This window comes from Corynebacterium sp. (assembly GCF_052107835.1).
Lineage (GTDB): Bacteria > Actinomycetota > Actinomycetes > Mycobacteriales > Mycobacteriaceae > Corynebacterium.
In genome coordinates this window covers 1-41,314 of the sequence record NZ_JBQEDF010000025.1, presented here as the reverse complement: position 1 = coordinate 41,314, position 41,314 = coordinate 1, and the positions used below count along the sequence as shown (strand labels likewise).

Here is a 41,314-nt window from a genome sequence, read left to right as displayed (position 1 = left end):
CGCGCTTGATGCCCATGGGGTTGGAGCCGGCCGCGACGTTGCGCAGGCCCTCCTTCACCAGGGAGTGCGCCAGCACGGTGGCGGTGGTGGTGCCGTCACCGGCGACGTCGTCGGTCTTCTTGGCGACCTCCTTGACCAGCTCGGCGCCGATCTTCTCGTAGGGGTCCTCCAGGTCGATCTCCCGGGCGATGGTGACGCCGTCGTTGGTGATCATCGGGGCGCCCCACTTGCGCTCCAGAACAACGTTGCGGCCCTTGGGGCCGAGGGTGACCTTCACCGCGTCCGCGAGGGTGTTCAGACCCTTCTCCAGACCACGGCGAGCTTCCTCGTCGAATGCAATCATCTTTGCCATGTGGCTCTTGATCCTTACGTGTAGAGATACAAGCGACACGTTCGGTTCAGATCCAGCGCCCGCGACGGCACGGGCGGACGCATGCCGCAACGTCCACCCTCACTGCATCTGAGTGAGACTTCGTTCAAACTTCTGGCACTCCGCATGAGCAAGTGCTAACCCCCGTTTCTAGCAGTCTCCCGTGTCGAGTGCAAGCGGGACAACGTCTAGGCTGGACCGCATGACAGAGCAGACAGCAACCAGCCCCCTCACGCCCGAGGACGCCCGCGCCGCGATCGCCGACCAGATGCCGTGGGTCGAACAGGCCCTCACCGAACTCGTCGCCTTCCAGTCCATCCACTCCACACCCGGCCTGGAGGAGCACAACGCCGGTGCCGCCCGCTGGGTCAGCGAGGCTTTCCGCGGGGCCGGCGTCCCCGTCGAGGAGCACACCACGTCGGACGGCTCGGTCTCCGTCATCGGCGTGCGCGAGGCGGCACCGGGTTGGCCGACCGTCCTGCTCTACTCCCACTACGACGTGCAGCCCGCCTCGGACGTGGACAACTGGACGTCCTCGCCCTGGGAGCTGACCGAGCGCGGCGGCCGCTGGTACGGGCGCGGTGCCGCCGACTGCAAGGGGCACGTGATCATGCACCTCGCCGTGCTGCGCGCGATCAACGCGCTGCCCGACAGCGAGCCCCTGACCAAGGTCGGCATCCGCGTGGTCGTCGAGGGCTCCGAGGAGCGCGGGGGCTACGGGCTGGAGGATCTGCTGGAGTCCTCCCCGGAGCTCTTCGCCGCCGACACCTTCCTCATCGCCGACTCCGGCAATGACGCCCCCGGCGTCCCGGCGGTCTGTACCGCACTGCGGGGCAGTGCCCCGGTGACCGTGCGGCTGCGGACCCTGGACCAGCCCATGCACTCCGGCCAGTTCGGCGGTGCCGCGCCGGACGCCCTGCTCGCCCTGGTCCGGCTCATCGACACCCTGCACGACGGGGACGGACTGGTCGCCGTCGACGGGCTGGCGTCCGATGCCGTGTGGGAGGGACGCGGCCCCGACGAGGCCACCTTCCGTACGGACGCGGGTGTCCTGGACGGGGTGGACGTCCTGGGTGCGTCCCAGGGTCTGAAGCCCAATGACCTAACGATCACACGTCCCTCCATCACGGTGACCGGACTGGACTCCCTGTCCGTCGCCGACTCCGTCAACGCCGTGGTCGCCGAGGCCGGTGCGGTGGTCAGCCTGCGCGTCCCGCCGGGAATGGACCCCAGGGAGGCACAGGACGCCCTGGTCGCGCACCTGGAGTCCCACGTCCCGTACAACGCGGAGCTGGAGATCGAGCGCGGTTCGCTGGCGTCGCCGTTCTCGGCGGACACCTCCGGCCCCGCACTCGGCATCCTGACCGGTGCCCTGGCGGACGCCTACGGCGCGTCCGAGACCGCACAGATCGGCTCCGGCGGCTCGATCCCGCTCTGCAACGCCCTGCTGTCGCACTACCCGGACGCGGAGCTGGCGCTGTACGGCATCGAGGAGCCGTCCTGCCGCATCCACTCCGCGGACGAGTCTGTGTCACCTGATGAGATCCATCACATCGGTGCCGCTGAACTGCTCTTTCTCGCGCGGACCCACGAAAACTAGCATTTAAGTTGCCGTTCATCAGTGATGCAGATAACATCTCCCACATGATCAACACCCTTAAGCGAGTAGCCCACCCGGGTGGAGGAGCGGACTGACCCCTCCACCTCGGGGAGTCTCGCTATTCGCGACGGTTGCGTCGGTCCACATCCCACCGACCGCACACCGTAAAAAGGGAAGTACCACTCATGTTCGAGTCACAGGACAACAGGATGCCCACCACCACGATGATCCGCTTCGCGCGGCCCGAAGAAGCCGCCGGCGATCGTAGCGCTGCGACCTACACGGACCAGCCCGGCCTGCGGCGGTCCACCGCCGTCACCTTCCGGGAGGGCACCCCGACCCGCATCGAGAAGCGTCGCCAGCGCACCCGGGTCTTCGCCGAGGACCCTTTCCGCGCCCGCTTCGGCAAGCGCCTCCCCACCGGGATGCGCCAGGAGGCCCGCGGGATGGAGTGGCGGAGGTTCATCGCCACCTACGCCCCCACCGACCTGCGCGTCGAGTCCATGACCGCAACCCGGAGGCCCGCGGGCCGCAAGTCCTACGAACTGGCGATCACCGGCCTGTCCACGGGCACGGGTACGCGGGTCTCGATCACCGCGATGGGTGCGGCCTCGGCCATGACCCAGATCCTGGCCGACCACGGCCGCCGGGTCGAGATCGTCGAGTTCCACCAGTACGACATCTTCGAGGCGACCGTCACCTTCGTCTACGCCCAGCACGAGACGAAGAAGGTCTGGGCCGTCGGCTTCGGCGCCGACCGCGACCTGTCCATCGCCAATGCCCTGGCCTCCGCCGCCGGTCGGCTGCACGGCTGAAGACTTCCCGTCCGTCCTGCATTGCGCCGCGCGTGCGCAAGGCGCGCAACACGGTGCCGTCGTAGCATGGCACGAATGGACCGGCTCGCTCTTCCCGGCGTACAGCTACTGACGGCTGTGGCCTCCGCGGCAACGGCCGTCGCCGTGAGCCTGACCCTCGCCGCATCCGGCTGGGGAACCTGGGTACTGTCCGCGGTGCTCATCGCCGGGGTCCTTCCCAGCGTCGTGGTCGCGCCCGCCCTCGCACCGCTCCTGGATACACGGCATCTCCCCCGCCTTGCTTCCGTCCTGCTCGCCACCGAGGCCCTCTTTCTCCTCGTCGGCGCCACGTGCCCCACTCCCCCGGTGCTGGTGGGCATGGTTTTTTTGACAGGACTCTGTTCCTGCCTGAGCTCACCGGCTCTGCTTGCCCTGTCCCCGGCGCGGGACGAAGTACTCGGCGCACGGCCCTTCGCCCGGATGGATACCGCCCGCACCACCGGGATGTTCGTCGGACCTATTCTCGGCGGACTTCTCCACGACATGACGACCGTCGGGGTGGTCATCCTCCTCGAAGCCCTCGCCGTGATACTCAGCGCTGGCATTGTCCTCCTCGTCACGTTCCGCGTTGCCGGCCCGGGTCGCGTCAACTCCGGCCCAAACGATGCCTCCAACAACACATCCTCCCCGGCGAAGACATGGTGGGCCCGCATCGCCGAGGTTCCCTCTCTGATCCTCCGCGACCTGGCACTGCGCACCAGTCTCCTGGTCCTCAGCATCGGAATCATCTTCACCGCGGTCTTCTCCGTGGCTGAGGTACTGCTGGCGACCCAGGTGCTCGGCCTGTCCGGGCTCGGCTACGCCCTGATCATCCAGGCTTTCGTGGTCGGTCGCATCCTCGGTTCCCGACTGGGATCACACATTGCCCCCACGAACGCCGGGGTGTGGCTGACCGGTGGCGGAGCGCTGATGGGCGCAGGGCTGATTCTCGCCGGGCTCGTGCATCATGTCGTTCCGGTGGGATTCGGCTTCCTTATGGCGGGCGTCGCCAATGCCCTTCAGGTCGCCGCAATCCGGGCGCGGTTCGCCGCGACACTCCCGCCACGGTTGATGCCCAAGGCCCTGTCCTCGTTGGTGTCGGTGAACTCGGTGGCAATGGTGGTCGGCATGATCCTGGCCGCGCCACTCATCGACGTCGTCGGCCCCGCCACTGCACTGATCGTCGGCGGCGCCTGTACCGCCGTCGTGTCGCTCGGTGCGGTCCTCAGCGCCACATTCAGGAACTCTCCCCCACCGACCGTCGCAACGCGTCAACGGTCAGGTCCACCGCCGCGATCCAGGCGTCCGGCTGGGTGAAGCCCTCCTCCGCACCGACGTCACCGCGCGTGCGGACCCCGGGCTCCAGCGCCGCACCGTGCTCACGCGCCGTCGCCCGCTGCATGGCGTAGTCGCCGCCGCGCTCCATGATCCGGCGCACGTCCGCCAGTTCGGAACCACACCCCAGCTCATCGGCGATGGGTTCCAGGACCGTCAGCCAGTCGGCGATGCCCTCGGTGACCCAGCGCTCCGTGGTGTCCCGGTCGGTGATGATCAGGGCCTCCAGGCCGTAGCGTGCCGCCCGCCACTTGTTCTCCGCGACATGCCAGTACTGCAGTGTCGGCAGGTCCCTGCCCGCCGTCCACTCCCGCTCGTAGTGCACCACCAGGCAGTGGATGAAGGCGGCGATCGCACCGACCTCCCAGATCTCCATCGTGGAGTCGGCGAAGCGCACCTCCACCGTCCCGTACTTCGACGGACGAACATCGAAGTGCATCGACCCGGTGTGGTTGATCACCCCGGAACGGTCCTGGTCGACGTTGAACGCCTCCCACTCCTCCCAGTCGGCGAACTGGTAGGGCATTCCCGCGGTCGGAAGCTGCTGGTAGAGCAGTGTCCGGTTCGAGGCGTAGCCGGTGTCCAGCCCCTCCCACGCCGGGGACGACGCCGACAGTGCCAGGACGTGCGGGTACTGCGTCATCACCGCGTTGATGATGGGCCACACCCGGTCCCGTCCGCCGACGCCGACGTGCACGTGGATCCCCCAGATCAGCATCTGTCGGCCCCAGTACTGGGTGCGCTGGATGATCTCCTGGTAGCTCGACTTGCCGCTGAGGATCTGGTCGCCCCAGTGGGCGAAGGGGTGCGTCCCCGCGGAGAAGACATTCACGCCGAGGTCATCGGCGACAGCGAGAATCTGGGTCAGTTGCTCCCGCAGGTCCTCCACCGCCCCCGGGATCGTCCCATGGACGCCGGTGACCATCTCGACGGTGTTCGCGAGGAACTCCCGGGTGATCCGGTGGCCGGGAAACCGCTCGTCAAGGGCATCAACGAGCTCGGGGGCCTTGGCGACGAGGTCCCTGGTCTCGGGATCGACCAGGGCCACCTCCCACTCAATGCCGACCGTCGGGGCGGAGGACGGAAATTCCATGGGGAGGATGTTACTGCATCACCAGCACAATCAGCCGAGTGGACCGGTCAGGACCACCACGACGTTGTCGGCCCGGGGGCCGTTGCGGACGTCCGCCTCGCCGAAGCGGTCGTAGTAGTCCGGGTTCCCGGCGGACGCGGGGATACCGAGGTCACTTCCGAGTTCCTCGGCCGCGGCCTGGGCGGCGGCGTTGCCCTCCGGGTAGTAGACGCGGGACTCCTCGCTGATGCCGGTGACGCGTCCCTGCAGGTTGCCGTAGCCGACGTCGCTCCACTGCTCGTCGCGCAGGCGGTCGGCGGCGGACTGGGCGACGGGGTCACCACTGTTGTTCAGCACGGTGACCGCTGTCCCGGCGCGGTCGACCTCGGCGGGGGCACCGTCGGCGCCGTCCTGGCCTGCGGCACCGTCGGCACCGTCAGCGTTCCCGCCGGTGTCCCCGTCGGCCCCGTCTGCACCTTCCGCACCGTCACCGTCGGCGCCCTCTACACCATCGGCCCCGTCGGCATCGCCGGCGCCTGCCGCACCGTCACCGTCGGCGCCGCCGGCACCCTCAGCGCCGTCGCCGTTCTGGGTGTCCCCTTCGTCGCCGTCGTCCTGGCTGGCCACGGTGTCGCTGTCGTTGCCGTCGCCGGAGTCGCCCCCGACGAAGGAGTAGACACCCCAGGCGATGAGGATCACGGCAACGGCCGTGAGGATCATCGCCAGCCCGCGCAGCGGTGCCCCGCCGGCCGGCTTCTCCTTCTCCATCTCGGGCGACAGGCCGTCGCCGCCCGCCGCGGCACCTGACGCCGCGCCGGCGGCGCCGGTACCTGCACCGGTGTAGGCGAAATCCTCGTCGTAGGACGTGTCCGGGTTCGGGTCGTACACCGAGTCGCTGGGATCGCCGCGTTGAGGTCCGTTCTGATCAGTCACGCCGCAATCTTAACTGCTGTCACACCAGTCACACCACAGTGACACCCCGGGAGTTCAGCGATCACGCCGACGCAGCAACGTCCGCACCAGGACCGGGTCAACGTCCAGGGATTCGGGGCGCGCGATCAGCGCATTGAGCTGCTGGTAGTAGCGCACCGGGGCCACCCCGAACCGGCGGCGGATCTCCTCCGCCTTGGCCCCCTCGTCCCGCCACCACCGCGACTCGAAGGCGAGCATGTCCCTCTCCCGGTCACTCAGCGCCGCACCTTCCGAACCATCCATGTCACACGATCCTAATCTTGATCGATCGTGATACCGGAAATGACCCCACCGGGGCTGCCACCCGCGTACAGTACGTTTGCCTACCTGCACCGAGAGATCACCGGAGAACCCTGACCATGAGCACCGCCACCAGCCGGCACGAGACATCGCCGCCGGGCAAACAGACCCGCGAACAGAGGAGGGTGCTGGCCGGCACCCTCGTCGGAACCACCATCGAGTGGTACGACTTCTTCATCTACGCCCAGGCCGCCGCCTTCGTCTTCGCCCCCCTGTTCTTCGAGCCCCTCGGCCAGTCCACCCTGGCCCAGGTCATCTCCTGGGCGACGATCGGCATCAGCTTCCTCTTCCGCCCCCTCGGCGCCGTCATCGCTGGCCACCTCGGCGACAAGTACGGGCGCAAGGCCGTCCTGGTCGTCACCCTCTTCGGCATGGGGTTCGCCACGGCCCTGATCGGCCTGCTGCCCACCTACGAGACCATCGGCGTCGCCGCACCACTGCTGCTGATCCTGCTGCGCATCATGCAGGGACTGTCCGCCGGCGGCGAATGGGGCGGCGCGGCCCTGATGGCCGTCGAGCACGCCCCACGCGAGAAGCGCGGGCTGTTCGGCGCCTACCCGCAGATCGGCGTCCCCCTCGGCCTGATCCTCGCGACGACCTTCATGTTCATCATCACCACCTCCATGGACGACGCCACCTTCCAGTCCTGGGGCTGGCGGCTGCCGTTCCTGTCCTCGATCGTGCTGATCGTGGTCGGCTACGCCATCCGCCGTGCCGTGGAGGAGTCGCCGGTGTTCCTGGAGATGCAGAACCGCGCGAAGGAGGCCTCCACCCCGCTGAGCGACCTGTTCAAGCACCACTGGCGGCGCGTCCTGCTCGCCGCGTTCATCTTCGCCGGCAACAACGCCGCCGGCTACATGATCATCGCCTTCTTCTCGTCCTACGCGACCAGCGACAGCATCGGCATGGAACGCTCCGACACCCTGATCGCCACGCTGATCGGCGGCATCTCATGGCTGGTGCTGACCCTCTGGTCCGGCAGCATCTCCGACAGGATCGGACGCCGCCAGACGTTCGTCATCGGCTACGCCCTGCTGGCGGTGTGGGCGATCCCGATGTGGTTCTTCGTGGACAAGGGCGAACTGCTGTGGCTGGTCCTGGCGGTCGTGGTGCTCACCGTCGGCCTCGCACCGTCCTACGCCCCGCAGTCCGCCCTCTACGCCGAGATGTTCCCGGCGAAGGTGCGCTACTCCGGAACCTCCATCGGCTACGCCCTGGGCTCGATCCTCGGCGGCGCCTTCGCGCCGATGATCGCCCAGCTGCTTCTCGACAACACCGGGAACTCCTGGACGATCGGCGTGTACCTCGCCGCAATGGCCGTCATCTCCGGTGTGGCTGTGTGGCTGGTGCCCAAGTCCGTGGAGAAGTCGGACCTGCACGTCTGACGGCGGGCCCGCGGACTATTCTGTAGAGCATGTCTGTTCTGCCCGTCGTCATCTGCGGCGATCCCGTCCTGCACAATCCCACCGAGCCCGTCGCGGACGCCGAGATCGGCACCGCGGCCCTCAACGACCTCATCGCCGACATGGTCGAGACCCTCGACCTGGCCCACGGCGTGGGGCTCGCGGCCAACCAGGTGGGGGTCTCCAAGCGCCTGTTCGTCTACCACTGCCCCGACATCGACGGCCCCGACGGCACCCGCAAGCCGGACGCCGACATCGACGCGCAAGGCGGCCCGATGCGCAGCGGCCTGGTCATCAACCCGGTGCTCGAGACCTCCGAGATCCCCGAGACCATGCCGGACCCCGAGGATGACGTGGAGGGCTGCCTCTCCGTCCCCGGCTACGACTTCCCCACCGGACGCGCCGACTGGGCCCGCGTCTCCGGCATCGACGCCAACGGCGACGAGGTGAGTGTCGAGGGCCACGGCTTCTTCGCCCGCTGCCTGCAGCACGAGGTCGGGCACCTGGACGGGTTCCTCTACATCGACACCCTCGTCGGGCGGAACAAGCGCGCGGCGAAGAAGACCGTGAAGCACGAGGGGTGGACGGTACCCGGCAACTCCTGGACCCCCGGCGTGGACGCCGACCCCTTCGGCCACGATGAGTGACACCTCCTGGTCCGGAGCGCACGCCGGCGCCCGCCCGCCGCAGGACACCGGTCTGCCCTTCGCCGTCTCACGCCACACCGACCCGGTGAGCGTGCGGGCCGGTGCACGCGCCACCGTGCGCCACCTGGCCGGCGGGCTCAACCCGGACACGGGACGCCCACTGGTCAGCGATGTGATCGGCGTGATCGATTCGCTGGAGCCGCTGGTCATCCGCGACAGGTCCGGGCGGGAGCACACGGTCCCCGCGCAGGACGTCGTCGTGCTGAAGACCCTGGCGGACCGTCCGGTGCGCGTCGCCGACATCCGCGCGATCGAGCAGGCCACCGCCGCCGCCTTCCCCGGCACCGCCAACGAGACCGTGGACGGCTGGCTGCTCCGCGCCGGTGACGGCATCACCGAACGCTCCAACTCCGCCGTCCCCCTGGGACCCGAGACCGGCATGACCCCGGTCCCCCTTGACCGGATCCGCGCCTTCTACCACGACCACGGTCTGCCGGTGCGCCTGCTGGTCCCCGACCGCGTCGCCCGGCCGGCCGAGCAGATCGCGGGCATGCCCGAGGTGCAGCGCGGCCCCGAGATCATCGTCATGGCACGTGACCTCTCCGGCGGTCTTCCGGAGATCCCGTCCGTCGACCTCGATGGCGGCACCGTGGATTTCCGCGTCACCGACAAGCCGGACGACGACTGGCTCAGTCTGTACCACTTCCGCGGCGAGCCCCTGCCCGAGCACGCCCTGCGCCTGCTCTCCGACCGGATCGACGGCACCCTCGGCTTCGCGGGGATCACCGTCGACGGCGAGCTCGTCGCCGTCACCCGCGGCACCGTCACCACCGGTGGTTCCGAACAGCACCTGGGCTACTCCGCCGTCGAGGTCGCCCCGCAGTGGCGGCGCCGCGGACTGGGCACCCTGATGGGAACCGCGATGCTGCACTGGGGACGCGACAACGGTGCGACCCGCAGCTACCTGCAGGTCATCGCGTCCAACGACGCAGGACGCGGCCTCTACCACTCCCTCGGGTTCTCCGAGCACCACAGGCACCGGTGCCTGACCCTTCCCGGGGAGCAGGAAAAAGATAGTGTGTAGCGCATGAGGATAGCGACGTGGAACATCAACTCGGCGCGCAACCGTGAGCAACGCATCCGGGACTTCCTGGACCGCTCGGACGTCGACGTCCTGTGCCTCCAGGAGACCAAGTGCGCCGACGACCAGTTCCCCGACTTCTCCGGGACCGGCTACGAACAGGCCCACGCCGGGGTGAACGCGTGGAACGGGGTGGCGATCCTGTCCCGGGTCGGGATCACGGACGTGCGCACCAGCTTCGGCCAGCCCGGCTTCGACAAGGACCCGGACGCCGAACCGGCCATCGAGCCACGCGCCATCGGCGCGGTGTGCGGCGGCGTGGAGGTGTGGAGCCTCTACGTCCCCAACGGCCGCGACATCCCCGACCGCCACTACACCTACAAGCTCGACTTCCTCGACGCCCTGACGTCCTACCTGCAGGGACGGGATTCCCCGGTTGTCACCGTGGGCGACTTCAACATCATCCCCACCGACGGGGACGTCTGGGACCGCAGCTACTTCGACGGCAAGACCCATGTGACGCCGCGGGAACGCGCCGCCCTGGAACGCCTCGTCACCGACGGCGGGATGGAGGAGTCCACCGCGTCGCTGGAGGGGACGTACTCCTACTGGGACTACCAGGCGATGCGCTTCCAGCGGAACCAGGGCGTCCGCATCGACCTTCAGTTCAGCCGGGACCTGTCCCCCGGGCGTGCCTGGGTCGACAAGGATGAACGCTCCGGCAAGGGTGCCTCCGACCACGCCCCCGTGATCGTGGACTACACGGGGGTGCCGCAGTGACGTGGGGGGAGTTCTGGGATTTCATCAATCCCTCCGGCATCGGGTTCCCCCTGCTCGGCCACTACATCTCCGCCGACCTGATGTGGTGGCAGTGGACGCTGGTCGTCTTCGACCTGCTGCTCCGCGTCGCCGCCCTGGGCTACGTGCCCTCGCAGCGCAAACCCACCAGCGCCATGGCATGGCTGCTGGCCATCTTCCTCATTCCGCTGGTCGGCATCGTCCTGTTCCTCCTGGTCGGCTCGCCGTACATCAACCGGCGACGGCACCGGATCCAGAACCAGGCCAATGAACTGATCCGCACGGTGAGCAACGGGGAGCCCGACATTCCCGGGGGGCACGCCGTGTCCGACGAGGTTGCCAGCATGGTGCAGCTCAACCGCAGACTCACCTCCATGCCTGCCACCACCGGGAGCCTCGTGGCCCTGCACTCCGACTACGAGGGGTCCTTCCGTGCCATGGCGGATGCCGTGGACCGTGCGCAACGCTACGTCAACGTGCAGATCTACATCACGGCGTGGGACGACACCACCGATGTCTTCTTCGCGTCCCTGGAGCGCGCCGTCCTTCGCGGTGTGAAGGTCCGCCTGATGTTCGACCACGTCGGAAGCTGGAAGTACCCCGGCTACCGGACGCTGGGCAAGCGGCTCACCGCCATCGGTGTCGACTGGATGCTGATGCTGCCCCTGCAGCCGTGGAAGTGGCGGTTCAGGCGTCCGGACCTGCGCAACCACCGCAAGATCGTGGTCGTCGACGGGCACACCGCCTTCATGGGCAGCCAGAACATGATCGACTCCAGCTACCTGAAGGAGAAGAACCGGAAGGTGGGACGCCACTGGGTCGATGTCATGGCGGAGGTCTCGGGCCCCATCGTGACCAGCCTTGAGGCGGTGTTCGCCGTCGACTGGTTCACCGAGTCCAGGGAGGAGCTCGACCTGCTCTCCCCCACCCAGGCGACCGACTGGCTCGACCACGACACCCAGCCGCAGATCCCCGACCCCGGGACGGAGATCCTGCAGGTCATCCCGTCCGGCCCCGGGTTCACCACCGAGCCGAACCTGCGCCTGTTCACCTCCATCGCCCATCACGCCAAGGAACACCTGGTGCTGGTCAGCCCCTACTTCGTCCCCGACGAATCCCTGCTGGACGCGGTGACCACCGCCGCCTACCGGGGAGTGACCGTCGAACTCTTCGTCTCGGAGAAGGCGGACCAGGCCCTGGTCGACTTCGCCCAGTCGTCCTACTACGCTGAACTCCTCAACGCCGGGGTCCGGATCTACCGCTACCCCAGCCCCGCGGTACTGCACACCAAGTTCGTGATCGCCGACAACGAGGTCGCGGTGATCGGGTCGTCGAACATGGACATCAGGTCATTTGAACTGAACTACGAGGTGACCATGCTTGCCGGGGAAGGGGGCCTACTGCGGTCCATGCAGGAACTGGCTGACGACTACCGTTCCGTGTGCAGCGAACTGACCGGGGAAGCCTGGGGAAACCGGCGGCTGGCGCGCCGATATGTCGAGAATGTCGCCCGGCTTACCTCCGCGCTGCAGTGAGTGGCTTACAATGTCATAAACACATAGGACCGAGAAACTACCGAGTACCCCGACCACACGACCCGCCCCAGGACCACCCGAGGAGAGAAGGAGCCCACCATGGCCAGTAACATCCAGGACACCAGGGACTCATTGGACGACGATTTCGTCACCGACCCCGTCCACGACCAGATCCGCGGTCACCGGGCACCGGAGATCCTCCCCGAGATCGACGTCGCCGAGATCGCCACCGCGGTCTACGACTTCCTCTCCGCACTGCGGCGGCTGATGGACAGACCCAACCACAAGTTGGCGATCTCCCAGTCCGAGATCGAGGTCCTGCACTTCATCGCCCAGCACCCCGGGTGCGGTGTGTCCGACGTCGCCCGGCTGCGTTTCCTGCGGGCGTCCAATGTCTCGGCGACGGTACGCCGCCTGATCAACTCCGGGCTGGTTCTGCGCCAGGCCAACGACCAGGACCGGCGCGCCCAGGACCTCTACCTGTCGGACGAGGGCATCGAGATGCTGAACTCGATCACCGATGAATGGGCGATGCTGATCGCCCGGGCGGCCAAGCGGATGGACGGCCGCGACCTGGCGAAGCTGCGCCGCGGCGTCCCCGCGCTGCGCAACCTGTCGATCGCGGCGGAGAGTCTGATCGAGGACATCCAGCGCAGCCGGAGCTAGGCGGGGGCCGCTCCTCAGTCGCGCGGCGGCTTCTCGGGCCGGGGGGACGCGGACCACGCACGGGCACCACGGCGCCCCAGTAAACCACCGGTGGCCGACACCACGGCACACACCACCATGACGACCGCCATCGTCAGCAGCGCGTCCTCCCCCAGTCCCACCAGCGGCGCCACGGAACCGGCGACCAGGAACTGCGCGGCCCCCAGCAGGGCCGACGCCGCCCCCGCACGGCCCGGGGCGAGATCCATCGCCTGCGCGGTGGTGTTGCCCATGTTCAGGCCGTTGCCGATCGTCGCGACGAAGGTGAAGACGATCACCAGGATCAGGGAGTGCAGCGTCAGCGCGGTGACCAGCAGTCCCGCCGCACCGAGCACCAGGAGTCCCTGGCCGATAGCCTGCATCCGTGGCGCGCCCACCCGCACCACGACCCGCACATTGAGCATGTTGGCCAGCACCAGCGCCACCGCGTTGCCCGCGAACACCAGGCTGAACACCGACGCCGACAGGCCGAACTCCTCCTGCATCACGAAGGACGACCCGGACACGAACGCGAAGAAGGCCCCGAACCCGATGGCGAAGGCCACCAGGTGGCCCATGTAGGGCCCGACGCGGAAGAGTCCGGCCATCCGGCGGTACACGACCAGCACCGACCCGGTGGCCCGCTTGTCGGCGGGGTGGGTCTCCGGCAGGGCGAGTGCCACGATGACCTGGAGGACGGCGATGCCGGCCAGTGTCCAGAACACCGCCCGCCACCCGGCGAGACCGGCCACCGCACCGCCGATGACCGGCGCGAGGATCGGCGCGACGGAGGTGAAGACCATCATCGTCGACAGAGCCGACGCCGCGGCAGCGCCGCTGAGCCGGTCGGAGATCATGGCGCGGCCGAGTGACACGCCCGCCCCGCCCGCGGCCCCCTGGAAGAAGCGCACCACCACGAAGATGCCGATGGACGGCGCGAATGCACAGATCACCGAGGCGACGAGCCCGACAACGGTGGCCCCGACCAGCAGCCTGTTGCGCCCCATGCGGTCGGAGAGCGGACCGACCACGAGCTGGCCGGCGGCCATGCCGACCATGAAGGCGGTGATCGTCAGCTGCGTCAGGGAGGCGGTGGTGCCCAGGTCGTCGGCGATCTCCGGCAGGGACGGCAGGTACATGTCCGTACCGAACGGGCCGCCGGTGGACAGCAGGGCGATGCCGAGCAGCATCGCCAGGGGGATCGCCGGGGCGGGCCTGGGTCCGGGGGTGCGGGGTGAGTCTGCCATAACCCGGATCAGTCTACGCAGCACCCACCCGCCCCGGTATGGGGACTACCTGTATCAGGCGTCCCGGCGGCGCAGCGTCACCACACCCGCGATGAAGATGACGAGACAGACCGCGATGAAGTACACGACCGAGCCGGTCTGCCCCCACGGAGCATTGTCGAGGTCGGACATCGAGAATGCGGCATTCATGTTCTTGAAGGGAAGGTACTGGGGAATCCAGTCCTGAATCTTCGGGATCATGCCGATGATGTCCTCCAGGACCAGGACCCACAGGAGCACGACCGCCATCGCGCCGGCGGTACGGCGAAGCATGTAGGCCACACCGATCGCCAGTCCCACCCCGAACAGCGTGTAGATCACCATGCGGAGAATGATCGTCCAGGCGTCGTCGGCGGACAGCGACATACGATCGAGAATCACGGACTCATCGATCTGGGTACCGGCTATCCAGCGCCCGAAGTAGATACACGCGATGCTGGTGACCAGGGTGACCACAACAGTGAGGGCGCCATAGACGATCCACTTCGCCACCGGCAGCTGCCACCGCTTCGGGGCCGCCAGGGCACTGGACTTCGCGGTGCCGTTACCGTACTCGCCCGTGACCAGCAACACTGACTGGATCAGGATGATCATCAATCCGAAGAGCTGCATGCCGAACATGACATTGACCAGGTTCAGCGCCTCGGCCGACGCCGCGGCAAGTTCCGGGTCCCCGTCCTCGGTGAACTGCTTGTACGAGAACGCGTTTCCCCACGCCATGAAGGCACTGAGGCTCAGAGCCACCACGAAGATCAGCGCCGTCGTCCAGTACACGCCCTTGGTGGTGCGGATCTTGATCCACTCTGCGCGGATGGTGTTGAGCAGCATCACTTCTCCCCCTCGCGGATGTCGGCGTCCTTGAGACCCGGTGCGGCCGGCGGTGCCCCGCCGGTGTCCGTCGGCAGGTCCGGGAGGTCACCCACCTCACCCATGTCCTCCCCGAGCGAGGCATGGTAGTCGACCGCGTGCCCGGTCATCCGCATGAAGGCGTCCTCCAGCGAGGCACGCTGCTCACTGAGTTCGCGCAGCAGCAGCCCGTAGCTGTAGGCGATCCTGCCGACGGTGTCGGTCTCGGTGTCCTCCATCACCAGCCTCGGGCGGCCCTCGTCGTCCGTGGACTCGGTGAACACCACGTCCTGCTCGGTCAGCGCGTCCTTCATCTCGGCGAGGTGGTCGGTACGCACCACCGTGGTGGCCGTGGACGCGTTCTTGATGAAGTCGTGGGTGGAGGTGTCCGCCACCAGTGCTCCGCGCCCGATCACCACGAGGTGGTCGGCGGTCATCGACATCTCCGACAGCAGGTGGGAGCTGATCATCACCGTGCGCCCCTCGGACGCCAGGTGCCGCACGAAGTCACGCACCCAGCGGATGCCCTCCGGGTCCAGGCCGTTGACCGGCTCGTCCAGGATCAGCACCTCCGGGTCACCGAGCAGTGCCACGGCCAGGCCGAGCCGCTGCCCCATGCCGAGGGAGAAGTTCCCCGCCTTCTTGCCGGCGACCTCGGTCAGGCCGACCAGGTCGAGGACCTCGTCGACCCGCTTGTGGGAGATCCCGTTCGCCGTCGCCATCCACTTCAGGTGGTTCGCGGCACTGCGGTTCGGGTGGACCCACTTCGCGTCCAGCAGCGTACCGACCTTGTCCAGCGGCTTCGCGTACTCGTCGTAGCGCTTCCCGTCGATGGTCGCACTCCCGGCCGAGGCGCGGTCCAGCCCCACGATCATGCGCATCGTCGTGGACTTGCCTGCACCGTTCGGCCCCAGGAACCCGGTGACGATACCGGGCTTGACCGTGAAGTTCAGGTCGTCCACGACGGTCGCGGAACCGTACCGCTTGGTCAGGGATTCGACTTCAATCATGCGCTCCATGGTGCCACACCGGACGAAACCACCGCCGACAGGATGGCGCCACGCCGAGTTAGGTGACACATCCCCGCCCGACGGCGGTAGGATGACGGACATGCCCGCGCCGGACACCATCTCGCAAGACGGGGCCGTTGATTCGGCCCCGACCAGCGCGTGGGACCGCGACGGCGACGACGGGGACCCCGCGGACATCGGTCCGGGCGGCCGGCGTTCCGACGCCGACCGGTGGATGGACGACGCCCTGCGTCTCCGGTCGGGGACGAAACGGCTCAACATCTTCACCCCCGCCCTCGAGATACCCCGTCGGATGCGGCGCTTCGTCTCGACCACGCCGGGTCTGCTCTCGGTGGTGTCCGTACTGCTCGTTCTGGCGATCCTCGCCGCCGGCGGTGCGATGGCCGCCCAGTCCGCCAACCGGCAGGGGGACCTGAACACCCTGGTCAACCGGACGGAGCCGGTCTCCTTCGCCGCCCAGGAGCTCTACAACTCCCTCTCCGTCGCGGACTCCGTGGCGACCACCGGTTTCGTGGAGGACGCCGCGGGCAGCGCGGACACCCACCCTCCCTACCGTGAGGCCGTGGACACCGCGTCGCGGGCGGTTGTCCGCGCCGCCAACGGCATCGACGACCCGTCCACCCGTGAGATGGCGCTGATCCTGGAGATCCAGGAGAAGCTGCCGATGTACGTCAGCCTGATCACCGAGTCAGGCGTCAACAACCGGCAGGGCAACCCACTCGGCGCCGCCTACATCACCCAGGCCAGCGCGATGATGCAGGACGAGATCCTCCCCGCCGCCGCCGAGCTCTACAACCGGACGAGTTCCGAGGTCGCCGAGCAGCAGCTCGCGCTGACCAAGCCCAACTGGTTCGCCCTGTCCGGTCTGGTCGCCGCCGTGGTCCTGCTGCTCGTCGCCCAGTTCTGGCTGGCCGCCCAGACGAACCGCCGGATCAACCCGGGGTACGCGGTGGCGACCGTGCTGATGTCGGTCGCCCTGATCTGGGCGGGCGGGGCCGCCATCAACACCTGGACCAACGGAGTCCGCGGGCTCGACGGGACGTCCCAGCCGCTGGAGTCCCTGACGTCCCTGCGCATCTCGGTGCAGCAGACCCGCACCACCGAGGCCCTGGGCCTGGTCCAGCGCGATTACACCGACGGCACCCAGACCGACTTCTCCGACCAGGTCGCCCACATCGACCAGGAGCTCGAGGAGCTGCGCTCCAACCTGTCGAACACGGATGTGCTCGACCAGTCCCGTGAGAACCTGCGCACCTGGGACAACGCCCACGCCGACATGATCACGATGGTCAGGGAGGGCGACTACGCCGGGGCGATCCGCGCCACCGTCGGCGAGAACGGCTCCAGCGACACCCCCTCCGTGTCCGAGTCCTACCAGGACCTCGACAGCAACCTCCGCCTCCTGATCGATGACACCCGCGACCAGCTGCGCGCCTACCTCTCGGACACCCGCGCATCCGCGCAGCAGGTCACGTCACTGGTGATCCTGCTCGGGCTCGTCTCCGCCCTCTGCGTGATCCAGGGAACCAGGCCCCGACTGCAGGAGTACCTGTGATGAAGAGGAGGTTCACCGTCGGCGCCGTGGTACTGGCCTGCGCGACTGTCCTTGCGTCCTGCTCCTCCGAGGGCCTGGGCCTGCAGCAGTGGCCGGACTCCGCGGACCCCACCCTCGCCCTGCCGAACGGGTCCACCCTCACCGCCAACGGCACCGGTGAGGGCGACGACGCACCGCCGGACACCGGGCAGGAACCCTTCGGGTCGCTGCGTCCCGACGTGAACCCCCGTACCGGCGAGGAGGTCTCGCCGACCCGCCGGGTGCCGTCGATCGTCGAACGCGGACGCCTGGTCGTCGGCGTTGCACAGTCCCTGAACCGGCTCGGGTTCCGCGACCCTGTCAACGGTGAGATGGCCGGCTTCGAGGTCGACCTGGCCCGCGAGATCGCCCGCGACATCTTCGGCGACCCGGACCGGATCGAGTACCGGTTCGTCGAGGGAACCGGCAGGGAGAACGCCCTGGCTGACGGCACCGTTGACCTGGTGGTCCGCACCATGACCGTCACCCGCGCCCGCCAGGCGGACGTCGACTTCTCCGTCCCGTACCTGTCCACCTACCCGAGGGTGCTGGCAATGCGGGACTCCGGCATCAGCGGCGAAGCCGACCTCGCCGACAGGACGGTGTGCGTCACCCAGGACTCCACCAACCTGCAGGAACTGCGCGACGAGGTGCCGCACAAGGACATCCTGTCCACCCAGACGTGGTCGGACTGCCTGATGGCGATGCAGCGGAACCAGGCGGACGCCATCTACTCCGACTCGGCGATCCTGTCGGGACTGCAGGCGCAGGATCCCTACACGGTCATCGTGGGCGACAGCACGGACGGCACCGACTACGGGGTGGCTGCCGCGCTCCCCGAGGAGCGCAACTCCGCCGGGCTGGTGCGCCAGGTCAACTCCACGATGGAGCGCATCCGGTCCGACGGGACGTGGCAGGACCTCTACAGCCAGTGGATGGGCGACTACCTCGGGGACGGGACGCCCCCTCCCGCGTCCTACCGGAACGCCGCGGAGAGCCGTGAGCTCGCCGCATTCCGGGAGGAGCACGCCGAGGCCGGACAGGACGCGGAGGACGACGATGAGCGGTAGCGACGACAGGAAGAACCGGGACGGCAACGGTGCGTCCGGTGACGAGTCGGACACCGACGCCGTCGACATCGACGTCTCGACCGACCATCCCCGCCCCGGCGCGGACGAGGCCGGCGAGGACGAGGCGTCGACCCAGGCCACCCCGTTCGACCCCTTCGCCGAGGACTCCGGCCCCACCACCGGCCCCTCGTCCGACCCGGTCACCGCACCGGAGGGCACCGACCAGCAGACCACCATCGACTCCGGCGAGTGCAGTCGGCGGGAGGCACTGTCCACCTTCCGCCGCCGCCGCGGCACCTCCCGTGCCGGCGCGGAGGTCGCCGGCGGCATGGTGCGGCTCCCGTTCATCCCGCCGACCAACCCGCAGGACGCCGTCCTCGACGACGACGCCGTCGCCACGGTCGTCGACAACGGGACGGAGAGCCCCGTCCTCCACGCCGGTGACATCGTCGCCGCACAGTACGAGGTCCTCGGCCCCATCGCCCACGGTGGCATGGGCTGGATCTACCTCGCCACCGACCACAACGTCTCCGACCGGTGGGTCGTCCTGAAGGGGATGATGGAGACCAACACCGCCCACGAGCGCGCCGTCGCCGACTCCGAACGGGCCTTCCTCGCCGACATCACCCACCCCGGGATCGTCAAGATCTTCAACTTCATCGACGACGCCCGCAGTCCCGGCGGTTTCATCATCATGGAGTACGTCGGTGGACCGTCCCTGCGCCACCGGCGTCGCCGCCAACCGGGCAACACCCTGCCCATCGACACCGCCATCGGCTACATCCTCGAGGTCCTTCCCGCACTGGACTACCTGCACTCCCGCGGGGTGGTCTACAACGACCTCAAACCGGACAACATCATCATCACCGAGGACCAGGTCAAGCTCATCGACCTGGGGGCGGTGTCCGGCATCGGCGCCTTCGGGCACATCTTCGGCACCCGCGGGTTCCAGGCGCCCGAGATCGCACGGACCGGCCCGACGATCGCCAGCGACATCTACACCGTCGGTCGTACCCTGGCCAGCCTCATCGTGAAACTGCCCGTCACCGACGGCGTCTACGACCCCGGGCTGCCGAACCCGCACCAGGAACCCCTGTTCCGCAAGTACCTGTCCCTCTACCGGCTGCTGCTCCGGGCCACCGACGACGACCCGGAGAAGCGGTTCACCTCGGCCGGGACCATGGCCAACCAGCTGATCGGCGTCCTGCGCGAGGTCCTCGCCATCCGGGACGGGCGCCAGTACCAGCACCTGGACACGAAGTTCACCGCACAGCGCACCACGTTCGGCACCAAACACCTGCTGTTCCGCACCGACCAGCTCATCGACGGCATCGAACGCTCGGTGGAGACCACCTCACCCGAGGTCGTCACCGCGCTACCGACCCCGCTCACCGACCCGAATGACCCGGGTGCGTCGCTGCTGTCCGCCGCCAGCCTGACCGAGCCCGGTGAAGTGCTGGACACGCTGAAGGCGGCGATGAAGCAGCCGGACATGTCGGGCTCCACCGAGATCCCGCTGACGATCGTCCGCGCCCAACTCGACCTCGGCATGACCACCGAGGCGGTGCTCACGCTGCGCAACATGGACGACCGGCTGCGCCGCGACTGGCGCCACTACTGGCTGTCCGGGGTCTCCAACCTGCTCACCAGTGATTTCGTGGCGGCCCAGGAGTGCTTCAACGAGGTGCTGAACACACTGCCCGGCGAGCCCGCGCCGAAACTCGCCCTGGCCGCCACCGCCGAACTGCTGCTGCAGCACCAGGGCATGAACACCTCCAGGCTGCTGGACGAGGATGTCCAGAAGGCCGCTCTGGCGCTGACCTACACGCAGGGCAAACAGGCCACCGACTACAGCGAGGTCCCCGGCTGGACCCACCTGACCCAGGACCCGGTCGCCCTGCGGTTCCACGCGATCCGGCTGTACGGCCTGGTGTGGACCACGAACGCCTCAACGGTCTCCGCCGCCTTCGGCCTGGCCCGGCAACTGCACGCCGAAGGACTGGTGGACGCCGCGGTCGCCGCCCTGGACCGGGTTCCACTGTCCTCCCGGCACCACCGCATGGCGCGGCTGACGACCGTGCTGATGCTGATCACCGACCAGTCCTCGCTGAACGAGGCACGGTTGCGCCGGGCAGCCCGCCGCCTGGAGATCCTGCCGACCAATGAACCGCGGATCCCGCAGGTCAGGTTGGCGGTCATGGCGGCCGCGCTGGATTGGATGCGGGCGGAGAACCGGAACGCCGGGGAGCCCGGATCCGACGTCGGCCCCACCGCACACACCGCGAAGGCCCCCCTGTTCGACGTCGAGTTCTCCGAACGTGGCCTGCGCATGGGAATCGAGCTTGGACTGCGCGAGATCGCCCGTCAGTCCCCCTTCGCCCGGCACCGCTTCCGCCTGGTGGACATGGCCAACAGGATCCGCCCCCGCACCTGGTACTGAGCGCCGGCGGGAGGAACTACTGCTCGGCGAGCGTTGCGGCGGCGCGCGCGATGGCGAGCTCCTCGTTGGTCGGGACCACCAGCACCTTCACCGCGGAATCATCGGTGGAGATCACACGCGGCCCCTCAACGCCCTCATCATTCTGGTTGCGGGACTCGTCGATCTCGATACCGAAGTTCTCCAGGTCGGCCATGGTGTCGCGCCGGATTCCCACGTGGTTCTCACCGACACCTGCGGTGAACACCACGGCGTCCAGCTTCCCGAGCTGCAGCATGAAGGCACCCACGTACCGCCGCACACGGTGGACGTAGATGTCGTACGCCTCCTGGGCGTTGTCGTCCCCCTCGTTGATGAGTTCCTGGATCAGCCGGAAGTCGTTCGCTCCGGCCAGCCCCTTCAGACCGGAACGCTTGTTGAACAGCGTATCGATCTCGTCGATGGTCATCTTGCCCTCGCGGTAGAGGTGGAAGATGATGCCCGCGTCAATGTCACCGGTACGGGTTCCCATCACCAGCCCCTCCAGCGGGGTCAGCCCCATGGTGGTGTCCACGGGTGTGCCCCCGCGGATCGCCGCCATGGACGCACCGTTGCCGAGGTGCAGGGTGATCTGGTTGATCTCCGCGGCATCCTTGTTCAGGATCTTGGGGACCTGGCCGGACACGAACTGGTGGCTGGTGCCGTGGAAGCCGTAGCGCCGGATGTGGTACTGGTCGGCGACCTCGCGGTTCAGGCCGTAGCGGGACGCGGACTCCGGCAGGCTGTGGAAGAACGCGGTGTCGAAGACGGCCACGTGCTTGACGTCAGGCAGCAGGGAGCGGGCATTCTCGATGCCGTCGATGTTGGCGGGGTTGTGCAGAGGGGCCAGCGGTACCAGGCCACGGATCCCCGCGATGACCTTGTCATCGATGATCACGGGCTCCGAGAAGGAGTTGCCACCGTGCACCACACGGTGACCGACGGCGCTGATGTCCAGGTCCTGGGGCCCGAGCCCCAGCAGGGACATCATGCCGAAGGCACGCTCCAGACCGACGGAGTGGCTGAGGATCGGTCGACGGTCCTCGATCGTCTGGTCCTCGGTGATCAGCTTGATGTGGCCACGGTTCTCCCCGATCTGCTCGACAAGTCCGGAGAGGAACGGACCGTCCTTCACATCGGCGTCGAGGTCGAGGACCTGGAACTTGATCGAGGAGGAACCTGAGTTGAGGACGAGGACATGCTTGGCCATTTGCTGGACCTTTCTGTGGGTGGTGTCGGAGGTTAGTTACCGGCCTGGATGGCGGTGATGGCGACGGTGTTGACGATGTCGGGGACGGTGGCCCCGCGGGAGAGGTCGTTGACGGGCTTGTTCAGCCCCTGCAGGATCGGGCCGACAGCCAGGGCGTCCGCGGTGCGCTGCACGGCCTTGTAGGTGATGTTGCCGGCGTTGAGGTCGGGGAAAACGAAGACCGTGGCCTTGCCCGCCACGTCCGACCCCGGCATCTTCTTCTGCCCGACCGAGTCCACGACGGCTGCGTCGAACTGCAGCGGGCCGTCGATCCCCAGGTCGGGGGCGTTCTCCTGGGCGATCTTCACGGCCTCGGCGACTGCCTCGACATCCTCGCCGGCCCCGGAGGCGCCGGTGGAGTAGGACAGCATCGCGACCTTCGCCTCGATGCCGAACTGGGAGGCGGTCTTCGCGGACACCACGGCGATCTCGGCGAGCTGGGCGGGCGTGGGTGTGGGGTTGACCGCGCAGTCGCCGAAGGCCCAGAGCACCCCGTCCATGACCATGAGGAAGATCGAGGAGACGATGGACGCCTCGGGGACGGTCTTGATGATCTGGAAGCTGGGCTTGATGGTGTGGGCGGTGGTGTGCGCCGCGCCCGAGACCATGCCGTCCGCCAGACCCAGGTGGGTCATCATGGTGGCGTAGTAGGAGATGTCCTTCATCGTCTCGCGGGCGTCGTCGATGCTCACGCCCTTGGCCTTGCGCAGCTCGGCGAACTCCTCGGCGAAGCGCTCCAGGTCCGAGCCGGTCGTCGGGTCGGTGAGGGTGGCGGAGCTCAGGTCGTAGCCGAGCTTGTGGGCCCGCGACGCAATGTCCTTCGGGTCGCCGAGGATGGTCAGGTCGCAGACACGGCGCGAGAGCAGCTGGTCGGCGGCCTCGAGGATGCGGTCGTCATCTCCCTCGGGCAGGACGATGTGCGCCTTGGCCGCCCGTGCCTTGACGATCAGGTCGCGTTCGAAGGACTCCGGTCCGATGACCGGGGTGCAGGGCTCGGCCGAGCCGACGGACCCCAGGGCCACGAACGGGACGGCGGTGCCCTCGGCCTCCAGGGCGGACGAGGAGCTGTCCGGGTGGTCGAGGACGGTGATTCCGCGGGGTTCGCGGCCTGACCGTACGAGCTGGCCGGAGACCTGCTGCAGCTGGAGGTGGTCCTGCTCCCCGCCGGCGACCAGGAAGTGTGCGACCCCGGCCGCGGCGGCCAGGCGGGAGTCGAACATCGGCTCACCGGTGCCGACGAGGACGCCGCTGTCGGTGGACAGCGCCGTCTCGAGTGCGGCGCTGAAGTCGGGCGCGGCCGGTCGGAGGGTGTTGAAGATGTCGGTCACCGACGCCGGCAGTGCGGCGATCAGGTCATCCCGACGTCCTGCTGCAGTGGCAATGGGACTGAGCACGGCTCGAACGGTCACGGGTTCTCCTTACATACTCGACGGTCCCGCCGGTGTCCATGGGCGTCCGGGTGTCTTCGGACACAGTGGAACCGGCGGGATCTTCCTGACGTCCATTGTGCAGGGAAATGCGTTCGCCGACCAACGAAGTGGTGTTCCATCCATCTCACCACCCCCGATACTGTGGCCTATCCCACTATGTCGGGGGTGGTCCCCAGTCGGAGCAACTCCCCGAGAGTATCTGTCGCGATAACTACCCGGGGGTGACCGGGGTCACGTCCCGCTGCTCCGGGGACAGTGTCCCAGCACGCCGTCCCCGCCCCAGCCCCCGGACGATGAGCACCGCGCAGAGAACCACCACGGCCGTGGTGAGCAGTCCCCCGGCCCACCCCAGCGCCGTGGTCACCCGCGCACCGTTGAGCACCACCAGCAGACCACCGACGATCCCGCCGAGGATGTCCGGTTTCACGACCGTCACGATCCAGGCGGCGATCGGCGCGGCGACGACTCCCCCGATGAGCAGACCCAGCACCGGCTGCCAGGAATCGTGGACCTGCTCCAGACCGAAGATGAAGCCCAGCGACGCCGCGACGGCCACGAGGAACTCGGCGGTGTTCACCGTGCCGATGATCTTCCGCGGCTCGGTGCGTCCCACGCTCATCAGCGTCGAGGTCGTCACCGGCCCCCACCCGCCACCGCCCGACGCGTCCAGGAAACCGCCGCCGAGGCCCAGCGAGACCAACCCCCAACGGGACCTGCGGGTGGCCGGCGCGGGCCTCCCCCGCGTCCTGCTCCACGGCACGAGCACGCTGCGGACCAGGACGTAGCCGCCGAGCAGGAGCAGCAGGGTGGACACCACCGGCTCCGCCGATTCCGTGGACAGCCCGGACAGCACCGTCGCCCCGGCGAAGGCCCCGACCGCACCGGGGACGCCCAGGAAAACCACCGTGGGCCAGTGGACGTTGTTGAGCCGCCAATGGGCGATGCCGGAGAAGAGTGTGGTGCCGACCTCGGCGAAGTGGACCGCCGCACTCGCCTGCGCCGGCGCGGTCCCCGAGAGGATGAGCAGCGTGGTCGCCGTGACGCCGAAGGCCATGCCGAGGGCACCGTCGACGAGCTGGGCCATCAGTCCGACGATGGCGAAGAGGAGGAGTTTCACCGGTCCCCCGCCTGTTCACACGCGAGCGCACGCTCCACCACCAGGGGGGCGATGTCCGTGGTCAGGGGCGTCCCCGTCGACACGGACGCCGTCACCCCGGCGAGTCGGCGGACCGCCAGGTCCCATAGTGTGCCCGGGGAGACGAACACCGGCTCTACGGCGATCCGTTCCGCCGTCGAGGCCTCCACGTGTGCGGCGAGCGCGTCCGGCCCGGTGCCCCCGCCGGGACCGGTGGCGACCAGTGCGTGCCCCGGGACGCCCAGGCGGCGTCCGACATCCGCGGCGAGCTCGGCGACGGTGCCGTTCGCCCCCGGGACACTCGACCCGACCGAGTACAGGACGACCTCGTCCGCTCCGGGGTCACGGGACGAGATACGGGACGCCAGCAGAGCGGCCAGATCCGCACCCGTACCGATCCCGTCGGCCTGGTGCAGCGTGACACCGGTCTCCGCCGTAGCCCCGGCGAGTGCCTCCGGAACGTCCTGGCCCATGTGGAAGGCACGGGTGAACAGCAGCGGCACCACCACGGCCCCCCGGTGGCCGGCGGCGGCCAGCAGACCGGCGACGGTGGTGGGGGTCAGCGGCGAGAAGTCCAGGTAGGACGCGAACGCCTCCCGCCCGGACAGCCTGGCGACCTCGGCGGCGATATCCGCGACGGCGGCATCGGCCCGAGGATGCCGGGAACCGTGCGCCAGGCAGATGATGGGCTGGTCAGTCACCGTCGGTGACCAGGCCAGCGGTCAGGGTGTCCCCGGAACCCGGGTTGATCAGCAGGAAGGATCCGACGCGGCCACCGCGGCGGTAGGCCTCGAACGGCAGCGGCTCGGCCACGGTGATGCGGACCTCGGCGATGTCGTTCAGCGCCAGCTCCGTGCCGAGATCGGCGGTTTCGTCCACGTCAAGGATGTGGACGCGGCGCACGATCTCGTCGACCCGGGCGCGCACCAGGGCGGACCCGTAGCGCAGCAGCACATTGCCGCGGACCTTCACCGGTGCCTCGGCGAGCTGGAAGACCAGTGCGTTGACCTGGTTGGACAGCTCGGGGACGGCGTCGGCGCCCTCCTCCTCCTTCTGCGAGGCGATCAGGTCACCCCGGGAGATGTCGATGTCGTCGGCCAGCCGCAGGGTCACGGACTCGCCGCGTGCGGCGGCGTCCTGCTCCCCGCCGGGGCCGTCGATGCCGACGACGGTGGACGTCCGGCCGTCACGTCCGCCGACGGACACGGTGTCGCCGACAGCGACGGAACCGGAGGTCAGGCGTCCCGCGTAGCCGCGGTAGTCGGTGGCGTGGTCACGGATGACGAACTGCACCGGGAACCGCAGCCCGCGGACGGTGCCGGTGTTGATGCGGGCCGGCTGGGCCCCCTCCAGGATCTCCAGGACGGTCGGGCCCGAGTACCACGGCGTGTTCGTGGACTCCGAGACGACGTTGTCGCCGAGCAGTGCGGAGGTCGGCACGATGTCGACCTTCGGCAGGTTCAGGTCGTCGGCCAGGGCGAGGACGTCCGACTCGATCCCGCGGTACACGGTCTCGTCGAAGTCGACGGCGTCGATCTTGTTCACCGCGACCACGACCTGCGAGGTGCGCATCATGGCGGCGACGGTGAGATGGCGCTTCGTCTGCTCGATCACGCCGTTACGGGCGTCGATCAGCACGATGACCAGCTCGGAGGTCGACAGCCCGGTGACGGTGTTGCGCGTGTACTGCACGTGGCCGGGGCAGTCGGCGAGGATGAAGGACCGCTTGTCGGTGGCGAAGTAGCGGTAGGCGACATCGATGGTGATGCCCTGCTCACGCTCGGCGCGCAGACCGTCCACCAGCAGCGACAGGTCCGGGTTCTCCAGGCCCTTGGCCGCGGAGACGCGCTCGACGGCCTCGTACTGGTCGGCGAGGATGGACTTCGTGTCGTGCAGCAGGCGTCCGACGAAGGTGGACTTGCCGTCGTCGACGGAGCCGGCGGTGCACAGGCGCAGGGTGGGCAGGGTCTGCACGGGGGCCTCTGTGTTCTCCAGGGTAGCGGCGGTCATCAGAAGTAGCCTTCCTTCTTGCGGTCCTCCATGGAGGACTCGGAGAGTTTGTCGTCGGCACGGGTGGCGCCACGTTCGGTGGTGGTGGACAGGCGGATCTCATCGATGACGTCGTCGATGGTGGCCGCGTCCGACAGGACGGCACCGGTGCAGGACATGTCGCCGACGGTGCGGTAGCGCACGGTCCGGGTCTCCACGGCCTCGTTCTCGGCCGGGCCGCCCCACTCCCCGGCGGTCAGCCACATGCCGCCGCGGTTGAAGACCTCACGGTCGTGGGAGTAGTAGATCGCGGGGATCTCGACGTCGCGGGCCTTGAGGTACTCCCAGATGTCCGACTCGGTCCAGTTCGAGATCGGGAAGACACGGATGTTCTCGCCCGCCTGGTGGCGGCCGTTGTAGAGGCCCCACAGCTCGGGACGCTGACGCCGCGGGTTCCAGCCGCCGAAGGAGTCACGCACGGAGAAGACGCGCTCCTTGGCACGGGCCTTCTCCTCGTCGCGGCGGGCACCACCGAGGACGGCGTCGTAGCCGCGCTCCTGGATGGTCTCGACCAGTGGGACGGTCTGCAGCGGGTTGCGGGTGCCGTCCGGGCGCTCCTGGATCGCACCGGAGTCGATCCAGTCCTGGACCTCGGCGACGTGCAGGGTGATCCGGGGGTCCTCGGCGATCCGGTCACGGAACTCGATGACCTCGGGGAAGTTGTGCCCGGTGTCGACGTGGAGCAGCTCGAACGGGACGGCCGACGGGGCGAAAGCCCGTTTGGCCAGTTCCAGGACGACGACGGAGTCCTTGCCGCCGGAGAACAGCAGCGCCGGACGCTCGAACTGTCCGGCGACCTCGCGCAGGATCTCGATGCCCTCGGCTTCGAGGCTGGCGAGGTGGGGGCTCAGCTGGGTGGGCTGGGTGTCGGTGGCAGTAGTCACAGGTGAAGTCCGCATTCTGTCTTGGTGGAGTTGGCCCAGCGGCCGGAACGGGGATCCTCGCCGGGGGCGACCGGGAGGGTGCAGGTGGCGCATCCGATGGACGGGTAGCCCTGCCTGGTCAGCGGGTGGATGATCAGGTCGTGGGACTCGATGTAGTCCTCGATGTCCTGGTCGGTCCAGGCTGCGATGGGGTTGATCTTGAGCCGGCCGGTGCGGTCGACGTCCAGGATCGGGGTGTCCTTCCGCAGCTCGCTGTCGACGCGCTTGACCCCGGAGATCCAGGCCTCGTAGGGGTTGAGCATCCGGGCCAGCGGCTCGACCTTGCGCATCCGGCAGCAGGCCGTGGGATTGCGCTTGTACAGGTCCTTGCCGTAGGTCTCGTCCTGCGTGGCCACGGAGTAGACCGGCTCCACCGTGCGCAGCGGCAGGGAGTAGCGCTCCTGCACGTCGTTGGCGACGTCCATGGTCTCGTCGAAGTGGTAACCGGTGTCCAGGAACACCATCTCGGCGTCCCTGACCCGGCCTTCGGTGAGCTCGGCGAGGACGGTGTCCTGCATGGACATGGTGACGGCCACCGTGCCGGTGGTGTGCTCGTTGACCCAGTCGAGGATCTCCTCGGCGCTCGCTCCCTCGAGCTGCGCATTCCATTCATCGACCAGTGCCTGGTGGGCGGCGGTCTGTTCCTCGCTGAGGTGGGTGGTGGTGGTCGGCGCGCCGGACGGGCTGACCTCCGGGTCCCTGATGTCCCCGGCGTCCCCGTTGTCGGACACACCGACCAGGCCGGTGAGCGACGTGAAGCCGACGGCCGGTCCTGTGTTCGTCATACCTGCTCTTCTCGCTCGGTGGATCTGCGTTACGTTGTCGGGCTGTTGTCGTCAAGTGCGGATCGTGCGGCAGCCTCCCGGAACCCAACAGACCGGTCGGTCTATGCCATGCCGCACCAGAGTAGACCACCCAGTCCGCGGAGGGCAACCGGCTTTGCCCGTACCGCTACAAGAATCCTTTGTATGCACAGTTCAACACGATAAAACCCACTAGACCGAGAGGTCTGCTATGGGGTACGAAACTCCCGCAGGGCGCACTGCGCCCACCACTCCACGCAGAAACATCCCCGCACCCGCCACCATTTTCGTCACGGTGAATCACCGCCGGAATGGCTTTCGGGAAGTTGGCCGCTTCCTTTTCGACGGCAACCCCGCAGGGTGGTCCGAGCGTCCCACGGGGTTACCGTCGGAAAACAAGCTGTGACCCGGGGCGCCGCCGGGGATCACCTCCCGCGCGCCCAGACCGACCACAGCTGCGCGTAGCGTCCGCCGGCGGCGACCAGGTCATCGTGCGGCCCGCGCTCCATGATCCGACCGTCCTCCATCACGAAGATCTCGTCGGCCAGCCGCGCCTGGTCCAGACGGTGCGCCACCGTCAACGCGGTACGACCCTCCGTCAACCGTTGGGCGGCGTCCTCCAGCGCGGCGGCACCGGCCGAACCCGCCTCGGCCGTCGCCTCGTCCAGCACCACCACCCGCGGATCGCGCAGCAGCACCCGGGCCAGTGCGATCTGCTGCGCCACCACCGGGTCGGGGACCAGCCCGCGGGCCCCCACAACCGTGTCCAGGCCGTCCGGGAGTGTCCCGAACCAGTCGCGGGCCCCCACGGCCTCCAGTGCGTCGACCAGGTCGTCGTCACCGGCGTCGGCGGCGGCGAGCCGCAGGTCGTCGCGCAGCGTCCCGGAGAACGTGTGGACCTCCTGCGACACCAGCGCCAGCCGGTCGGCCCGCTCGTCGTCCGACAGGTTCGTCACCGGCACGCCGTCGACGGTCACCGAACCCGCGGTCGGTTCACGCAGCCCGGCCAGCAGGGTGGCCACGGTCGTCTTCCCCGCACCCGACGCTCCGACCAGGGCAACCGTCCTCCCCGGCTCAATCGTGAAGTCCACACCGGATACCGCCCACGCCTCCTGGCCGTAGGCGAAGGAGACCCCGTCCAACCGCACCTCCCCGCGTGGCTCGGGCGCCCCGGCGTCCGGCACCGGACGCGGCGGGTCGACCGTCACCCCGACAATGCGCGCCAGCGAGGCGTAACCGGACTGTGCCACGTCCAGCACCCGCATGATCTGCTGCAGCGGCCCCCGGACGCGGATCAGCATCAGGGTGGCGGCGGTGACCGAGCCGACGCCGATCACACCGTGGTCGACCAGGATGAACCCCAGCACGACCGCGGTCCCGAGCATCACCAACTCCGCGATGAGCATCCAGTTCATCAGCACGACCATCACCCGGTTGGCGTTGACCGCGTTGACCATCACCGTGCGCGACGCCGCACCGATCCGGTCGTGCATCCCGTCCTCCATCCGGAAGGACCGCACCGTGGCACGGCCGTGGATCGCCTCCAGCACCCGGCGGGCCCGCTGACCCATCGAGGCCCGCTCCGCGGCGTACAGCGTCGGCGCCTTGCGCAGGTAGGCCCGGGCGGCGAACCAGTACACCGGCGACACCAGCAGCACGACCAGCAGGAACCGCCAGTCCACGGTGAGCAGGCTGACCGTGGTCGCACCGATCATGAACACGGCGGTCGACAGGATGGGCAGGGCCTCCATGATCGCGGCGGACACCTGGGCCACGTCGTCGGTGGAGCGGCTGACCACGTCGCCGGTGCCGGCGTCCTCCACCCGGTGCATCGGCAGCCCCAGGGCGGTACCGACCATCTCCTCGCGCAGGTTGGCGATGAGCCGCTCCGACAACCGGGCGAGCAGGAAGAACCCGGCACCGTTGCACAGTCCGGCGACGATCGCGACGACGACCATCATCCCGCCGGTCCGCCACAGCGCGGCCGGTTCGCCGCTCTCCCCGACGATGTCGACGATGCGGCCCAGCAGCCGCGGGATGGTGACCGTGCAGAACGAGCCGACGGTGAGCAGGACGAAAGCCAGCAGGGCCTGCCGTCCCGCACCGGGTATCCGCCGCGCCTGCGCGGCGACCTCCTTGCGGGCCTGTAGCCAGGTGGCCAGCGGGAACGTCCGCACCACGGCGTCCCCGTCGGAGGACGCGTTCACCGGCGCCAGGGATGCGGCCCTCATCGGAGTACCCCCGCGGCGTCCAGTTCCTGCCCCGCGACGACGTGCCACGCGGGAGCGTCACTGATGACCAGGACGCGGCGCCCCGGCCGCCCCGCGTACAGCGCGGCGACCCGCTCGGCGATGTGCTGCTCGGTCACCGAGTCCACCGCGGTGGTCGGGTCGGTGAGCACCAGCAGTTCAGGGTCGGCGGCGATCGCACGGGCCAGGGCCACGCGCTGGCGCTGCCCGCCGGAGAGACGGCGCCCGCCCTCCCCCACGGAGCGCCCCGGTCCGCCGGGGATGTCGGAGCAGTCGGCGACCTCCAGCGCCGCGGCGGCCACCTCCGGGTCGGGGTGGACGTTGTCGCGCAGTGGCCCGTCGAACAGGTCGGCGCCGTGCGGTGCGACCACCACCCGGTGCCGCGGGAGACGGCGCAGCTGCTCGGTGAGCCCCCGGTGGTCGCCTCCGCGCACGACGGTCACCCCTGACGGAAGCCTGCCGACCACCGCATCCGTCTCCTCGTCCGAGGCCTCGTCCGGCTCCGCGAACGGGGCGGTGAGCACGCCGACGACGCGGCGTCCGGACGCACTCGAGATGGCGACCCGGGTGGCGAAGTTCTTGCCCAGCATCGTCATCGGCTGCACCACGTACTGGGACAGCCCCACCACGGTGATCAGCCCTCCGATGCTGAGGTCGCCGTTGAGTGCCAGCCAGCCGGCCACCACACCGATCACCACCACGTAGATCGCCCCGATGGATTCGGTGACCATGGTCAGCCGCGCCTCCGCGGCGTTCGCACGGACCGTGGCGTGGTAGGCGTCCGTGGAATAGCCGTGGTAGCGGCGGCGCATGGTGCGCACCACGCCCAGGCCCTTGATGATGCGCAGGCCCTGCACGGCGTCCGCGGCGACGGCGGCGGTCTGCGCCAGCGCCTGCTGCCGCTCGGCCGCCCGGTTGCGCAGCGGACGCGCCGCCCGCACCGACAGCGCCACGACCAGCGGGGCACCGAGCAGGACGCCCAGGCCGAGCTGCCAGTGGATCGTGAGCACCACGGCCGCGACGTAGATGATCGAACCGACCTCGGCGACGGGGAACACCGTCATCACCACGATCTCGGCGGCCTTGTTCGCGTCCGTGCTGGCGATCGACAGCAGTCCGCCCGCGGTGCGTTCGCGGCCCTTGATGCCGCGCGGGTCCTGGATGCGGTCGGTGACGGTGGTGCGCAGGTCGTGGCTGAGCTGCTGCAGGGTCATCTCCAGGTAGCGGCGTCCGAGCCACACCGCGATGCCGTTGGCGGTGAACAGGGCGATCAGCACACCGACCCACAGCACCAGGCGGCCGGGTTCACCGCTGGCGATGGCGTCGTCGATGGCGCGTCCGACGACAATGGAGGTGGTGGCGTTGCAGATGAACCCGAAGAGCATGCCGAAGATGGCGACGAACTGCAGCGGCCGCTGGGAGAAGGCGACCTTCAGCAGCCAGCGGCGGTCATCGGGTGCCGGGAGCTTCGAGGGAAAGGTGCGGAGGAGTCCGGATCTGATGGTGTCTGTGTCCGACCCGGGGTTCTTCCTCTGTGCACTTTCCGCCATAGGGGGACACCTTACCGGAAGTGCACCCTAACCTGCGAACACCCGGAGCTCACACGCCCCGGTCGAGGTGTCCGTGCAGTTTCACGGAGAATACGCGCCGGCAGTCACGGCACTGCCAGGCGTTGTCGGTCTCCTCGTCGGGGAAGAGGTTGTCAGAGGTGCAGTACGGGCAGTTCATGACGGTCGCCCTCCTGGGGTTGGGGTGTGCGGTCTTTCCTGGGATCTGGTCGTTCGCGCGTTCCATGACTACTGCAGGACAGCCTCGTCGGCACGCAGCACCCAGTCGCGGAACTGCTCACCGTCGGTCCGTTCCTTCTTGTAGTTCTCCACGACCCGGACAACGTAGTCGTCCAGTCCGGCGGAGGTGACCTTGTGGCCGCGCAGCTTCTTGCCGAAGTCCGGGTGCATACCGACCGCGCCGCCGAGGTGGACCTGGAAGCCCTCCACCCGGTTGCCGTCGTCGTCGGTGACGATCTGGCCCTTCAGCCCGATGTCGGCGACCTGCGTACGGGCGCACGAGTTCGGGCAGCCGTTGAGACTGATCTTCAAGGGGACGTCCAGGTCACCGAGGCGCTCCTCGAGCTGGTCGGCCAGGGTGATCGCACGCTGCTTGGTGGTCACCAGGGCCAGCTTGCAGAACTCCAGGCCGGTGCAGGAGATGATGTCGCGCCGGAAGGACGACGGACGCGCCGACATCCCCTCGGCCTCCAGGGCGTCCAGCAGGCCGTCCACCTGGTCCTTCTCCACGTTGAGGAAGATCAGTTCCTTGTCCGGGGTGGTGCGCAGGTCGGTGACACCGTTCTTCTCCGCCAGATCAGCCAGTCGCTGCAGCTGGTCACCTTCGGTGTGCCCCACGGTGGGCTTGACGCCGACGTAGAAGCGTCCGTCCTTCTGCTCGTGGACGCCGACATGGTCGCGGTAGCCGGGGAACACCTCCGGCTCGGGGCCGTCGGTGAGCTTATGGCCGAGGTAGTCGTCCTCCAGGATCCGGCGGAACTTCTCGATACCCCAGTCAGCGACGAGGAACTTCAACCGGGCACGGTTGCGCAGCTTGCGGTAGCCGTAGTCACGGAAGATCCGGACCACGCCGCACCACACCTCCGGCACCTCGTCAATGGACACCCAGGCACCGAGGCGCTGGGCCAGCATCGGGTTGGTGGACAGCCCGCCACCGACCCACACGTCGAAGCCGGGGCCCTTCTCCGGGTGCTCGGAGCCGATGAACGAGATGTCCTGGATCTCGTGGGTGATGTCCTGGCGGACCGACCCCGAGATCCCGGACTTGAACTTGCGTGGCAGGTTCGCGAACTCGTCGCGGGTCAGCCAGTTCTCCTTGATCTCCTTGATCGCCGGGGTGGCGTCGATGATCTCGTCCTTGGCGATACCCGCGACCGGGGAGCCGAGGATCACGCGTGGGACGTCGCCGCAGCCGAAGAAGGTGTCGAGGTTGACCCTGGCCAGGCGGTCCCAGATCTCGGGGACGTCCTCGATGCGGATCCAGTGCAGCTGGATGTTCTGCCGGTCGGTGAAGTCGGCGGTTCCACGGGCGAAGTCGGTGGAGATCCCGCCGATGACGCGCATCTGCTCGGCGCTCATCATGCCACCGTCGAGTCGGATGCGCATCATGAAGTAGCGGTCCTGCAGCTCCGCGTTGGACAGCACACCGGTCTGCTCGCCGTCCATGTCCTGGCGGCGCTGGGTGTACATGCCGATCCACTTGAACCGCGGTGCGAGGTCCTCGGCCGGGATGGAGTCGAAGCCCTGTTTGGCGTAGATGTCGCGCACGCGGTCCGCGACGGCCAGGCCTGCGTCATCCTGCTTGATGCGCTCGTCGTTGTTCAGCGGGTTCTTCCCGTCGATGAGCCACTGGCCCTGCGGCTTCGGTGCGGCGCGGTCCTCCTTCTCCTCCTCGGTGAGCACCTTCGGCGCCGGGGGCGCATCGGCGATGGCCTGCTCCAGGGCCTTCGTGGCCTTCTGGACGGCCTTGCCCGCCTTCAGCTCATTCCAGCGGGCCTTGCGCGCCGCGGCGAACAGGTCCTTGTTGTCCGGGTCAGCCTGGGTCGCGTCCTCCGCGGCCTTCGTCTGCCCGGCCAGTTCGGTCTGCTCCGCCTCGACACGTGCGAGTTCCTCGCGGGCGGCGGCGACGGCGGGGTCCTCGGGGAACTCCGCCTCTGCCTCCACCTCTGCAGCGGCGGCCTCTTCCGGTTCGATCCCCTCGACGATCTCCGCCGCCCGGACCGCCTGTGCGGCCTGCTGCTCGGCGGACCGGGCCGCGTTCGCGGCATCGGCGAGCTGCGTGTTGTCGGGCTGCGCGGCGGCGGCCCGCTCGGCGGCGTCCGCGGCGACGGCGAGGACGGAGGCCCCGGCGCGCACCAGCGACAGGGTGTCCTGCCCCGGCAGTGCGGCAGGTGCCCCGGCGGGCGTCTCCTGCTCCACCGGTGCAGCGGCCTCCTCCGCCGGTGCGTCCGGGGCGTCGTCCCCGGCCTCCTCCGCCGCTTCGGTGGCCTTCTTCAGGGCACGACCGGCCTTCCGCTCGGCGGAGCGGGCCCGTCGTGCGGCTGCGGCCAGCTTCTTGTCGTCCGGATCCGCCTCGGCAGCGGCTTCCGCCTCCTTGGTGGCCTCGGCAGTCTCGGCCACCTGCCGTTGCGCGTCGGCCACCGGGTCACCGCTGGACCCGGCGGCGGGCTGTGCCGACTCGGGCTCGGGCTCCGGCGCAGCCTCCTCCTGCACCTCGGTACCGGCATCCTTCACGGCCGCGGCCGCCTTCTGCACGGCCTTCCCCGCCTTCAGCTCATTCCAGCGGGCCTTGCGCGCCGCGGCGAACAGGTCCTTGTTGTCCGGATCTGCCTGGGTCGCGGCCTCCGCGGCCTTCGTCTTCTCCGCCAGCTCGGCCTGCTCGGCTTCGGCGCGCTGCAACTCCTCCTGCGGTGACAGTGGGGCTGTGTCCGACTCGGGCTCAGCGGCCTCGACCTCGGCCAGGGCGTCCTGCGCCTTCTTCAGTGCACGTGCGGCACGGCGCTGCGCATTGCGCGCCACGCGGACGTCGTCGACGAGCTGCTCGTTGTCCGGATCGTCCTTCTTGGCCTCCACGGCCGCCTTGGTGGCCGCCGCAGCGTCCTTCTTGGCCACCTCGGCCTTCCGGACGTCCTCGCGGGCGTCGGTGACGGCAGAAGCGACAGTGGTACCCCGGTGCGCCACCCTGGTGGCGGTGCGGCCGGAGACCCGGTTGCGCCGCTCAGCCGCCCTGGTGGCGAATACCCCCTCCGGTTCCGTGACGCCAGCGGCGGCGTCGGTGTTCGTCGCCTTGTCGGTCGCCGTGGTCATACGTCCTCTTCTCCTGATCGTCCCCTCGCCAGGGGCCCGGTCCGCAGCCTACAGACCGCTCAGTCTGTTTCTTTCGTGTCGCCCCACAGTAGACCGGTCGGTCCGTGGACACAACGTAGGCGGCACTCACCCGCGAACGCCCAGTTCGCCGCGTCCCACCCGAGGACTCCTTGCAGCTTGCAGACCGAGTGGTCTATAGTCTGCTCACGTCAGTATGGCGACCCCATGGACATGCCCGCGCTTCAAATCCGGCGTAGGGCAGGCTAACATGGATGGACGACCATACACCCCGAACCGGCCCTCAACACCGGCAGAACGCTGCCACACACGGATAGGACCCAAGCATTCATGTCTGACACCCGACCGCTGCGCGTCGCCGTCATCGGATCCGGCCCGGCCGGCATCTACGCCTCGGACGCCCTGATGAAGTCCGGCAAGGACGTCTCCATCGACCTCTACGAGAAGATGGCTGCGCCGTTCGGCCTGATCCGCTACGGGGTCGCCCCCGACCACCCGCGCATCAAGGGAATCATCAAGGCCCTCCACAAGGTCATGGACAAGCCCCAGATCCGGCTGCTCGGCAACGTCAACGTCGGTGAGGACATCACCCTCGAGGACCTGAAGAACCACTACGACGCCGTCATCTACGCCACCGGCGCCACCGATGACCGCGACCTGGCCATCCCCGGCGGCGAGCACTCCCACGGCGCCGGAAAGTTCGTGGGCTTCTACGACGCCAACCCGCGCTTCGACGAGTCCTGGGACGTCGACGCCGAGTCCGTCGCCGTCATCGGCGTGGGCAACGTGGGCCTCGACATCGCCCGCGTGCTGGCGAAGACCGGCGACGAACTGCGCGTCACCGAGATCCCCGACAACGTCTACGAGTCACTGAAGAACAACAGGGCGAAGGAAGTCCACGTTTTCGGACGCCGCGGCCCGGCCCAGGCGAAGTTCACCCCCCTGGAACTCAAGGAGCTCAACCACTCCGACACCATCGAGGTCGTCGTCAACCCCGAAGACATCGACTATGACGAGGGTTCCGAGAACGCCCGCCACAACTCCAAGATCACCGACCAGGTGTGCACCATCCTGGAGAACTACGCCGTCGCCGAGCCGAAGGACGCGCCGCACAAGCTGTACCTGCACTTCTTCGAGTCCCCGGTCGAGATCCGCACCGACGCGAACGGCAAGGTCACCTCGCTGGTCACCGAGCGCACCGAGCTCGACGGTGACGCGGGCGTGGTCAACACCGGGCAGCTCACCGAGTGGAATGTCGGCCAGGTCTACCGCGCCGTCGGCTACAAGTCCGACGAGCAGGCAGGCATCCCGTGGGACGGCAGGCAGAACGTGATCCCGAACGTCGGCGGCCGCGTCCTGACCGAGGGCCCGACGGCCGACGGCATCGCCGGCGTCCCCGGCTCCGCCGACCCCGAGGCCGAGCTGCGCGAGACCCTGCCGGGCGTCTACGCCACCGGCTGGATCCGCCGCGGACCGGTCGGCCTGATCGGCAACACGAAGGGTGACGCCAACGAGGCCGTCGCCAACCTGCTGGCCGACCACGACAACGGCGTGGGCTTCGCACCGGAGGCCCCTGGCGAGGACGATGCCATCGAACTGCTGCACTCCCGTGACATCGACTACACGACGTGGGAGGGCTGGTACAACCTCGACGCCCACGAGCGTTCCCTGGGCGAGACCGAGGGGCGCGAGCGCAAGAAGGTCCGCTCCCACGAGGAGATGGTGCACTACTCCTCCGGCGAGGCGCGGGTTAAGGCGTAGCCTGCGTCAGTCCTTCACGAGATTCAGGAGCGTCCCATTGCCGCTCCTGCTGACGGACACCATGGCATCGTTGCCGCCCGTGCACGTTGACGTGTCACCGGCCGTGCCGATCATGCACTCCATGGTGAGGGTTTCGGAGTTGGCCGGGGTGTAAGCCTCGACCGTCGCCACCCCGGCGGGCGGAGTGACGGTGGGGTCCGGGGCAGCTGAGGCATCGAAGACGTACACCGGCTTCAGCGCCTCCTGGGCTACATTCATGGCAAAGCCGCAACTGGTGTTGTCGCCGGCTGTCACTGTCGCACCATCGAGGACGCCGCAGTCACCGCCAATCTGGTTGGGGTTGTCAGCCAGGGCAGAGGCATCCTCGGCACCCTCTCCTGAATCACCTGCGTCCGCGCTCGGAGTCGGCTGCGGTCCGGAACTCCCGCCCTCCCCTTCAGCACCGATGGCATCGACACCACTCCGGTCGTCGACACTGACCCAGTCGATCGGCACGGTAACGCCCTCGAGATCCCCCGGCACCTGGTCGCTCCGGTAGTCCCAGGTCTGGCCGGATTCCTGCATCTCCGCACCGTCGAACTCCCAGGCCGTGGTCGTGGTCTGGCCGCTGGCGGACTGCCCGCTGGTCTCGAAGAGAGCGTCATTGTTGGCGCTCGCCTCCAATGCCATCCTGGCTCCACCTGCGCTCGCCGCACCCTCGTGGAAGATCTTCTGCGCCTCGATCAGCTCGGAATCGTCCTCCGATGCGGCAAGGACGCGGACCGCGCCGAACTCCGAGCCGATCGCCTTCACCAGCAACTCAGGTTTGCCGTCAGCGGTGATGTCCACGAGCGCGTACTCGAACTCTCCGGTGGGTTCACCCGCGGAGAAGTCGTCGGCGTCGAAGAACTCCGGTCCGAGACCGTCCAGGGCATCGTTGTAGAGGTCTGTGAGGGCGTCGGCACTGTCGGCGTCGTCGGGGGCATCAGTAGTGCTGGTGTCGGTGCTGGCGGCGGTCTCGTTGCTGGTCGGGACGCCGGCGTCACTGTCGTCCGAACTGCAGGAGGAGAGGACGAGGGCCGTCGACGCGAACAGGATTGCGAGGGTGGTGCGGGTACGCGGCATGTGCAGGCACTTTCAGTTGATGGCGAAGCGTTCAGAGGCGAAGGTAAGGGACACTCTAATATGTAGGACAGGAAATGTCTCTGTTCATCTGCGTTCTCGTTCATGTGTGGAACACCCCGCGTCACCACGGCCACCACAGGGGACGGACCCGAGCCAGCGCCGACGTGGTCACGCACTATCGTTGACGCCTGAAAATAGGTAGTAAATTCAGGACAGTACCCACGCGGAAATAATTCACCATCAGCAATTATAAAAAGCGTGTAAACGCTGGAAACTCCCGGGAATGAAAAATTCCCGGGGGATTTCTTTCATTTTCACCACGTCGCCAGACTCCGCCGCGTTATCCTGACGACTATGACCGACGCAACAGAGACCACCGAACCCGTGGCACCGTCGAAGGACGCGCCCGAGGTCCACATCACCGGCAAGCAGATCCTGAGCATGCAGCCGCAGCAGGTCCACGCCCTGTACAAACTCCGTGTCGACGTGTTCGTCAACGAGCAGCAGACCAGCTTCCCCGAGATCGACGACACCGACATCGAGGCGGGAACACACCACGTCCTGGCCTACATCCACCCCGGTACCGGCCCTGATTACCCGTGGGGCACCCCCGACCCCGGTTCACCGCTGCGACTCGTCGGTACGGTCCGGGTCTTCGGACCCCCTGAGCAGCAGCACATCGGCCGACTCTGCGTCCACCCGGAATTCCGGGGGTTCGGCATCGCGTCCAAGCTCGTGGACGACGCCCTCGAGGTCATCAAGGGACGCGCAGCCGGACTGGACCCGAACGTCCAGAAAACCGAGGTGAAGATCGAGGCGCAGACCTACCTGATGCCCTTCTACGAGTCCTACGGTTTCACCCCGGCCGACGACACTTTCACCGCCGAGGGAATCGAGCACCAGGAAATGCACCTCACCCTCGACTGAGACCACGTTTCGCGGAAATTCGGGCAGCCAGGAGACCCGCCACCCGGCGGGCCTCACCGGGGTCGAACGCGTCTGCGGCGGAACCCCCGCCGCGGTAGTCCCGCCGGGCCTGCTCCAGTACCGCTGCCGCGTCCGGCTCCGCCCTGCCCACCAAGCTGGCCGCGTCATCCTTCGGGACGATGCTGCCGGTGTCCAGGGTGACCAGGATCCGGGCAAGCGTGAGCAACACATTGCGCTCGTCACCCCCGATCCCCTGCACCAACGCCGGAACGGATTCCGTCACGCTGTCTCCGAGCAGTCGCCGGGATACCGGATCCACGAGTTCGCCCAATGGGGGTCCACGAAGGACCAGGTTCGCGTCCTGCGCCGTTGCAAGGAGCACGACCGCGTCCGGATCCTCGGCCGGTACTGGCGTTTCACCTGCGACGATCCCCGCGCGCAGCCATTCCCCGTACTGGAAATCAACGCGGCGGAGATGACGTCCTCCGTGCGCAAGGTTGTCCTCCAGCATGACCGTGAGTTCCACAGGTCGGCGTCCTGCCGCGTCCGGGAACGTGTCGGCGTGCCCGCTCCAACCCGACAGCCGGAGAAGGAGATCACAGAGGTCACGGCGTTCGCGATGGGTGAACGAGCGCTGCACGACAAGCAGTACGTCGATGTCACTGGACGGACGCAGACCGGACGTCACCGCCGACCCGTACAGGTACGCCCCCACCACTCCACCAGGGTCAGCGTGCCGCAGATGCGCGAGAAGCGCACCGGTAATCTCCCGGACCTCGGCAGGAATCGGCGAACCCATGGAAGCCACGCTACCGCCTCCTCTACTCCCCGGCTTTCCTGGAGAGGAGTGTTTTCCGGCGCCGGGAAGCACCATCTAAGGTGATCAGGGTGGGAACCAACGCCGAGACACGCATCCTCCTCTACTACCGGTTCACCCCGGTCGCCGACCCGACCGCGGTGATGCTGTGGCAGCGGACCCTGTGCGAATCCCTCGGCCTGCGTGGCCGGATCATCATCAGCCGGCACGGCATCAACGGCACGGTCGGCGGTCCGCTGGACGGGGTCAAGCAGTACATCCGGCGCACCCGCGAATACCCGGGCTTCAAGGACATGGACTTCAAGTGGTCCCCCGGATCCGCGGATGACTTCCCGAAACTGTCCGTGAAGGTCCGTGAGGAGATCGTGAGCTTCGGGGCAGCGGACGAACTGCAGGTCGATGAGAACGGGGTGGTCAGCGGCGGGACACACCTCTCCCCTACCCAGGTCAATGACCTGGTGGAGAAGCGGGGTGGGGACGTGGTCTTCTTCGACGGCCGCAATGCCATGGAGGCGCAGATCGGACGGTTCAGGGATGCCGTGGTTCCGGACGTCACCACCACACAGGACTTCGTCGGCGAACTGGAGTCCGGCAAGTACGACGACCTCAAGGACCGGCCGGTGGTCACGTACTGCACCGGCGGCGTCCGCTGCGAGGTACTGAGTTCGCTGATGCGCAACCGGGGGTTCTCTGAGGTCTACCAGCTCGACGGCGGCATCGTCCGTTACGGCGAGCAATTCGGTGACGACGGCCTGTGGGACGGGTCGTTGTACGTCTTCGACAAGCGGATGCACGTGGAGTTCAGCGATGACGCTCAATCTCTCGGCCACTGCATTCATTGCGGGACTGCGACGAACACTTTCCACAACTGCATCAACGGCGACTGCCGGGAGATGGTGCTGTTGTGTGACTCATGCGCTTCGAACCCGGAGTCCGCGCACTGCGGCAAGGAGGAATGCATGGTCGGCGCGTGCTTGTAGGCCCGTGCGCCGCGTGGTGCGGGCCGGGTGACTTGGCGGGCCGGTGGGGGGTTAGCTGGGGTGTCCCAGTGTCGCCGGTGATACCGGCCCGGCGGCGACGGTGG

At 68.2% G+C, this 41,314-nt stretch carries 35 protein-coding genes; 15 read left to right on the top strand and 20 right to left on the bottom strand.

What is annotated here, in order from left to right; translation table 11 throughout:
• On the bottom strand, positions 1 to 352 hold a 352-nt coding region (locus ACTIL2_RS07985; protein WP_442336925.1), incomplete at its 3' end, for a TCP-1/cpn60 chaperonin family protein.
• A gap of 220 nt (positions 353 to 572) precedes the next feature.
• On the opposite strand from ACTIL2_RS07985, the gene ACTIL2_RS07980 reads away from it, so the two are divergent.
• From ACTIL2_RS07980 to ACTIL2_RS07970, 3 genes are all read left to right on the top strand, one after another.
• Positions 573 to 1,970 (top strand): dipeptidase, encoded by a 1,398-nt coding sequence (locus ACTIL2_RS07980; protein WP_442336924.1) that lies wholly within the window; start codon positions 573 to 575, stop codon positions 1,968 to 1,970.
• Between the two features lie 185 nt (positions 1,971 to 2,155).
• On the top strand, positions 2,156 to 2,785 hold the full coding sequence (locus ACTIL2_RS07975) for a hypothetical protein (protein ID WP_442336923.1): 630 nt from the start codon (positions 2,156 to 2,158) through the stop codon (positions 2,783 to 2,785).
• A gap of 75 nt (positions 2,786 to 2,860) precedes the next feature.
• Positions 2,861 to 4,120, top strand: a complete 1,260-nt coding sequence (locus tag ACTIL2_RS07970) for an MFS transporter (RefSeq protein ID WP_442336922.1) — start codon at positions 2,861 to 2,863, stop codon at positions 4,118 to 4,120.
• On the opposite strand, the gene ACTIL2_RS07965 is transcribed toward ACTIL2_RS07970, so the two are convergent.
• From ACTIL2_RS07965 to ACTIL2_RS07955, 3 genes are read right to left on the bottom strand one after another with little or no spacing between them, the layout of a single operon-like run.
• On the bottom strand, positions 4,041 to 5,231 hold the full coding sequence (locus ACTIL2_RS07965) for a glutamate--cysteine ligase (protein ID WP_442336921.1): 1,191 nt from the start codon (positions 5,229 to 5,231) through the stop codon (positions 4,041 to 4,043). The genes ACTIL2_RS07970 and ACTIL2_RS07965 overlap by 80 nt on opposite strands.
• Before the next feature lie 30 nt (positions 5,232 to 5,261).
• Entirely contained in the window at positions 5,262 to 6,143 is an 882-nt protein-coding gene (locus ACTIL2_RS07960) for a LytR C-terminal domain-containing protein (protein WP_442336920.1), read from the bottom strand.
• 54 nt (positions 6,144 to 6,197) lie between these two features.
• On the bottom strand, positions 6,198 to 6,425 hold the full coding sequence (locus tag ACTIL2_RS07955) for a DUF3263 domain-containing protein (protein WP_442336919.1): 228 nt from the start codon (positions 6,423 to 6,425) through the stop codon (positions 6,198 to 6,200).
• Positions 6,426 to 6,541: 116 nt separating this feature from the next.
• On the opposite strand from ACTIL2_RS07955, the gene ACTIL2_RS07950 reads away from it, so the two are divergent.
• The 6 genes from ACTIL2_RS07950 (at position 6,542) to ACTIL2_RS07925 (ending at position 12,612) form a co-directional block, all read left to right on the top strand.
• Positions 6,542 to 7,867, top strand: coding sequence for an MFS transporter (locus ACTIL2_RS07950; protein ID WP_442336918.1), 1,326 nt, complete (start codon positions 6,542 to 6,544; stop codon positions 7,865 to 7,867).
• Between the two features lie 29 nt (positions 7,868 to 7,896).
• Positions 7,897 to 8,532 carry a peptide deformylase gene (locus tag ACTIL2_RS07945; RefSeq protein WP_442336917.1) on the top strand — a complete coding sequence of 212 codons (636 nt, stop codon included), beginning with the start codon at positions 7,897 to 7,899 and terminating at the stop codon, positions 8,530 to 8,532.
• Positions 8,525 to 9,616, top strand: a complete 1,092-nt coding sequence (locus tag ACTIL2_RS07940; protein ID WP_442336916.1) for an N-acetylglutamate synthase, CG3035 family — start codon at positions 8,525 to 8,527, stop codon at positions 9,614 to 9,616. Before ACTIL2_RS07945 ends, ACTIL2_RS07940 begins: the two co-directional genes overlap by 8 nt.
• A gap of 3 nt (positions 9,617 to 9,619) precedes the next feature.
• Positions 9,620 to 10,393, top strand: a complete 774-nt coding sequence (locus ACTIL2_RS07935; protein ID WP_442336915.1) for an exodeoxyribonuclease III — start codon at positions 9,620 to 9,622, stop codon at positions 10,391 to 10,393.
• Positions 10,394 to 10,473: 80 nt separating this feature from the next.
• The gene (gene cls, locus ACTIL2_RS07930) at positions 10,474 to 11,946 is read left to right on the top strand and encodes a cardiolipin synthase (RefSeq protein ID WP_442336927.1); all 1,473 of its coding nucleotides are present in this window, start codon (positions 10,474 to 10,476) and stop codon (positions 11,944 to 11,946) included.
• A gap of 99 nt (positions 11,947 to 12,045) precedes the next feature.
• Positions 12,046 to 12,612, top strand: coding sequence for a MarR family winged helix-turn-helix transcriptional regulator (locus ACTIL2_RS07925; protein WP_442336914.1), 567 nt, complete (start codon positions 12,046 to 12,048; stop codon positions 12,610 to 12,612).
• Between the two features lie 14 nt (positions 12,613 to 12,626).
• Here ACTIL2_RS07925 and ACTIL2_RS07920 read toward each other — a convergent pair whose 3' ends face one another.
• Genes ACTIL2_RS07920 through ACTIL2_RS07910 form a run of 3 tightly spaced genes read right to left on the bottom strand, consistent with a single transcriptional unit; the run spans position 12,627 to position 15,772 of the window.
• On the bottom strand, positions 12,627 to 13,877 hold the full coding sequence (locus tag ACTIL2_RS07920; protein ID WP_442336913.1) for a multidrug effflux MFS transporter: 1,251 nt from the start codon (positions 13,875 to 13,877) through the stop codon (positions 12,627 to 12,629).
• 54 nt (positions 13,878 to 13,931) lie between these two features.
• Complete coding sequence (locus ACTIL2_RS07915; protein ID WP_442336912.1) at positions 13,932 to 14,744, bottom strand: ABC transporter permease subunit; 813 nt, start codon at positions 14,742 to 14,744, stop codon at positions 13,932 to 13,934.
• Positions 14,744 to 15,772, bottom strand: coding sequence for an ABC transporter ATP-binding protein (locus ACTIL2_RS07910; protein ID WP_442336911.1), 1,029 nt, complete (start codon positions 15,770 to 15,772; stop codon positions 14,744 to 14,746). Before ACTIL2_RS07910 ends, ACTIL2_RS07915 begins: the two co-directional genes overlap by 1 nt.
• A 100-nt stretch (positions 15,773 to 15,872) precedes the next feature.
• Between ACTIL2_RS07910 and ACTIL2_RS07905 the strand changes: the two genes are divergently transcribed.
• The 3 genes from ACTIL2_RS07905 to ACTIL2_RS07895 are packed head-to-tail and all read left to right on the top strand — an operon-like array spanning position 15,873 to position 20,876.
• On the top strand, positions 15,873 to 17,348 hold the full coding sequence (locus ACTIL2_RS07905) for a hypothetical protein (protein ID WP_442336910.1): 1,476 nt from the start codon (positions 15,873 to 15,875) through the stop codon (positions 17,346 to 17,348).
• Positions 17,348 to 18,436, top strand: coding sequence for a transporter substrate-binding domain-containing protein (locus ACTIL2_RS07900; RefSeq protein WP_442336909.1), 1,089 nt, complete (start codon positions 17,348 to 17,350; stop codon positions 18,434 to 18,436). Before ACTIL2_RS07905 ends, ACTIL2_RS07900 begins: the two co-directional genes overlap by 1 nt.
• Complete coding sequence (locus ACTIL2_RS07895; RefSeq protein WP_442336908.1) at positions 18,426 to 20,876, top strand: tetratricopeptide repeat protein; 2,451 nt, start codon at positions 18,426 to 18,428, stop codon at positions 20,874 to 20,876. Before ACTIL2_RS07900 ends, ACTIL2_RS07895 begins: the two co-directional genes overlap by 11 nt.
• Positions 20,877 to 20,892: 16 nt before the next feature.
• Here the strand turns inward: ACTIL2_RS07895 and ACTIL2_RS07890 are convergent, their stop codons facing one another.
• The 11 genes from ACTIL2_RS07890 to ACTIL2_RS07840 all read right to left on the bottom strand — a co-directional run bounded on the left by ACTIL2_RS07890 (position 20,893) and on the right by ACTIL2_RS07840 (position 34,199).
• Positions 20,893 to 22,101, bottom strand: a complete 1,209-nt coding sequence (locus ACTIL2_RS07890; RefSeq protein ID WP_442336907.1) for an acetate kinase — start codon at positions 22,099 to 22,101, stop codon at positions 20,893 to 20,895.
• 32 nt (positions 22,102 to 22,133) lie between these two features.
• Complete coding sequence (gene pta / locus ACTIL2_RS07885; protein WP_442336906.1) at positions 22,134 to 23,549, bottom strand: phosphate acetyltransferase; 1,416 nt, start codon at positions 23,547 to 23,549, stop codon at positions 22,134 to 22,136.
• Positions 23,550 to 23,781: 232 nt separating this feature from the next.
• Positions 23,782 to 24,687, bottom strand: a complete 906-nt coding sequence (locus tag ACTIL2_RS07880) for a sulfite exporter TauE/SafE family protein (RefSeq protein WP_442336905.1) — start codon at positions 24,685 to 24,687, stop codon at positions 23,782 to 23,784.
• Positions 24,684 to 25,406: a sirohydrochlorin chelatase gene (locus ACTIL2_RS07875; protein ID WP_442336904.1), complete on the bottom strand. Its 723-nt coding sequence runs from the start codon at positions 25,404 to 25,406 to the stop codon at positions 24,684 to 24,686. Before ACTIL2_RS07875 ends, ACTIL2_RS07880 begins: the two co-directional genes overlap by 4 nt.
• Entirely contained in the window at positions 25,399 to 26,715 is a 1,317-nt protein-coding gene (locus tag ACTIL2_RS07870; RefSeq protein ID WP_442336903.1) for a sulfate adenylyltransferase subunit 1, read from the bottom strand. The genes ACTIL2_RS07875 and ACTIL2_RS07870 overlap by 8 nt, the downstream gene beginning before the upstream one ends.
• Positions 26,715 to 27,653: a sulfate adenylyltransferase subunit CysD gene (gene cysD, locus ACTIL2_RS07865; RefSeq protein WP_442336902.1), complete on the bottom strand. Its 939-nt coding sequence runs from the start codon at positions 27,651 to 27,653 to the stop codon at positions 26,715 to 26,717. The genes ACTIL2_RS07870 and cysD overlap by 1 nt, the downstream gene beginning before the upstream one ends.
• Positions 27,635 to 28,462: a phosphoadenylyl-sulfate reductase gene (locus ACTIL2_RS07860; protein ID WP_442336901.1), complete on the bottom strand. Its 828-nt coding sequence runs from the start codon at positions 28,460 to 28,462 to the stop codon at positions 27,635 to 27,637. The genes cysD and ACTIL2_RS07860 overlap by 19 nt, the downstream gene beginning before the upstream one ends.
• A gap of 443 nt (positions 28,463 to 28,905) precedes the next feature.
• Positions 28,906 to 30,711 carry an ABC transporter ATP-binding protein gene (locus tag ACTIL2_RS07855; protein ID WP_442336900.1) on the bottom strand — a complete coding sequence of 602 codons (1,806 nt, stop codon included), beginning with the start codon at positions 30,709 to 30,711 and terminating at the stop codon, positions 28,906 to 28,908.
• Positions 30,708 to 32,279, bottom strand: a complete 1,572-nt coding sequence (locus ACTIL2_RS07850; RefSeq protein WP_442336899.1) for an ABC transporter transmembrane domain-containing protein — start codon at positions 32,277 to 32,279, stop codon at positions 30,708 to 30,710. Before ACTIL2_RS07850 ends, ACTIL2_RS07855 begins: the two co-directional genes overlap by 4 nt.
• 49 nt (positions 32,280 to 32,328) lie before the next feature.
• A complete protein-coding gene (locus tag ACTIL2_RS07845; RefSeq protein WP_442336898.1) occupies positions 32,329 to 32,523 on the bottom strand; it encodes a hypothetical protein in 195 nt (64 codons plus the stop codon).
• Between the two features lie 2 nt (positions 32,524 to 32,525).
• Complete coding sequence (locus ACTIL2_RS07840) at positions 32,526 to 34,199, bottom strand: nitrite/sulfite reductase (protein ID WP_442336926.1); 1,674 nt, start codon at positions 34,197 to 34,199, stop codon at positions 32,526 to 32,528.
• 1,752 nt (positions 34,200 to 35,951) lie between these two features.
• Here ACTIL2_RS07840 and ACTIL2_RS07835 point away from each other — a divergent pair.
• The gene (locus tag ACTIL2_RS07835; RefSeq protein WP_442336897.1) at positions 35,952 to 37,382 is read left to right on the top strand and encodes an FAD-dependent oxidoreductase; all 1,431 of its coding nucleotides are present in this window, start codon (positions 35,952 to 35,954) and stop codon (positions 37,380 to 37,382) included.
• A 6-nt stretch (positions 37,383 to 37,388) separates the two neighbouring features.
• Here the strand turns inward: ACTIL2_RS07835 and ACTIL2_RS07830 are convergent, their stop codons facing one another.
• Positions 37,389 to 38,486, bottom strand: coding sequence for a hypothetical protein (locus ACTIL2_RS07830; RefSeq protein WP_442336896.1), 1,098 nt, complete (start codon positions 38,484 to 38,486; stop codon positions 37,389 to 37,391).
• Between the two features lie 354 nt (positions 38,487 to 38,840).
• Between ACTIL2_RS07830 and ACTIL2_RS07825 the strand changes: the two genes are divergently transcribed.
• Positions 38,841 to 39,413: a GNAT family N-acetyltransferase gene (locus ACTIL2_RS07825; protein WP_442336895.1), complete on the top strand. Its 573-nt coding sequence runs from the start codon at positions 38,841 to 38,843 to the stop codon at positions 39,411 to 39,413.
• On the opposite strand, the gene ACTIL2_RS07820 is transcribed toward ACTIL2_RS07825, so the two are convergent.
• A complete protein-coding gene (locus ACTIL2_RS07820; RefSeq protein WP_442336894.1) occupies positions 39,400 to 40,212 on the bottom strand; it encodes an aminoglycoside adenylyltransferase domain-containing protein in 813 nt (270 codons plus the stop codon). The two genes, ACTIL2_RS07825 and ACTIL2_RS07820, sit on opposite strands and share 14 nt — an antisense overlap.
• A gap of 89 nt (positions 40,213 to 40,301) precedes the next feature.
• On the opposite strand from ACTIL2_RS07820, the gene trhO reads away from it, so the two are divergent.
• The gene (gene trhO, locus ACTIL2_RS07815) at positions 40,302 to 41,210 is read left to right on the top strand and encodes an oxygen-dependent tRNA uridine(34) hydroxylase TrhO (protein ID WP_442336893.1); all 909 of its coding nucleotides are present in this window, start codon (positions 40,302 to 40,304) and stop codon (positions 41,208 to 41,210) included.
• The last annotated feature ends 104 nt before the right edge of the window (positions 41,211 to 41,314 follow it).

What these genes read in the sequence shown, in the direction of transcription:
- ACTIL2_RS07925 (WP_442336914.1), top strand. Translation starts at nt 12,046, where the DNA reads ATGGCCAGTAACATCCAGGACACCAGGGACTCATTGGACGACGATTTC.
- ACTIL2_RS07935 (WP_442336915.1), top strand. Translation starts at nt 9,620, where the DNA reads ATGAGGATAGCGACGTGGAACATCAACTCGGCGCGCAACCGTGAGCAA.
- ACTIL2_RS07900 (WP_442336909.1), top strand. Translation starts at nt 17,348, where the DNA reads ATGAAGAGGAGGTTCACCGTCGGCGCCGTGGTACTGGCCTGCGCGACT.
- ACTIL2_RS07915 (WP_442336912.1), bottom strand. Translation starts at nt 14,744, where the DNA reads ATGCTGCTCAACACCATCCGCGCAGAGTGGATCAAGATCCGCACCACC.
- ACTIL2_RS07870 (WP_442336903.1), bottom strand. Translation starts at nt 26,715, where the DNA reads ATGACCGCCGCTACCCTGGAGAACACAGAGGCCCCCGTGCAGACCCTG.
- ACTIL2_RS07950 (WP_442336918.1), top strand. Translation starts at nt 6,542, where the DNA reads ATGAGCACCGCCACCAGCCGGCACGAGACATCGCCGCCGGGCAAACAG.
- ACTIL2_RS07975 (WP_442336923.1), top strand. Translation starts at nt 2,156, where the DNA reads ATGTTCGAGTCACAGGACAACAGGATGCCCACCACCACGATGATCCGC.
- ACTIL2_RS07920 (WP_442336913.1), bottom strand. Translation starts at nt 13,877, where the DNA reads ATGGCAGACTCACCCCGCACCCCCGGACCCAGGCCCGCCCCGGCGATC.
- ACTIL2_RS07820 (WP_442336894.1), bottom strand. Translation starts at nt 40,212, where the DNA reads ATGGGTTCGCCGATTCCTGCCGAGGTCCGGGAGATTACCGGTGCGCTT.
- ACTIL2_RS07850 (WP_442336899.1), bottom strand. Translation starts at nt 32,279, where the DNA reads ATGGCGGAAAGTGCACAGAGGAAGAACCCCGGGTCGGACACAGACACC.
- ACTIL2_RS07845 (WP_442336898.1), bottom strand. Translation starts at nt 32,523, where the DNA reads ATGGAACGCGCGAACGACCAGATCCCAGGAAAGACCGCACACCCCAAC.
- ACTIL2_RS07830 (WP_442336896.1), bottom strand. Translation starts at nt 38,486, where the DNA reads ATGCCGCGTACCCGCACCACCCTCGCAATCCTGTTCGCGTCGACGGCC.
- cysD (WP_442336902.1), bottom strand. Translation starts at nt 27,653, where the DNA reads ATGCGGACTTCACCTGTGACTACTGCCACCGACACCCAGCCCACCCAG.
- ACTIL2_RS07965 (WP_442336921.1), bottom strand. Translation starts at nt 5,231, where the DNA reads ATGGAATTTCCGTCCTCCGCCCCGACGGTCGGCATTGAGTGGGAGGTG.
- ACTIL2_RS07980 (WP_442336924.1), top strand. Translation starts at nt 573, where the DNA reads ATGACAGAGCAGACAGCAACCAGCCCCCTCACGCCCGAGGACGCCCGC.
- ACTIL2_RS07905 (WP_442336910.1), top strand. Translation starts at nt 15,873, where the DNA reads ATGCCCGCGCCGGACACCATCTCGCAAGACGGGGCCGTTGATTCGGCC.
- ACTIL2_RS07945 (WP_442336917.1), top strand. Translation starts at nt 7,897, where the DNA reads ATGTCTGTTCTGCCCGTCGTCATCTGCGGCGATCCCGTCCTGCACAAT.
- ACTIL2_RS07895 (WP_442336908.1), top strand. Translation starts at nt 18,426, where the DNA reads ATGAGCGGTAGCGACGACAGGAAGAACCGGGACGGCAACGGTGCGTCC.
- ACTIL2_RS07955 (WP_442336919.1), bottom strand. Translation starts at nt 6,425, where the DNA reads ATGGATGGTTCGGAAGGTGCGGCGCTGAGTGACCGGGAGAGGGACATG.
- ACTIL2_RS07860 (WP_442336901.1), bottom strand. Translation starts at nt 28,462, where the DNA reads ATGACGAACACAGGACCGGCCGTCGGCTTCACGTCGCTCACCGGCCTG.
- ACTIL2_RS07890 (WP_442336907.1), bottom strand. Translation starts at nt 22,101, where the DNA reads ATGGCCAAGCATGTCCTCGTCCTCAACTCAGGTTCCTCCTCGATCAAG.
- cls (WP_442336927.1), top strand. Translation starts at nt 10,474, where the DNA reads ATGTGGTGGCAGTGGACGCTGGTCGTCTTCGACCTGCTGCTCCGCGTC.
- ACTIL2_RS07940 (WP_442336916.1), top strand. Translation starts at nt 8,525, where the DNA reads ATGAGTGACACCTCCTGGTCCGGAGCGCACGCCGGCGCCCGCCCGCCG.
- ACTIL2_RS07825 (WP_442336895.1), top strand. Translation starts at nt 38,841, where the DNA reads ATGACCGACGCAACAGAGACCACCGAACCCGTGGCACCGTCGAAGGAC.
- ACTIL2_RS07855 (WP_442336900.1), bottom strand. Translation starts at nt 30,711, where the DNA reads ATGAGGGCCGCATCCCTGGCGCCGGTGAACGCGTCCTCCGACGGGGAC.
- ACTIL2_RS07970 (WP_442336922.1), top strand. Translation starts at nt 2,861, where the DNA reads ATGGACCGGCTCGCTCTTCCCGGCGTACAGCTACTGACGGCTGTGGCC.
- ACTIL2_RS07835 (WP_442336897.1), top strand. Translation starts at nt 35,952, where the DNA reads ATGTCTGACACCCGACCGCTGCGCGTCGCCGTCATCGGATCCGGCCCG.
- ACTIL2_RS07910 (WP_442336911.1), bottom strand. Translation starts at nt 15,772, where the DNA reads ATGATTGAAGTCGAATCCCTGACCAAGCGGTACGGTTCCGCGACCGTC.